This is a genomic window from Haloferula sargassicola (assembly GCF_040362925.1).
Lineage (GTDB): Bacteria > Verrucomicrobiota > Verrucomicrobiia > Verrucomicrobiales > Akkermansiaceae > Haloferula > Haloferula sargassicola.
In genome coordinates this window covers 111,070-167,815 of sequence record NZ_BAABRI010000006.1, presented here as the reverse complement: position 1 = coordinate 167,815, position 56,746 = coordinate 111,070, and the positions used below count along the sequence as shown (strand labels likewise).

Annotated in this window: 48 protein-coding genes, 1 tRNA gene and 1 pseudogene (2 of these 50 running past the window's edge); 25 read left to right on the top strand and 25 right to left on the bottom strand. The window is 65.4% G+C overall.

Translation table 11 applies throughout. The features are described from left to right. Positions 1 to 1,227: the final stretch of an error-prone DNA polymerase gene (locus ABXH26_RS06880; RefSeq protein WP_353566304.1), read on the top strand. It extends 1,902 nt beyond the left edge of the window; only the last 1,227 of its 3,129 coding nucleotides appear in the window; the start codon falls outside the window, past its left edge; the stop codon is at positions 1,225 to 1,227. 126 nt (positions 1,228 to 1,353) lie between these two features. Here ABXH26_RS06880 and ABXH26_RS06875 read toward each other — a convergent pair whose 3' ends face one another. From ABXH26_RS06875 to ABXH26_RS06850, 6 genes are all read right to left on the bottom strand, one after another. Further along, the gene (locus tag ABXH26_RS06875; protein WP_353566303.1) at positions 1,354 to 2,010 is read right to left on the bottom strand and encodes a hypothetical protein; all 657 of its coding nucleotides are present in this window, start codon (positions 2,008 to 2,010) and stop codon (positions 1,354 to 1,356) included. A gap of 13 nt (positions 2,011 to 2,023) precedes the next feature. Next, on the bottom strand, positions 2,024 to 5,500 hold the full coding sequence (locus ABXH26_RS06870) for a hypothetical protein (RefSeq protein WP_353566302.1): 3,477 nt from the start codon (positions 5,498 to 5,500) through the stop codon (positions 2,024 to 2,026). Between the two features lie 618 nt (positions 5,501 to 6,118). Further along, positions 6,119 to 8,068, bottom strand: a complete 1,950-nt coding sequence (gene asnB, locus ABXH26_RS06865; RefSeq protein WP_353566301.1) for an asparagine synthase (glutamine-hydrolyzing) — start codon at positions 8,066 to 8,068, stop codon at positions 6,119 to 6,121. Between the two features lie 48 nt (positions 8,069 to 8,116). Next, a complete protein-coding gene (locus tag ABXH26_RS06860; RefSeq protein ID WP_353566300.1) occupies positions 8,117 to 9,202 on the bottom strand; it encodes an aspartate/ornithine carbamoyltransferase family protein in 1,086 nt (361 codons plus the stop codon). Positions 9,203 to 9,347: 145 nt separating this feature from the next. Then, positions 9,348 to 10,772 (bottom strand): sodium:solute symporter family transporter, encoded by a 1,425-nt coding sequence (locus ABXH26_RS06855; RefSeq protein WP_353566299.1) that lies wholly within the window; start codon positions 10,770 to 10,772, stop codon positions 9,348 to 9,350. Further along, on the bottom strand, positions 10,769 to 11,158 hold the full coding sequence (locus tag ABXH26_RS06850; RefSeq protein ID WP_353566298.1) for a fibronectin type III domain-containing protein: 390 nt from the start codon (positions 11,156 to 11,158) through the stop codon (positions 10,769 to 10,771). The genes ABXH26_RS06855 and ABXH26_RS06850 overlap by 4 nt, the downstream gene beginning before the upstream one ends. A 202-nt stretch (positions 11,159 to 11,360) precedes the next feature. On the opposite strand from ABXH26_RS06850, the gene ABXH26_RS06845 reads away from it, so the two are divergent. Next, the gene (locus ABXH26_RS06845; RefSeq protein WP_353566297.1) at positions 11,361 to 12,617 is read left to right on the top strand and encodes a Zn-dependent hydrolase; all 1,257 of its coding nucleotides are present in this window, start codon (positions 11,361 to 11,363) and stop codon (positions 12,615 to 12,617) included. A gap of 1 nt (position 12,618) precedes the next feature. Then, a complete protein-coding gene (locus ABXH26_RS06840) occupies positions 12,619 to 13,362 on the top strand; it encodes a cysteine hydrolase family protein (RefSeq protein ID WP_353566296.1) in 744 nt (247 codons plus the stop codon). Positions 13,363 to 13,423: 61 nt separating this feature from the next. Here the strand turns inward: ABXH26_RS06840 and ABXH26_RS06835 are convergent. After that, positions 13,424 to 13,498 (bottom strand) — tRNA-Glu (locus ABXH26_RS06835). 674 nt (positions 13,499 to 14,172) lie between these two features. Here ABXH26_RS06835 and tkt point away from each other — a divergent pair. Continuing rightward, positions 14,173 to 16,152 (top strand): transketolase, encoded by a 1,980-nt coding sequence (gene tkt / locus ABXH26_RS06830; RefSeq protein WP_353566295.1) that lies wholly within the window; start codon positions 14,173 to 14,175, stop codon positions 16,150 to 16,152. A 689-nt stretch (positions 16,153 to 16,841) separates the two neighbouring features. After that, complete coding sequence (locus ABXH26_RS06825; RefSeq protein ID WP_353566294.1) at positions 16,842 to 21,278, top strand: right-handed parallel beta-helix repeat-containing protein; 4,437 nt, start codon at positions 16,842 to 16,844, stop codon at positions 21,276 to 21,278. A gap of 19 nt (positions 21,279 to 21,297) precedes the next feature. Here the strand turns inward: ABXH26_RS06825 and ABXH26_RS06820 are convergent, their stop codons facing one another. Next, positions 21,298 to 22,092, bottom strand: coding sequence for a TIGR00266 family protein (locus ABXH26_RS06820; protein WP_353566345.1), 795 nt, complete (start codon positions 22,090 to 22,092; stop codon positions 21,298 to 21,300). Positions 22,093 to 22,167: 75 nt separating this feature from the next. Next, positions 22,168 to 22,305 (bottom strand): annotated as a pseudogene (locus ABXH26_RS06815) (GYF domain-containing protein); the annotation flags it as partial. Positions 22,306 to 22,388: 83 nt separating this feature from the next. Here ABXH26_RS06815 and ABXH26_RS06810 point away from each other — a divergent pair. The 3 genes from ABXH26_RS06810 (at position 22,389) to ABXH26_RS06800 (ending at position 25,650) form a co-directional block, all read left to right on the top strand. Beyond that, complete coding sequence (locus ABXH26_RS06810; protein WP_353566293.1) at positions 22,389 to 22,994, top strand: NUDIX hydrolase; 606 nt, start codon at positions 22,389 to 22,391, stop codon at positions 22,992 to 22,994. 374 nt (positions 22,995 to 23,368) lie between these two features. After that, the gene (locus tag ABXH26_RS06805) at positions 23,369 to 23,731 is read left to right on the top strand and encodes an SH3 domain-containing protein (RefSeq protein WP_353566292.1); all 363 of its coding nucleotides are present in this window, start codon (positions 23,369 to 23,371) and stop codon (positions 23,729 to 23,731) included. A gap of 86 nt (positions 23,732 to 23,817) precedes the next feature. Continuing rightward, complete coding sequence (locus ABXH26_RS06800; RefSeq protein ID WP_353566291.1) at positions 23,818 to 25,650, top strand: ankyrin repeat domain-containing protein; 1,833 nt, start codon at positions 23,818 to 23,820, stop codon at positions 25,648 to 25,650. Positions 25,651 to 25,670: 20 nt separating this feature from the next. On the opposite strand, the gene ABXH26_RS06795 is transcribed toward ABXH26_RS06800, so the two are convergent. The 12 genes from ABXH26_RS06795 to ABXH26_RS06740 form a co-directional block, all read right to left on the bottom strand. Continuing rightward, positions 25,671 to 26,594 carry a Mul1B family putative transporter subunit gene (locus ABXH26_RS06795; RefSeq protein ID WP_353566290.1) on the bottom strand — a complete coding sequence of 308 codons (924 nt, stop codon included), beginning with the start codon at positions 26,592 to 26,594 and terminating at the stop codon, positions 25,671 to 25,673. 26 nt (positions 26,595 to 26,620) lie between these two features. Beyond that, a complete protein-coding gene (locus tag ABXH26_RS06790; protein ID WP_353566289.1) occupies positions 26,621 to 29,611 on the bottom strand; it encodes a tetratricopeptide repeat protein in 2,991 nt (996 codons plus the stop codon). Between the two features lie 109 nt (positions 29,612 to 29,720). Beyond that, positions 29,721 to 30,185 (bottom strand): ExbD/TolR family protein, encoded by a 465-nt coding sequence (locus ABXH26_RS06785; RefSeq protein ID WP_353566288.1) that lies wholly within the window; start codon positions 30,183 to 30,185, stop codon positions 29,721 to 29,723. Positions 30,186 to 30,203: 18 nt separating this feature from the next. After that, complete coding sequence (locus tag ABXH26_RS06780) at positions 30,204 to 30,656, bottom strand: ExbD/TolR family protein (protein ID WP_353566287.1); 453 nt, start codon at positions 30,654 to 30,656, stop codon at positions 30,204 to 30,206. 69 nt (positions 30,657 to 30,725) lie between these two features. Continuing rightward, positions 30,726 to 31,508 carry a MotA/TolQ/ExbB proton channel family protein gene (locus tag ABXH26_RS06775; protein WP_353566286.1) on the bottom strand — a complete coding sequence of 261 codons (783 nt, stop codon included), beginning with the start codon at positions 31,506 to 31,508 and terminating at the stop codon, positions 30,726 to 30,728. Positions 31,509 to 31,646: 138 nt separating this feature from the next. Beyond that, positions 31,647 to 32,300 (bottom strand): endonuclease III, encoded by a 654-nt coding sequence (gene nth / locus ABXH26_RS06770; RefSeq protein ID WP_353566285.1) that lies wholly within the window; start codon positions 32,298 to 32,300, stop codon positions 31,647 to 31,649. 134 nt (positions 32,301 to 32,434) lie between these two features. After that, the gene (locus tag ABXH26_RS06765; protein ID WP_353566284.1) at positions 32,435 to 33,088 is read right to left on the bottom strand and encodes a 3D domain-containing protein; all 654 of its coding nucleotides are present in this window, start codon (positions 33,086 to 33,088) and stop codon (positions 32,435 to 32,437) included. 182 nt (positions 33,089 to 33,270) lie between these two features. Then, positions 33,271 to 33,663, bottom strand: coding sequence for a (deoxy)nucleoside triphosphate pyrophosphohydrolase (locus tag ABXH26_RS06760; protein WP_353566283.1), 393 nt, complete (start codon positions 33,661 to 33,663; stop codon positions 33,271 to 33,273). Between the two features lie 3 nt (positions 33,664 to 33,666). Next, the gene (locus ABXH26_RS06755; protein ID WP_353566282.1) at positions 33,667 to 34,488 is read right to left on the bottom strand and encodes a metallophosphoesterase family protein; all 822 of its coding nucleotides are present in this window, start codon (positions 34,486 to 34,488) and stop codon (positions 33,667 to 33,669) included. Between the two features lie 24 nt (positions 34,489 to 34,512). Further along, a complete protein-coding gene (locus ABXH26_RS06750; protein WP_353566281.1) occupies positions 34,513 to 35,694 on the bottom strand; it encodes a hypothetical protein in 1,182 nt (393 codons plus the stop codon). 6 nt (positions 35,695 to 35,700) lie between these two features. Beyond that, entirely contained in the window at positions 35,701 to 36,609 is a 909-nt protein-coding gene (locus ABXH26_RS06745) for an ABC transporter permease (RefSeq protein ID WP_353566280.1), read from the bottom strand. Beyond that, a complete protein-coding gene (locus tag ABXH26_RS06740; protein ID WP_353566279.1) occupies positions 36,606 to 37,463 on the bottom strand; it encodes an ABC transporter ATP-binding protein in 858 nt (285 codons plus the stop codon). The genes ABXH26_RS06745 and ABXH26_RS06740 overlap by 4 nt, the downstream gene beginning before the upstream one ends. Positions 37,464 to 37,573: 110 nt before the next feature. On the opposite strand from ABXH26_RS06740, the gene ABXH26_RS06735 reads away from it, so the two are divergent. From ABXH26_RS06735 to ABXH26_RS06725, 3 genes are all read left to right on the top strand, one after another. Beyond that, complete coding sequence (locus ABXH26_RS06735; RefSeq protein WP_353566278.1) at positions 37,574 to 38,356, top strand: hypothetical protein; 783 nt, start codon at positions 37,574 to 37,576, stop codon at positions 38,354 to 38,356. A 153-nt stretch (positions 38,357 to 38,509) separates the two neighbouring features. Then, positions 38,510 to 39,817 (top strand): adenosylmethionine--8-amino-7-oxononanoate transaminase, encoded by a 1,308-nt coding sequence (bioA, locus tag ABXH26_RS06730; protein WP_353566277.1) that lies wholly within the window; start codon positions 38,510 to 38,512, stop codon positions 39,815 to 39,817. Between the two features lie 9 nt (positions 39,818 to 39,826). After that, complete coding sequence (locus ABXH26_RS06725) at positions 39,827 to 40,513, top strand: hypothetical protein (RefSeq protein ID WP_353566276.1); 687 nt, start codon at positions 39,827 to 39,829, stop codon at positions 40,511 to 40,513. On the opposite strand, the gene ABXH26_RS06720 is transcribed toward ABXH26_RS06725, so the two are convergent. From ABXH26_RS06720 to ABXH26_RS06710, 3 genes are read right to left on the bottom strand one after another with little or no spacing between them, the layout of a single operon-like run. Next, positions 40,491 to 41,651 (bottom strand): hypothetical protein, encoded by a 1,161-nt coding sequence (locus tag ABXH26_RS06720; RefSeq protein WP_353566275.1) that lies wholly within the window; start codon positions 41,649 to 41,651, stop codon positions 40,491 to 40,493. The genes ABXH26_RS06725 and ABXH26_RS06720 overlap by 23 nt on opposite strands. A 6-nt stretch (positions 41,652 to 41,657) precedes the next feature. Then, positions 41,658 to 43,043, bottom strand: a complete 1,386-nt coding sequence (locus tag ABXH26_RS06715) for a permuted SH3 domain-containing protein (RefSeq protein WP_353566274.1) — start codon at positions 43,041 to 43,043, stop codon at positions 41,658 to 41,660. A 21-nt stretch (positions 43,044 to 43,064) separates the two neighbouring features. Continuing rightward, positions 43,065 to 43,748, bottom strand: a complete 684-nt coding sequence (locus ABXH26_RS06710) for a hypothetical protein (protein ID WP_353566273.1) — start codon at positions 43,746 to 43,748, stop codon at positions 43,065 to 43,067. Between the two features lie 44 nt (positions 43,749 to 43,792). Between ABXH26_RS06710 and ABXH26_RS06705 the strand changes: the two genes are divergently transcribed. Next, positions 43,793 to 44,071: a TM2 domain-containing protein gene (locus tag ABXH26_RS06705; protein ID WP_353566272.1), complete on the top strand. Its 279-nt coding sequence runs from the start codon at positions 43,793 to 43,795 to the stop codon at positions 44,069 to 44,071. A 146-nt stretch (positions 44,072 to 44,217) separates the two neighbouring features. Here ABXH26_RS06705 and ABXH26_RS06700 read toward each other — a convergent pair whose 3' ends face one another. Beyond that, entirely contained in the window at positions 44,218 to 44,493 is a 276-nt protein-coding gene (locus ABXH26_RS06700) for an HU family DNA-binding protein (RefSeq protein WP_184020323.1), read from the bottom strand. A 156-nt stretch (positions 44,494 to 44,649) separates the two neighbouring features. Here ABXH26_RS06700 and ABXH26_RS06695 point away from each other — a divergent pair, with 156 nt between their 5' ends. From ABXH26_RS06695 to ispG, 13 genes are all read left to right on the top strand, one after another. Continuing rightward, positions 44,650 to 45,987 carry a YiiX/YebB-like N1pC/P60 family cysteine hydrolase gene (locus ABXH26_RS06695; protein WP_353566271.1) on the top strand — a complete coding sequence of 446 codons (1,338 nt, stop codon included), beginning with the start codon at positions 44,650 to 44,652 and terminating at the stop codon, positions 45,985 to 45,987. A 127-nt stretch (positions 45,988 to 46,114) separates the two neighbouring features. Beyond that, positions 46,115 to 46,996, top strand: coding sequence for a F0F1 ATP synthase subunit A (atpB, locus tag ABXH26_RS06690; protein WP_353566270.1), 882 nt, complete (start codon positions 46,115 to 46,117; stop codon positions 46,994 to 46,996). A gap of 80 nt (positions 46,997 to 47,076) precedes the next feature. Next, positions 47,077 to 47,271: an ATPase gene (locus ABXH26_RS06685; RefSeq protein WP_353566269.1), complete on the top strand. Its 195-nt coding sequence runs from the start codon at positions 47,077 to 47,079 to the stop codon at positions 47,269 to 47,271. 75 nt (positions 47,272 to 47,346) lie between these two features. Beyond that, complete coding sequence (gene atpF, locus ABXH26_RS06680) at positions 47,347 to 47,892, top strand: F0F1 ATP synthase subunit B (protein ID WP_353566268.1); 546 nt, start codon at positions 47,347 to 47,349, stop codon at positions 47,890 to 47,892. Positions 47,893 to 47,921: 29 nt separating this feature from the next. Further along, entirely contained in the window at positions 47,922 to 48,314 is a 393-nt protein-coding gene (locus tag ABXH26_RS06675; RefSeq protein WP_353566267.1) for a F0F1 ATP synthase subunit delta, read from the top strand. Between the two features lie 48 nt (positions 48,315 to 48,362). Continuing rightward, a complete protein-coding gene (atpA, locus tag ABXH26_RS06670; RefSeq protein WP_353566266.1) occupies positions 48,363 to 49,904 on the top strand; it encodes a F0F1 ATP synthase subunit alpha in 1,542 nt (513 codons plus the stop codon). Positions 49,905 to 49,957: 53 nt separating this feature from the next. Further along, positions 49,958 to 50,854 carry an ATP synthase F1 subunit gamma gene (gene atpG / locus ABXH26_RS06665; protein ID WP_353566265.1) on the top strand — a complete coding sequence of 299 codons (897 nt, stop codon included), beginning with the start codon at positions 49,958 to 49,960 and terminating at the stop codon, positions 50,852 to 50,854. 17 nt (positions 50,855 to 50,871) lie between these two features. Then, the gene (locus ABXH26_RS06660) at positions 50,872 to 51,378 is read left to right on the top strand and encodes a hypothetical protein (protein WP_353566264.1); all 507 of its coding nucleotides are present in this window, start codon (positions 50,872 to 50,874) and stop codon (positions 51,376 to 51,378) included. 41 nt (positions 51,379 to 51,419) lie between these two features. Beyond that, on the top strand, positions 51,420 to 52,883 hold the full coding sequence (gene atpD, locus ABXH26_RS06655; protein ID WP_353566263.1) for a F0F1 ATP synthase subunit beta: 1,464 nt from the start codon (positions 51,420 to 51,422) through the stop codon (positions 52,881 to 52,883). Positions 52,884 to 52,976: 93 nt separating this feature from the next. Continuing rightward, a complete protein-coding gene (gene atpC, locus ABXH26_RS06650) occupies positions 52,977 to 53,390 on the top strand; it encodes an ATP synthase F1 subunit epsilon (RefSeq protein ID WP_353566262.1) in 414 nt (137 codons plus the stop codon). Positions 53,391 to 53,542: 152 nt separating this feature from the next. Next, the gene (locus ABXH26_RS06645; RefSeq protein WP_353566261.1) at positions 53,543 to 53,983 is read left to right on the top strand and encodes a PTS sugar transporter subunit IIA; all 441 of its coding nucleotides are present in this window, start codon (positions 53,543 to 53,545) and stop codon (positions 53,981 to 53,983) included. Next, entirely contained in the window at positions 53,980 to 55,758 is a 1,779-nt protein-coding gene (locus tag ABXH26_RS06640) for a ClcB-like voltage-gated chloride channel protein (RefSeq protein WP_353566260.1), read from the top strand. Before ABXH26_RS06645 ends, ABXH26_RS06640 begins: the two co-directional genes overlap by 4 nt. A gap of 52 nt (positions 55,759 to 55,810) precedes the next feature. Beyond that, positions 55,811 to 56,746: the start of a (E)-4-hydroxy-3-methylbut-2-enyl-diphosphate synthase gene (gene ispG / locus ABXH26_RS06635; protein ID WP_353566259.1), read on the top strand. It continues 969 nt past the right edge of the window; only the first 936 of its 1,905 coding nucleotides appear in the window; the start codon lies at positions 55,811 to 55,813; its stop codon lies beyond the right edge, outside the window.

Genomic DNA, 56,746 nt, shown 5'->3' with positions numbered 1-56,746 from the left:
ATCCACCCCGATTTCAAACCCGTCCTCGAGCGCACTCTGGGCGTGCCGCTGTTCCAGGAACAGGTGCTCAAGATGGCCATGCTCATCGCCGGCTTCAGTGGCGGCGAGGCCGATGACCTGCGCCGCGCGATGGCCTTCAACCGCACCGACGAGCGGATGAAAAAGGTCACCGCCAAGCTGCGCCAGCGCATGAGCGAGCGCGGCGTCGATGCCGAGGTGCAGGAAAAGGTCGTCCACTCGATCGGCAACTTCGCCCTCTACGGCTTCCCCGAGAGCCACGCGCTCGCCTTCGCGCTGATCGCCTACCACTCCTGCTGGCTCAAGGTCCATCACCCCGCCGAGTTCTACACCGGTCTCATCAACAACCAGCCGATGGGCTTCTACTCCGCCCACTCGCTGCTCCAGGATGCCAAGCGTCACGGTCTCCGTGCCCTTCCCGTCTCCTGCGTCCATAGTAGCTGGGAAACGGAGGTCATCGACGACCAAACCATCCGCCTCGGCCTCCACCGCCTGAAGGGTCTTTCCCGCGAAACGGCCGACCGCCTCCTTGCCGAGCGCGTCCGCCGCCCCTTCGCCGCCCTCGACGATTTCCTCACCCGCGCCGCCCCCAACGCCCGCGAGCGCCGCCTCCTCGCCAAGGCCGGCACCCTCAACGACCTGCCCGAAGCACTCCACCGCCGTGAGGCGCTTTGGCAGGTCGAGCTGCCCCTTCACGACGACCTCCTCAACCCCACCACTCCGCCACCGGCTGCACGGAGTTCCCCCTTCAGGGGGTCCCCCAGCCCCGGCTCCCCATTGCCCCCGATGTCCATGCCCGAACGCCTTGCCGCCGACCTCTCCACCCAGGGCCTGTCCACCGGCCCGCACCCGATGAAGCTCTGGCGACGCTCAAGTACGATGCCCCTCGTCGAGGCCCGCACCTTGCAAACGCTCCCGCACGGCAAGGTCATCGAAATCGGCGGCCTGGTCATCTGCCGCCAGCGACCGGGCACGGCCAAGGGACACTGCTTCATTTCCCTGGAGGACGAAACCGGCATCGCCAACCTCTTCGTGCCCAAGAAAACCTTCCACGAGCTGCGCCTCACCATCGTCAGCGAGCCCTTCCTCTGGGCCACCGGCCACGTCCAGATTTCCGAGGGCGACCAGCGCACGGTCTATGTCACGGACTTGAAGCCCCTCCCGCAGGCCGACAGCCGGCACATCGCCAGCTCCCATGACTTTCATTGAAGCCACTCGAGAAATCTTCCGTCCACCTCAGAGCCCATCATCCTGAACTTCTCCCCAGACCTGCGGGGCATGCATCCGGGTCACGGCCCGTTTTTCAGGAAATCAGGAAGCCGCCCCGGGCGCTCTTTACTCCAGAGCGCGCCGGTCTTCGGGAATGATCTTGAGAGCCAGGGGACCCAGCCGGGGATCGGTGCCGGGGACGATGAACACCAAGCGACGGATATCGGAGCCGGAGGGCCAGACGTTGGTGTAGAGGGTTTCCTGGGGGTTGTCGGCGGTGGCCATCCAGATCGGGTAGGATTCCTCGTCGTCGCCTTTGACGTCGACGGCCTTCCATCCCGTGGGCAGACGGAGGCGATGCTTGCCCATGGCGAGATTGAGCACCTTGGGGGTGGCATTGATGATGCGGTAGCTGCCCCAGGCGAAGGCATCCGTATTGTCGTTCAAGGCAAAGCCCCGAAGACCCGTCGGAGCCTTGGGATCGGGCAGGAGGATCACGAGCGGCCGCTTGATTCCATCACCGAGGGCGACTTTCATTTCCGCCGCCTTGCCTTCGTCGGTCAGCTTGTCAGGGGTGTTGAAAGCCAGCTCTCCCTCCGCCGGGGTCATACTGACGGCCTCGGTTCTTTTCAACGGATGAAGCCCGCTGATTTCGGTTCCGGAGGATCCGGAAAGGGCCACGATCTGCCGTGCCGCCACGTCATCGTCCCAGGCGAGAAAACGAACGTCGAGGGCATGGCAGATGCCGCAGGTGAGGAGAATGGCGAAAACCAGGCGAATCATGATGGAAGCAAATTTAGCTCTTGAGGAGATCAAGGGGTATCTGGCGGATGGAGACAATTTTAAACCTCCGGCCGAAGTTTTCATTCACGCGCGTGATTTCGTCGATGTCCGCCTCGGGCTTGTCGGTGGGGTCTACCCACTCCGGCACCCGCTGCACCACCGCCTCACAGCATGACCTGGCCTCCACCTGCTGGTTTTTTCCGAAAGCCTCACCATAAGCGCGGATCGTGAAGGTATCCGACCGCACGGAAATCACCGGTGCGATCGAGGTGAGCACGTCGGCCTGGGTAAGCCAGCCCGGCGTGCCGATGCCGGTGTCCGGGTCCGGGATGTTGCGACGTTCGGGATAGCCTGCCGGCGAAAAGCTCGCCACGGACGCCTGTTGGTTCAGGCCGGCATTGTCGATCGCCGCCTGGAGCGCGCCTTTGAGGCCTTGGTCATCGTTGGTCAGGCGCCGGTTCACAAAGTCCGCCAAGGAAAAGAACGGCCCGCGAGCACGGACTTCGTCCACGATCGACTCCGCGAGGCTCTTGATCTGGGAGTCGCTGAGTTCGCGGTAGCCGTCCCACCGGTCGTTTGCTTCACCCGTCGGCGGAGAGAGCCGGATCAGGGGGTTGGTCCGGCTGGCATCCTCGGACCCTCCGCCGACGAAGTCGATGGTCTCTCCGCGGAGGCTGGCAAGGATCGCCTCCCAGGCATCCACATTGGTGGAGTTCACATTGAACGAACCCTCCGTGAGGATGTGAGCCGCGGCGGCGGCAAAACCGCTTTTGTCGGTGAGGCGGCTGATCACTTCCTCATCGTTGAAGTCTCCTTCATAGAGGGTATTGCGCGAATTCCGCAATGGCTGGGTAAGAGGATTCTCGACCCAATCCTTCACCACTTCGTCCACATCGCGTCGCACCCTGGCCACCGTCTGATTCCAAGGATTACCGGATCCCGGCGAATTGCCGGGAGTCACCTCGGGGCCGATGGAGGAAAGGAAATATTGGTCCCACAGGGCATTGTTGATCAGGTAGGACCCGTCGTAGATGCCCAGACCCCGCGGTTTGATGCGTTCGCCCGTCGAGGCCGTCCGCAACAGCGTGCGGACGGAATTCCGGGAAACGTAGGGGGAAGCCCAGGAATTGCCGATCGAGTTCGCCGGACCGAAGGCGGTGTCCATGATGTTCGCATGCTGGAAGGACCCCATGGAAAGCGGCGGCTGCTCCGGGATGCCGAAGAAAGACAGGTGGTCCCTCCCCGCCGGGGGGGCGTTCGTCTCCCCGTAGTAGGAGCGGGTTCCATCCGGAGTGGTCTGGAAATTGAGGGCCAGGAAATCCGCCGCCTGCCTCATCGTGGACTCGTAGTGCGGCGACAATCCGGTCGCTCTTGTATCCATTCCGCTGAGAGCCCCGGTTACATAACGTTGCTGGGGATTGACGGTGTAAACGATGTCGGAAGATGGCCTGTCGGCCCCACCCTGTGAAGCCGTGCGGTGGTAGACTTCAAGCGCTCCGACCATTTGAGGGGCCCTCATCAGGCCTCTCGCAGGGTACGAGGGGGACCGGAAGGTGAAATTGTTCTGAGTTCCCGCATGAACCTGCGCGTCAAGAACCTTGTTCCATTGGGACTGAGCCGACCCATTCAGCCGGCCGGCATCCTCCACGGAGACAAAGTAGTGATAATCCCCGGCGACTTCGAAGCGCAATTCCACTCCGATGGTTTCCCGACCGGTGAAAGAAGTCTTGATGTTTGCACCATCGTTGAACGAGCCCGCCATGGAAACCGCAATACCCCCGGCGCTGTCGAGGGATCCCCCCGCGGGCTTCATTTGACAGGTAAGAGCCTGAAATTTCGCCGCCTCCGAAGCCGCAAGAGGCGTGAACATCACCGGGTCGTTGCTGGCGGGCTTGAAAACCCGGACTTCCCCGGGAGCCAAATGGACCGGCGTCGTAGTGTCGCCATCCCCCTTCTGCGTCAGAGCGAAGTAAAAGAAAGGGGTTTCCTGCCGCCCTTCGCCCTGACCTCGGTATTTTCCACCGATATAGGTGCTGAGGTGGGCACCGCCATTGGCGTCCTGACCATTGATCTGCCATTTCAAAAAGAGTGGCACGTCCATCCAAGGATAGGCAACCAGGCCGTCGGTCTCAATGGCCACATTGTAGGGATTCCACAAAGTGATTACCGGGGTGATCAGAAAGTAGAGCTTGCCTCCAATGATCGACATATTGAGGCTCATGACGAGGCGGTCCAGCACCGGCTGGATGCCCGTCTCCGTGCCGCGGGGGGCATTGTCGTTGTAGTAAGCGCTATCCACGGGACGCATCTTCGCGGTGACGTCGCCATTGGATTGGTAGAGGTGCTTGTAGGCCCGGTAGTGGGATCTCAAGGAATTGAAGGTTGGAGGAGCACCTGTCTTGTAAATATCCGTGTATGATGCGACTCGATATGCATAGTCGATGGAGATCGGGGAACCATCCGTGATCGGCTCGAAGATCGGTCGCTCTCCGTCGGGGCCGCTCTGGGAGGCGAAGGGATTGTCGACACCATTCAGGGTAGCTCGGGTGAAATCACTGTCATCCAGCTCGAAGCCGAGCGAGAGGTCCTTGCGCAGGCCACCCCGGGTCACGTCCGCCTGCACCCCGTAGGAAGACGTGGTATAACTGAAGGACCCTATGCCTTGCTTGCTGGAATCAAGACCATAGGCGGGATCGAGCACCGCCTGAGACATGCTGAGCACCCTCGCACGCCGGGTATCCCATCCATTGGTCGGTTGCTGCATCACGTCGGACAAGCCGAGATTCGGCCGGGTGGGGGCCTCGATGCCGTCGTTGTTCCGGGTGCGCTTGCGATCGCCACCCACGTTGATCTGGGCCTTGGTGGCATTCTGGGTCACGGCCCAGGCGTAGGCACCGGACTCGTCATTGACGTCGCCGATCAGAACCTTGTCGGCCTGCAGATTGAACCCATCGAGATTCTCCGAGAAAAGGAGTGCGGGATCGCTCGCCGAGCTGCCGCTGGGGTCGTAGTCCATGTCCTCCACCACCTCTCGATTCGGGGCCGAAACCAACCACTGGATGAAATTGTTGTCCCGGCGGGTGGAGTAATCCGGCGGATCGCCACTCCGGTTTTCCGAGATGTCGCTGTAATCCGACTCCCAGACGCCGACCGCGGCACTGCCCGCCGCGGGACGGGAGGAGGTTCCCGAACCCATCAGCAGCGAGGCATCCGCCGTGATCCGGCGGTCGTCACCCAAGGTCTTCTGGAGATCATTGAGAGCCAGCATCAGAGCCATCCGCGCGTTGGCATCCGCGACCTTGCGCGACTCCGCTTGGCGGCTTCCGCGGGAAACGACACTGCCGAGCGAGAGGAGACCGATGGCCAGCAACGACATCAGCACCATCATCAAGGTCACGACGACAAGGGCGAAGCCGGCCGGCACCTGGCGCTGCTTCCGGCGCGTGGGCAAATTGCGGAGCCCTGACGGGGCGGAGAGTGAGTCAACCATGCTAAAAAACTTTCCGGACGAGGCCGCGGGAGCAACCGCTGTGCCGAAATTTGCATCATACCGTTTCGCCTTCATAGTGGTTTTTCAAAGTGAGTTGCCAAGGGGAGGGACAGGCCCGGCAGCCGATCCGAGCAGGAACCCGGAATGTTTCTTTTCGGGCCATGCCTCAGAGTAGCTGCGTGACTGCAAAGTAACTACAGACCGGCAAAGTTCAATATACAAAGTAATTACATTCGAGAAAATCGGGGACCGCCATGCCCCTTTCCGCGATTCCTTCCGCTTTTTCTTGCGTCTTTTCTTTGTCCGAGCCGCCACGAAACTGAGAATTTTTCCCTAATCGGCACGTCAGGCTTGCTCCGTCGGGCGTGAATCGGAGCCTTCGGGAGACGCCACGGGAGAAAAAACGACCTGAAGCTTCATGGGTTTGGAGGAACCGGCCGGCAGTCCCCTCGGGCTTCCGGCTGGTTACTTACGACCCCCGCCTCCCTCAGGTTTAGGCGGATTTTAAAAAAGCCGGGTTTTTACGACCCCCGGCCCCGACATCCCGGACGTGCCTCTGCGGACCAAGCCGAAGAGACCCTCGTCACGACGTTCGCAAAAACGGCTCGGGACTCTCGGTCAGCAGAACTTGGCGTGCAGGATGTGCAGGCCGAGGAGATGGTTGAGAAGGGCGTCCTTGCGGACCAGCGAGGTCGCGTCGCGGTCGGCCTCGTATTCCTTGAGGAAATTCTCGACCGCATCGGCGGAAAGAATGCCGCAGCGGCTGACGGCATCGCGGTTGAGGAAGGCGTCGATGAGTTCGCGCACCTTGGCCTTCTTCTTTTCGTCGGTGTGCGCGGGCGGGGCCATGAAGGCGAACTTCTCGCGCTTGTAGAGGACTTCGGGCAGGACGCCCTTCACGGCCTCGCGCAGGACGTATTTTTCGACGTTGCCCTTGATGCGGTAGTGCGGCGGGACCTTGAAGGCGGCTTCGGCGAGGTGGTGGTCGAGGAAGGCCGGGCGGCTTTCCATCGAGTTCGCCATGTCGACGCGGTCGCCGCCCCAGTTGAGGATCTGGCCTTCGAGCTGGCACTTCGCCCAGGTGTACTGAGCGCGGTCGAGCGGGTGGCGGCCTTCCATCATCGAGCCATCGATGCGTGAGGCGATTTCCTCGATGGGATCGTAGTCCTTGAGGTGCTCGGCGACATCGGGGTCGAGCAGCGGACGGGCGAGGTCGAGGGTTTCCATCCATGGCTGGATCCATGAAGGCGTGAAGCCGCAGATGGCGTCGAAGGCCGGGTGGTGGCGCTCGTTTTCCGAAAGGATGGCACCCTTGAAGAGCGAGTTGGTTTTCTCCAGCGCGGCTTGGTATTCGGCGCGGATGTGCTCCGGCTCGTGGTCGATGCCGTGGAGGAACATGTCGCGCTTGAAGCCCGGATAGCCGGCGAAGAGCTCGTCGGAGCCCTCGCCGGTGACGACGCAGCGGTAGCCGCAGTCCCAGACACGCTTGGACATGAGGTTCTTGGCGACGCCGAGGGTGTTGTAGAAGGTGCGCTCGGCGTGCCAGACGGTGTCGATGTAGTTCTGCCCGTAGAGATCGTCGGCGGCCAGGGTGATCATTTCCTGGTCGGCCTTCATCGACTCGGCCATCTCGCGGGCAATACTGGACTCGTCGTAGTCGACGTTGTCGAAGGCGATGGTGAAGGCTTTCACCGGCGACTGCATGGCGCCGGTGGCGAGGCCGAGGATGCAGCAGGAGTCGATGCCGCCGCTGAGGTAGCAGCCGACGGGCACGTCGGCCTCGAGGCGAAGTACGACGGCTTTCGTAAGTTGCTCGCGGATGGTCTCGACGTGGTATTGCTCGTCGTCGGGCCGGTCGTGGCCGCCCTCCTCGGGGAAATCGAGGTCCCAGTACTTGATCTTCTCGATGTCGAGGCGGTCGCCCTTGCGCTTGATCCGCAGCAGGTGGCCGGGCGAGAGCGACTCGATGTTCTTGAAGGCGCTCATGCCGGGCGCGATGGTCTGCATGAGCTGGTGCAGCGCGGCCTTTTCGTCGAGCTCGGCCGGGATGTCCGGATGGGCGAGCAGCGCCTTGACCTCGGAGCCCCAGTGGATCGTATGGCCGTCCTGGATGTGGATGAAAAGCGGGCGGATGCCCCAGCGGTCGCGTACCAGAAGGAGTTCGTCCTTTTCCCGATCGTAGAGCACGAAGGCGAACTCGCCGCGGAGGTGCTGCATGAAATCGAGGCCGAACTTGCGATACAGGCCGTGGGCGATCTCGGAGTCGGACTTGGTGCCGAAGCGCTGGCCCTCGGCCATGAGGATCGAGCGGTGGCGCTTGAAGTCGTAGAACTCGCCGTTGACCGTGGAGACGAAGCGGGCGTCGAGCGAGTGGATCGGCTGGCAGCCGTGCTCGAGGTCGTTGATGGAAAGCCGGGTGTGTCCGAGGGCGAGCCCGCGGTCCTTGTCGAGCCAGGTGGTCTGGGCATCGGGGCCACGGTGAAGGATGGCCTGGAGCTGATCGTGGAGGATCGGCTCGCGGCTGTCGTTGAGAGGACGGGCTGAGAAACTACCGGCGATTCCGCACATGATGTTTAATGAGAGAGATAGGTCATATAGGTCCTATGGAACCTATTTCTAGGAGTTCGAGAAATCAGGCAAACGATCGAGCCTGCCCAAGACCGCCAGCAACAAGGCCTGCCTGACGAAGACGGCACCATGGGCCTGGCTGAAGTAGAGGTTGTGGGGGGTCTTGTCCAAGGAGGTGTCCAGCTCGTCGAGGCGGGCGAGCGGGTGGAGGATGACGGCTTCCTCCTTGAGCGGGCTGTCGGCATCGAGCTTGTAGCGCGAGTCGAGCGATTTGTAGGAGTCGCCGAGGAAGGCGATCGAGTTCATGTAGATGACATCGAGGCGCGGCAGGCTCTCGCGGATGTCGTTGGTGACCTCGTAGTCGATGTTGGCGCGGTTCAGGCTGTCGGTGACGTCCTTGCCGAAGGGGTCGGCCATTTCCGAGATGACGGTGACCTTTTCGATGTGCTCGTGGAAAAGCAGCGACATCAGAAGGAAGGACTTCACCGCGCGCATCGAGCCGGGGGTGCCGAGAATGCCGAGCTGGAGCTTCTTGTCGCCGGTCTCGAAGGGCGCGGCGAGGCGGGGCTTCCATTTCAGCAGCGCATACCAGTCGGTGAGTGCCTGGGTCGGGTGCTCGCCGGAGCCGTTGCCGGCGTTGATGAGCGGGACGCGGAGGTTCTCGAGGATGCGCTTGGGCGCGTCGGTCTCGGTGTGGCGCATGACCACGCAGTCGCAGTAGGCGTTGAACATCTCGCCGATATCCTGCATCGACTCGCCCTTCTTGGCGCCGGTGACCGAGCCATCGGGGATGGAGATGATTTTTCCCGCAAGGCGGTGCACGGCGCTTTCGAAGCTGGTGCGCGTGCGGGTGGAGGCCTCGAAGAAGGCGGTGGTGACGATTTTCCCGTCGAGCGGATGGTAGGGCCAGATCTCGACCTGCTCGAGGAAGGCGGCGAGCTTGCAGATCTCGGCGACCTGCTTGAAGGAGAACTGCCGCGCGTAGAGGACGTTCTGGCCGGAAAGCTCGGCGAGCACCTCGAGGTCCGGCGGCGAGGACTCGAAAAGGTTCTTGGGCTCGGGGCGCGTAGCCTCCGAACCGCGCGGCGGAGTGAGATAAGGGGTGGCCGGATTCGGCGTGAATTCTTCGCTCATCGGTGGGTCGGGGTCGTGCGGATTACCAGAGTTCGCCGCGTTTCCAGTCGCGGATCAGCAGGATGACGAGGGCCAGCGCGCCGAGGCCGGTCCAGGTGAGGCCGACATAGACGAGGATCTGGAGGAAGGTGGCGGAAAACATGATTCAGCTTTCGGCGATGGCATCGAGGGGTCCGGCACCGATCCAGCGCGCGGCGATGGTGAAGACCATCGAGACGGCCGCGCCGACCAGCGCCCCGGTGTACGTTTGGACCTCAAAGTAGCAGTAAAGTCCGCCGGCGCATCCCAAGATGATGCCGGCGATGACGATGCCGCGGTTCAGTCGTTTCCAGAAAAGCCCGGCGATGACCGGCCAGATCAGGCTCGCGACCAAGGCGCCGGCGCTGAAGAGGACGACGTCGATGTTGAGGTCGCTGAGGGCGAGCAGCCAGGCGATCACGGAAACTACGATGATCGCCGTAGCGGAGACGGGGCGGAACTTTTTCGGGTGGAGGTGCTGCTTGAAGACGCCCTCGTAGATGTCGCGCACGAGCAGGTCGGAGGTGGCGGCGAGCAGTGAGTCGATCGAGGAGGCCATCGAGCAGAACAGCACGATGAGGATGATCACGCCTGAGATCTGGCCGAGCCCGGCGAGGCCGAGGACGTGCTCGGCGACCTGCGGGCCGACTTTTCCGGGATCGGTGACATTCACGCCGAGCGGGCCCGCGCAGAGCGCGATGAAACCGGCGGCGATGGGAATCGGGAACCACAGCACGCCGGAGAGGAAGAAGGCCTTGGGGGCGATTTTTTCGCGCATGGCAAAGGCGCGCGACCACCAGACGTTGTTGTGCATGACCTCGCCGAAGCCGAAGAGCATGTTGTTGAAGATGGCCAGCAGCGCGGCAGGCATCATCACGTCGAGGAGGGCGGGTTGCTCGCGGGTGAGGTGTTCGTGGACGGTGGCGACGTCGATGTGGTCGAGCACCTCGAAGCCGATGAAGACGATGCCGACCAGAATGATGAGGCTCTGGATGAAATCGGTGCCAATGACCGCGTACAGCCCGCCGAAGAGCGTGTACAGCACGCAGACGCCGAGGATGAGCGTCATGCCGTGGACATACTCGATGCCGCCGAGGGCCTCGAGCAGCTTGCCGCCGGCGATGGCCATGGTGACCAGCCAGGTGATCGAGTAGACCAGCGTGATGACCAGGAACACCGCCCAGCCGACACGGCCGTAGCGCAGGCGAAAGAAATCGCCGGCGGTGACGCCGTCCGGCAGCAGCTTGCGGATGCGGAAAGCCAGGGGCGCGAACAGCAACAGGCCAAAGGACGCGGAGGCGTAGGCGAGCATGCCCCAGATGCCCTTCTCGTAAGCGAGCAGGGGGGCGACCATGGTCGTGTTCGAAGTCACCCAGGTGGCCATGGCGGTGGCCGCGCCGAGCGAGATGCCGACATTGCGGCCGGCGAGCATGAAGCCCTCGCTGTTCTTCGCTTTCCTGCCCCACCAGATGCCGAGTGCGACCCACAGCAGACCGAGCCCGATGACGATGGTCCAGGCGGTCGTGTGGGAAATGGAAGCGGCGAGGGTCATCGGTTCTGCGAGTAGCCGTGAAGAATGGCTACGATGGTGGAGAGCGCCACGAAGGCCCCGGTGCCGAGCAGCAGGAAAAGCGGGCCGCGGTTCATGTACTCGACCTCAAAGACGAGCGGCTCCGACCACTCCCCGTCGGGCGTTTCGCGCACGCGGAAATGATACGTGCCCTCGGCGAGGCCGGTCAGCACCGTCTCGTGATCGGTGCCGCGGTAGCGGAGATGCGGGCGGGAAAAGTCGGCCTCGCGGGCTTGTTGCAGCTCGAACTCGCTGCCGGCCTTCTCCGACCACCTCAGGTCGATGGTGCCATCGTTGCTGACGAGGCGGCCGGCGGCATCGGGCGTCAGCTCGCAGCTCAGCCGGGGAGCGGCCGACAATGGCCCCATCACCGCACCCAGCAGCAGGCCGGAAAGGACCGACCTGCAGAAACGGGAGTTGGGGAAAAGAAAAGGGATGGTTCCGTCGGGTTGGGAAGGACGCGGGGCTGTGCGGTGCGCCTTGGAAAACGGCGGGGCAAGGGTTGGGGCAAACCGGAGCGATGGCAAATTCTTTCTGGAGTCGCTGCCGTCGCACGCGTTGGGTGGCCGCATGGTCGAGACGATTCCCGATATCTCCATCGATAGACTCGGCACCGATCTACGAGAGTTATCGGAGATCGGTCGCGCCGAAGACGGCGGCGTTTACCGCATGGCTTTCACCGAGGCGGACATGGAAGGAAAGGCGTGGCTCGAGCAGCGGATGAAGGACGCCGGGCTCGAAACTTCGCGCGACGGCGCCGCCAACGTGATCGCCCGGCTCGCCGGAAAAAACCCCGACGCGCCCGCCTTGGTGATCGGCTCGCACATCGACACCGTCCCCTGCGCCGGCATTCTCGATGGCACGCTGGGCGTGTTGACCGGCCTCGAGTGCCTGCGCGCGCTGAAGGAGAGCGGCCAGGTGCCGGAGCGCGACATCGAGCTGATCGCCTTTTCCGATGAGGAAGGCCGCTTCGGCGGGATGCTCGGCTCGCAGTCCTTCACCGGCCAGGTCACGCCGGACACCATCCACCTCGCGACCGATCCCGGCGGGGTGAAACTGGCCGACGCCATGGGCGAATTCGGGCTCGATCCGTGGCTCGCGCTGCAGGCGCGGCGCGACCCGAAAAGCGTGGCCGCCTACCTCGAACTCCACATCGAGCAGGGCCCCGTGCTTGCCGGCCACGAGGAGCAGATCGGCGTGGTCGAGGCGATCACCGGGCTCTTCAAATGGACGGTCAGCTTTTCCGGCGAGCCGAACCACGCCGGCACCACGCCCATGCCAATGCGGCGCGATGCCTTCATGGGCGTCGCCGATTTCGCCCACGAACTGCCGCGGCTGCTCGATGAGTATGGTTCGGACCGCTCGCGGGCGACCATCGGCCGCGTCGACCTCACCCCCGGCTCCGCCAACACCGTGCCGGGCGAGGCGAAGTTCACCCTCGACGTGCGCGACACCGACGAGACCGTGATGCACGAGCTGGCCGAGGCCGCGCGGCGCATCCTCAACGCGATCGCCCGCCGTCGCGGGCTGCGCTCCAGCTACGAGGTCGAGAGCTGGATCAAGCCGGTCGATTGCGATCCGGCGCTCACCGACATGGTTGAGGCCGCCGCCAAGGACGCAGGCACTCGTTTCCGCAGGATGGAATCCGGCGCCGCGCACGATGCGCAGATCGTCGCCTCCATCTGCCCGGTCGGCATGATCTTCGTGCCGTCGATCGATGGAAAATCCCACTCGCCCGCCGAGTGGACGCCGTGGGATGACATCGAGGCCGGGGCGCGGGTCATGCTCGGCACCATCCAACGCATCGCTTTTTCTGAAAACACCTGACATGTCCGTCACCTCCATCACCGATCCCCTCCGCCAACAGTACCGCGAAGCTTTCATCACCAACCCGCGCCGCGCCGAGCATCTGGCCGACGGCAAGGTCGCGCTGCTATGCATCGACGTGCAGTATCTCGACGCCGCCGATGGCTACGGCCTGTTCGCCGACCCGGACACCAGCGGCGTGCCGGAGGAAGGGAGGAAATACTACTTCGACCGGCTGGAAAAAACCGTCCTGCCCGGCATGCGGCTCCTCCAGGATGCGTTCCGCGGGGAAAAGCTCGAAGTCATCCACTGCCGGATCTGCGCGCTGACCCATGACGGCCGCGACCGCAGCGCCGGCCACCGCCGCCTCCACCTGCTCGCCGCGCCCGGCAGCAAGGAGGCCGAGTTCCTCGTCGAGGTCGCGCCGCAGGGCGACGAGATCGTCATCAACAAGACCGCCAGCGGCGTCTTCTCCAGCACCAACATCCACTACGTCCTCGGCAACCTCGGCATCCGCTCGCTCTATCTGTGCGGCGTTTACACCAACGAATGCGTCGAGACCGCCGCCCGCGATGCCTGCGATCTGGGCTACTTCGTCACCATCGTCGAGGACGCCTGCGCCACCGTCACCGAGCGCCTGCACGAAGCCTCGCTGGCGACCTTGCGCGACCGCTACGCGCGCATCGTTTCCTGCCGCGACGTCCTGCGCGAGCTCGACGAGTTCCGCGACAGCTCGACGGTCGGGATCATCTCGCAGACGAAGTAGGAGGCGGGACGCCGGAAACAAAAAACCCCGCCGGTGAGGGCGGGGTCTTTTCACGAGAGAGTGGCAACCCGTAGGGGAGTCGAACCCCTGTTGCCAGAATGAAAATCTGGAGTCCTAACCACTAGACGAACGGGTCAATCTCTCGGCTGCCCACCGGAGCGGGCTGGGCGGGAAAGCTATTCATGGCACTCCGGCTGACAAGACTATTTTTGCAAAAAAGAGGCGCCTCGGCCAAGCCTCCCGCCGCTTCCAAGTCGGAGCGTGGTCGATCCGGGGTAGCTGCGGGTTCGATCCGGGGTAGCTGCGGGTTCGATCCGGGGTAGGTGCGCGTTCGATCCGGGGTAGTGCGAGTTCGATCCGGGGTAGTGCGCGTTCGATCCGGGGTAGCTGCGCGTTCGATCCGGAGTAGGTGCGCGTTCGATCCGGGGTAGTGCGCGTTCGATCCGGAGTAGGTGCGCGTTCGATCCGGGGTAGTGCGCGTTCGATCCGGAGTAGGTGCGTGTTCGATCCGGGGTAGCTGCAAGTTCGACCCAGGGTAGGTGCGTGTTCGATCCGGGGTAGCTGCAAGTTCGACCCAGGGTAGGTGCGTGTTCGATCCGGGGTAGGTGCAAGTTCGATCCAGAGTAGGTGCGTGTTCGATCCGGGGTTCGTTCAGTCCGATCCCAAGTCGGTGCGGGCCGAGTGCTGGAGATCGCGGCGCTCATCTTTAGGATGAACCGTTTCCTTTCAGGCAGGTCAATGGCGGCTTGCCAGTTCGGGCGGGGTCCCTACCCTGCGCGCCCTGTCTGACAACCATCCACGGATTGCCCCATGAATACCGACATCCTCTCCCAAGCCGCCGCCCAGGCGCGCGGCCTCGCCATCGATGCCGTCCACGCCTGTTCCTCCGGTCACCTCGGTTTGCCGCTCGGCTGCGCCGAAATGGGGGCCGTGCTCTGGGGCGGTGGTGGTCTCCGCTATCACCCGGAAGCCCCGAAGTGGCTCAATCGCGACCGTTTCATCCTCTCCGCCGGCCACGGCTCGATGTTCCTCTACGGCTGGCTGCACATGGCCGGCTATGACATCCCGATGGAGAACGTGAAGAACTTCCGCCAGCTCGGCTCGCACACCCCGGGTCACCCCGAGTCTTTTGAAACCCCCGGCGTCGAGGCCACCACCGGGCCGCTCGGCCAGGGCATCGGCAACGCGGTCGGTTTCGCCCTCTCCGGCAAGCGCGCCGCCGGCAAGTTCAACACCGCCGACCACACCATCTTCGACCACCACGTCATCGCCCTCCACGGCGATGGCTGCCTGCAGGAAGGCGTGGCCAAGGAAGCGATCGCTTTCGCCGGCCACAGCCACCTCGACAACCTGATCCTCATCTACGACTCGAACGACGTCACCCTCGACGCCATGGCCGAGGTGACCCAGAGCGAGGACGCCCAAGGCTACTTCGCCTCGCAAGGCTGGGATGTCGCCACCATCGACGGCCACGACATGACCGCCTTCGCCAAGGCGCTCGAACACGCCAAGAACGATGACAACGGCAAGCCCAAGGTCATCATCGCCAAGACCACGATCGCCAAGGGCATCCCGGAAGTCGCAGGCACCGCCAAAGGCCACGGCGAGGGCGGCGCCAAGTTCGCCGATGAAGCCCGCAAGGGACTCGGCCTGCCGGAAGAACACTTTTATGTTTCCGACGAAGTCCGCGAGCACTTCAAGGAAGTCGCCGAGAACCACAAGCACCAGTTCCTTTCCTGGCAGAGCGACTACGAAGCCTGGGCCCAGGCCAATCCCGAGCTCGCCGCCGAGCTGCGCGCCGGCGTGCAGGGGGAGATTCCGAGCGACCTCGCCGACCGCATCCCGGCCTTCGAGGAAGACTACAAGGACGCCACCCGCGGTGCCGGCGGCGTGGTCCTCCAGACCGTCGCCAAGGAAGTGCCCCAGCTGATCTCCGGATCGGCCGACCTCTACGGCTCGACCAAGAACTACATCAAGGACGCCGGCGATTTCAGCGGAAAGGACAACCCGACCGGCCGCAACATCTGGTTCGGCATCCGCGAGCACGCCATGTGCGCCATCTGCAACGGCATCGCCTACGACGGCATCTTCCGCGCCTCGGGGGCGACCTTCCTGGTCTTCGCCGACTACTGCCGCGCCTCGATCCGCCTCGCCGCGCTGTCGAAGCTGCCCGTCACCTACATTTTCACCCACGACTCGGTGGGCGTCGGTGAGGACGGTCCGACCCACCAGCCGGTGGAAACCGTCAGCGGCCTGCGCGTCATCCCGAACCTCGACGTCATCCGCCCGGCCGATGCCGAGGAAACGGCCGGCGCCTTCGCCGCGGCGATGCTCCGCACCGATGGTCCGACCCTCCTCGCGCTGACCCGCCAGGGCGTGCCGCAGATGAACGAGCTGTCCGTTTCCGAGCGCCGCGATGGCGTCCGCCGCGGTGGCTACGTCGCCCGCAAGGAAAAGGGCGCCCTGACCACCATCCTCATCGGCACCGGCTCCGAGCTGCAATACTGCCTCAAGGCCGCCGACGAACTCGGCGACGGCGTGCGCGTCGTCTCGATGCCCTGCCTCGAGCGCTTCGACCGCCAGGACGCGGCCTATCGGGAGGAAGTCCTGCCCCAGGCCTGCACCAAGCGGATTGCCATCGAAGCCGGCGTGACCGGCCTGTGGTGGAAGTATGTCGGCACCGAGGGCAAGGTCATCGGCATCGACCGCTTCGGCCTCAGCGCTCCGGGGGCGACGGTCTTCAAGGAACTCGGCATCACCGCCGAGGCCGTGGTCGCTGCCGCGAAATAATCGACCGTCCTTTCCGAGCGCCGGCCCCCCATCACGGGGCCGGCGCTTTTTTCGTACAAGGGGCGGCGGGCATGAACCGCCGGGCAGGGCGATCGCGGCTTTTTCTTCTGCGGTGTCACTTCGAGCTCCCAGGACCTCGAACCAACTCCCTCGCCGAAACCCCTCCGCCCTCCTGTCCGGCGGTCGATGCCCGCCGCCCCCATCCCTCCGGCACGCCGCCTCCCCAGCCTATGCGGCTTCAGGGGCGGCGGGCATGGACCGCCGGGCAGGGCGCTCGCGGCTTTTTCTCCTGTGGTGTCACTTCGAGCTCCCAGGACCTCGAACCAACTCCCTCGCCGAAACCCCTCCACCCTCCTGTCCGGCGGTCGATGCCCGCCGCCCCCATCCCCCTCCGGCACGCCGCCTTGCCAGCCTATGCGACTTCAGGGGCGGCGGGCATCGACCGCCGGGCAGAGCGCTCGCGGCTTTTTCTCCTGCGGTGTCACTTCGAGCTCCCAGGACCTCGAACCAACTCCCCCGCCGAAACCCCTCCACCCTCCTGCCCGGCGGTCGATGCCCGCCGCCCCGATCCTCCAGCCCGCCGCCCCCATCCCTCCGGCGTGCCGCCCGGCTCGCGGGATGCTTTCGGCTTGCCGCCGCTTCGCGTGCCGCTCCAACCTAGAAGACCTTCCCGTGACTCCCGATTTGCCGTGAAAGCGATCCTCCCCATCCTCGCAAGCCTCCTTCTGCCCGCCCTCCCCGCCGCCGCCCTCACGGGCGGGCCGGATGCCTCGGGATACACCTTCCGCGACTCCGCCGAGACGGACGGCCCGACCTACCAGTGGATCGAGATTGCCACCTCCGGCGAAAAGATCATCGGCAACGGGCTCGGCCTGCCGACGCTGGTCACCCAGCTCGACCTCGCGCCGCAACACATGTTTCACGGTCTCGCGGCGTCCTTCCTGCGCATTTCCCGCCACGGCTACCTCTCCAATGACGGCACCGATCCGGGGGACGACTTCACCAACGACTGCCCGATCGACACACCGCCCAGCTCCGGCGGCGGCAGCCGGATGGCGGTCTTCCACGACCGGATCGAGAGCGGCCTCGGCACTTGGGGCGTCTATCACCAGTACTTCCCCACCAGCCCCCACCCGCACTACAGCGGCCGGGTGCACGTGATCCAGTGGGACAACGTACAACTGGTCGCCGACACCACCCACACGCCGTTCAGCTTCCAGGTGCTGCTGTTCGGAAACGGAGACATCGTTTACCAATACAAGGACACCCCGCCGGCCGCGGCGTCGGCTACGGTGGGCACCGTATTTTCCTCCGGACCCACCCGCGACGGCCTCGGCTACAGCTGCAATGGCGGCGGCATCACCGCCGGGTTGGCGATCCTGTTCGAGCCGCCGACCGTTTCGCTGACATCCGGCAACGGCCTCGCGGCAGCGGTCGCCGCGGTCCCGAATGGCGGCAAGATCGTCGTCGATCCGGCTGTCACCTCGATCTCCGGCAGCTCGATCTCCGGCAGCTCGATCTCCGGGATCGCGGTGAACAAGGTGATGGCCATCGACGGCGGAAACGGTGGCATCGTGGACGGAAGCGACGACCTCGATATCTCGGGCGGGCTGGTGACGCTTCACAACGTCCGGGTCGGTGACTGCGAGCTCTCCGTCTCCGCCAACCTGGTGATGCACGGCGCGGGAGCCGCCCGTCTCGCGCTGCCTGCATTCACCAGCGCCTATCTGGTCGATTCCTCCGCCGGGGGCGGTGTGGAGGTGACGGGCGACAGCTATTTCGAAGTCCGGGAGGGATCGCTCTCGTCGGTGCTTTCCGGGAGTGCCAGCACGCTGAAACTCACGGCAGGTGCCTCGGCGGTGCTTCGCGACTGCCGCGTCAGCAGCTTCAAATCCCCATCCGTCACCGCAACGACACCCGTCAATGGCGCGGCGCTGCACCTCAGCGATGCCACGCTGACCTGCGAGGATTGTGAGTTCCCCGACAACGACGGCACCGGAGGAGCCATCGTCACCGCGCTCTACCTCGCCGGGGAGACGACCGCCACTTTCGAGCGTTGCTGGATCCATGAGCACGAATCAAGCAGCCGGAGCATCATATTCGATGACCTTGGCGGCCACTCCCCGGTCGTCGATTTCAGCAACTGCGCGATCTTCGGCGACGGGATCGAATTCCGCGGCGACACCGACGCCAGCTTCGACTTCTGCACCTTCGCCAACGCCGGCGCGTCGCTCGTCCCGACCGAAAACGCCACCGTCCGCTTCCGTGCCTGCGCGATCCAGGACGGCGCGCCGGTCGGGCTGGGCACCGGTTTCACCGTCGACTCCCAAGGCTACAACGTCGTCGCCTCCGATCCCCAGGGCCACTTCACCGAAAGCACCGACGTGGTCAGCAGCACGACCTTTCTCGGCCCCACCATCACCCAAGGCCTCAATCCTCCGATCCGCCTGCCGCTGGTGAACGGGCCCGCGGCGGATGCCGTGCCGGAAACCGAACCCGGCGTACCCGTCCTCGACATCCGGGGCGTCGCTCGTCCGCAGGATGCCGCGGGCGATGGCAGCGTGCTCAACGATGCCGGTGCCTTCGAGCTGGAGAGCGGGATCGTCGTCGATTCATTCGGCGGGGCCGGAACCGGCACGACCACCCTCGACCAAGCGCTGACCCTCACTCCACCCGGCGGCACGATCTATTTCGATCCCTCCGTCTCCGGCGCAACACGCGGGTTGGGCTTCGGTCTGCAGATTTCAAAATCGGTGACCCTCGACGCCTCCGCCCTCGACCGGTCTCCGATCTTCACCGGGGGCACACCGCCGGCGTTTGCCTTCCGTCTGGATCCCAACGTGACGCTCACGCTCATCAACTTCACCTACTCCGGCGCCTCGTCCGCGCTCTACCTTTACTCGGGAAGCCGCCTGGTGGCGGTGGACTGCCATTTCGATGACAATCCCCAAGGGGCGATCTACGGCTTCACCGGCGCCGGGCTCGACCTGACGCGTTGCCGTTTCCGGAACAACGGACAGATCGCCTGGGACAAAGGGGCGGCGATCCGCATGGACTTCGACGCGGAGGTGTTTCTTCGCGACTGCCAGTTCATCGGAAATCAGGCGATCGAGGGGGCGGCGATCCATTCCCAGCTCTACGGCTACTTTGATGTGACCAACTGCCTCTTCGCCGGGAACGGAACGCCGAACGCCGTGGCGGCCACCCTCGGCGGGGTGATGTCGCAGCCCGCGGGCACGTATTACACGCGCTTCACGAACTGCACCTTCACCGAAAACTTCGCCCAGCAGGGCGGCGTTTATACCGGCAGCCCGGGGGCCGGCCCGCTGATCTTCCGCCACTGCACCATCGCGCGGAACTTCACCAGCGAGGGCATCGGCGCCATCCGGGTCACCGGTGACAGCTCGCAGATCATCCAGTTCGACCACACGATCCTCGCGCGCAACCGCAACGCCCTGGGGCGCGATCCCGGCAACTACGAAGGGCCCCCGATCACCTCGCTCGGCCACAATCTCGAGGACGGCACCGCGGTCGGCTTCACCCAGCCGACCGACCTCACCCATGCCGACCCGCTGCTCGGCCCGCTCTCGAACTACGGCGGTTCTGGTAGAATCCTCGCGCCGCTCGCCGGCAGTCCGGCGATCGACGCCGGCGACCCGGGCTTCGCACCGCTGGAGCTGGAAACCGACGGCCGCAGCCTGCCGCGGATCCTTGATGGCGATGACGACGGGCGTGCGCGGATCGACATCGGCGCCTGCGAGGCCGGCGAGGTGATCCGGGTCGAGTCCCTCGGCGACGAACTCGACGGCCACCCGCCGGTCTGCCTGCGCGAGGCCCTGACGCTCGGCACCGAGGGGGACCGCATCCTTTTCGACCGCAGCCTGAACGGCGGCACCATCGCGCTGGCAGGGGGCGCAGCCTTCGGGGCGCCGCTCGGCATCGACGAGGACCTCACGATCGATGCCACCAACCTGCCGATGGGGATCGTCCTTTCGGGAAACGACCAGGTCCAGGTCGCGAAGATCTGGGAGGACGCGGACGTGTCGATGATCGGGCTGGAAATCACCGGCGGCTTCACCGCGGGCGACGGCGGCGGGATCGAGGTCGAGGGCAGCCTGCTGCTATCCCAGTGCACCGTGGCCGACAACGAGGCGGGCGGGCTCGGCGGCGGCATCTATCTCGATGGCGGCAATCTCCGCGGTGAAAACCTCACCCTCGCAGGAAACACCGCCACCCAGGCTGGTGGTGCCCTGGCCGACAATCCCGGCCTGCGTTCACGGCTGAGCCTCGCTTTCACCACCCTCAAGGACAACACCGCCGGGACCGGAACCGGCGGGATGCGGCTCGGCAACAGCGAGGCGGACTTCCGTTTCTGCTACATCGGCAACCACACCGGCGGCACCGGCAACAGCAACGCCGCCACGCTCGCCGCCACCACCGTGACGGACCTCGGCGGCAACCTCGAGGACCGCAACGACGTCGGCTTCGGCTCCGACTCGACGGTGAACCTCGCGGCCCCCCAACAACCCGGTCCGCTGGCCGACAACGGCGGCTTCGTCCGCACCTGCGCGGCGAACGCCGACACGCCCGTGACCACGGGTTTCGCCGATCTGCGGTTCTTCCCCGGCTTCGACGCGCGGGGCTACAGCCGCTCGGTCGAGTTCCCCGGCGGCTTTTCGCCCGCCAGCGCGTACGGGGAAATCAACGCCGGCGCGCACCAATGGCAGGGCAAGCTCGGCGACCTCGACCTCGACGGTCTGCCCGACTGGTGGGAGAACCGCCACGGCATCGACGCCACCGTTTCCAACGCCGCGGCGGATGACGATGGAGACGCAAGCAGCAACCTCGCCGAGTACCAGGCCTTCACCCTGCCGCGTGATCCCCGGTCCGTGCTGCGCGTGCTTCATTTCCAGCTGCTGCCGAACGACCAGGCGTCGATCGTCTGGTCGGCCGTCCCGGGAGTGAGCTATGAGATCACGAGCTCGACCCAGCTCGGCGATTGGAAGGATTCGGTCGGCACGGCGACCGCCGTGCCGGGCGAGGTCACGCAACAGCGCGGCTTCCGCCTTCCGATGCCGCCGGGGCCGCGCCGGTTCTACCGGGTGGAAGTCAGCGGAGCCCCGTGAGCGTGGAAGGCGCAGGCCTTCAATCCCCGAACAGGTTCCCCAGCCCGCCGATCACCGAGCCCTCGCCCTTGCTGTGCGCATACATGCCGGTGATGCGCTGGGCGAGCCGGGCGAAAGGCATGCTCTGCAGCCACACCGTGCCGTGGCCTTGGAGCGTCGCGAGAAACAGGCCCTCGCCGCCGAAGACCATCGACTTCAGGTTGCCGGCACGCTCGATGTTGTAGTTCACGCCCTGGGTGAAGCCGACGAGGCAGCCGGTGTCGACCATCAGCTTCTCGCCCTTCAGCTCCTTGCGGACCACGGTGCCGCCGGCGTGCACGAAGGCCATGCCGTCGCCGCTGAGCTTCTGCAGGATGAAGCCCTCGCCGCCGAACAGGCCGGAGCCGAGCCGCTGGTTGAAGGCGATCCCGACCTGCGTGCCCATCGCCGCGCAGAGGAAAGCGTCCTTCTGGCAAAGCAGCTGGCCGCCGGTCTCGGCGAGATTTACGGGAACCACCGTACCAGGATAGGGCGCGGCGAAGGTCACGTGTTTTTTGCCGCTGCCGCGGTTCGTGAAGTGGGTCATGAACAGCGATTCGCCGGTGATCGCCCGCTTGCCGGCGGAAAGCAGTTTTCCCATGAAACCCTGGTCCGGTTCGGAGCCATCGCCCATCTTCGTCTCGAAGGCGATGCCCTCCTCCATGTAGTTCATCGCGCCGGCCTCGGCGATGACCGTCTCGCCCGGGTCGAGCTCGATCTCCACCATCTGGATGGATTCGCCGATGATCTCGTAGTCGATCTCATGCGAGCGCCGCGCCGATCCGCCTCCACCCATCGGGGGCGGGCCGCCCGCGGGGAGGGGCGGCGGCGCGCCCTCGCCCTTGAACAGCTCCGGCAGCACCTGCGAGGCCGGCTGCCAATTGGCCATGCCGGCGGTCCACATCATGGTCGCCGGCTTGATCGCGCCGGCCTCGACCAGCTCCGAAAGGTTCTCCTCGTCCGTCTGGGCCTGTCCGCCCCCGCCGCTGCCGTAGTGCCAGGTTTTCATCGCGGGGAAAAATAGGGACCCGGCCGCGGAATCGCCACGGGAAAATCGGTGACGGATTCCCGTCAGGGGTCCAGCGTCCGGGCATGCCGAAGGACCTCCTCGCCCTCAGCCGCGAAATCAAGGGCATGGCCGAAACCGGTCTGCGGTATTCAGCCGGCGACTTCGACCGCGAACGCTACAAGCGACTGCACGAGATCGCCTCCGAGCTGCTGCAGGCTCAGGTGCCCGACTTTGTCTGGCCGGTCGAGTTCGGCTACCCGACGCCGAAGGTCGACTCCCGCGCGGCCGTCATTTCCGACGGAAAAATCCTGCTGGTCCGCGAGCGCAGCAACGGCCTCTGGACGATGCCCGGCGGCTGGATGGATGCCGGCCATTCCCCCTCGGAAAACGCCGCCCGGGAAGTGATGGAGGAGAGTGGCTATGAAGTCCGCATCGTCAAACTGGTGGCCGTCTGGGACAAGGCGAAGCACGATCACCCGCCCGAGCCTGAATACACCTACAAGTTCCTCTTCCTCTGCGAACTCCTCGGTGGCGGCGGGGCGCATGCCCACCAGCACGAGATCTCGGAGGTGTCCTGGTTTTCACCCGACGACCTCCCCGAACTGTGCCCGCACCGCGCCTCGCCCGACTACGTCGCCGCCGCCTTCCGCCATCACGCCGATCCCTCGCTGGCGACCGAGTGCGATTGAGCCCTCCTGCATCCGGTCAAAAAAAGAGCCCCGCACGGGGCGAGGCTTCGGAGAGCGGGCGATCCACGGCCGGCGAGGGGAAAAACCCATGAAACCCCTCACCGACCGTGGCGCCTAGTTTGTAAGCGAGGATGGGACCACGATCGGAGAGAGAAAAAACCCATGAAATCCCTCTCCGATCGTGGAATACCGAAACAAGGCGAAGCTCAAACCCAGAAAGAACTCAATCTTGTCGCGGAACCATCCACGACCAAGTTTAAGCAACTCCGGTGCCAACTTTTCGGCGGTCCGAACGAACCGCGGATTTTTTTTGAGCTATTTAGCGCGGCAGGTCGGAAGATTGACGCCTGCGCCCGATGCATCCAGCCTTCCCCATGGCCCGATTTGTCGCCAACGCCGATTATGAGGAAAAGGACAGCCGTCCACTGGCCCTGACGGCCGGCGACGAAGTCACCGTAGGACCCGAGGACCGGACCTGGCCAGGCTGGGTATGGGCGAGCGACGACCAGGAGCGGCGCGGCTATGTGCCCGAGCAGGTGCTCGAACCCTTGGGCGAGGGACGTTTCGCCGCCATCGAGGACTTCGATCCCACCGTGCTCACCGTGAAGCGCGGGGACCCGCTGGAATCGCTGCGTCAGATCCACGGCTGGCATTGGTGCCGCAGTGCCGGCGGCGCCGAAGGTTGGGTGGCCGGCTATCTTTTGCGTCCCACCGAAGGATCCGAACCGGAGATTTAGTCGACCCACCGCCGCCAAGGTCCTTGAGCAAAAATTTTTGAAATGGTAGGCACGCCATCGTGCTTTCCTCACTCCCTTGGAAAATCGTGGCGACGGCGCTTGCCGCCCTCGCCCTGGTTTCATGTGGCTCACCCAAGCGGCAGGCCCTCAAGGAACTGCAGGCGCGCGGCATCGAGGCCAGCGGACCGCTGCTGCTGGAAGCCGTCCGCGCGGGCGATACCGACCTGCTGCGCCTGCTGGTCACCGCCGGCACCTTTACCGACCAGCGCGACGACCGGGGATTCACGCCGCTGCACGTGGCGATCGAGCACGGCGCGATCGATGACGCCTGGCTGCTGATCGATGGAGGCGCCGACCTCGAAGCCCAGGGCCCGGGAAAAGTCTCACCCCTCGCCATGGCCGTCGTGTGCGGAGAGGCGGCGATCGCCGACAAGCTGCTCAAGGCCGGTGCCAGGCCGGAGGGGCGCACGCCCGATGGCGAAAAGCTGTTGCCGTGGGCGATGCGCCACGGCCGTTGGATCTTTGTTCGCCGCCTCATGGAGCAAGGGGCCGATCCGCACATCAAGGACTCCCGGCACAATCCGCTGCTGCACATCGCGATCGAGTGCGGCAACCGCCCGCAGGTCCACCAGCTGATCCAGCTCGGGGCCGACTGCGGCGCGGTGAACGGCGAGGGCGAATCGGCCGTGGTGCTGGCGATCCGCCGTGGCTGGACCGACCTGCTGCCGGAACTCGCCGCCGGCGGTGCCGATGTGAACCGGGCCGACCGCGATGGCGTGACGCCCCTGGTCAGGGCCTACCGCGCGGGGCAGACCGAGCTTTTCGAGCTGCTGCGGCGCTGCGGCGCCCGCCCGGTGCCGGGCGATGGATCCAGGAAGCTGGCGGAGGCCTACCATGCGCGGGATTTCGACCTCTGCGGCATGCTGGTCCGCTTCGGCATCCGTCCGTCCGATTCGCTGATGCATCAGGCCGCCGAGGACGGTCAGGCGAATTACCTCCACCTCTTCCTCTGCTACCGGGAGGCTCCGCCCCGGCTGCTGCGCGCGTGCTGCACGCGCGGCCGCACGCACCTGGCCTCGCTGCTGATCGCCCACGGGGCGAAGGTGAACGAACCGGGCACCCCTTTCCCCGGCTCCGCCTTCACCTCCGCTCTGGAGTCCGGGTGCGATGACCTCGCCGCGCGCCTGCTCGACCTCGGAGCGGATCCCGACCAGCGGACCGCCTACGGCGTCTCGCCGCTGCATCTCGCGCTGGCCCGCGGCAATGCCTCGACGGTGAAGCGGCTGATCCACCACGGTGCCGACGTGACCACGCCCCTCCCCTCACCGGTGCCGCGGCGGTTCTCCAAGCTGGTGCGCGGCGACACCCTGCGCTGGCTGCTGCGCAATGACAGCCGCATCGCCCCCATCATGCTGGCGGTGGACAGCGGCTCGATCGAGACCACCCGTGCCATGATCAACGCCGGTGCGGAGCGCTTCGTGTGGACCCGCCGCAGCCGCATCTGGCCGATCAACATCGCCTCCGGTCACGGCGATATTCCCATGATGCGCCTGCTGCTCGAAAAGGACCCCTACAAGGAGGAGCGCCGCGTCTTGATCGACCTCTCCGAGCAGCAGCTTTGGGTCTACGACATGCAGGGCTCGGAAATCTTCAAGACCCGCGTGTCCACCGGCCGCAGCGGCTACCGGACGCGCACCGGCACCTTCGCCATCACCAACCGCTACCGCAGCTGGAACTCGACGATCTACCACTCCTCGATGCCCTACTTCCAGCGCCTGAGCTGCACGGATTTCGGGTTCCACGAAGGCTACGTGCCCGGCTATCCGGCCTCGCACGGCTGCATCCGCGTGCCTTCCGGCAACGCCCGCCGGCTGTTCGGCATTACCGATGTCGGCGACCGTGTGGACATCGTCCCCTGATCGCGGGCGCCGGCCGGAGGTCAGTCCTTTTTGGCGTACTTGGCGAGCTCGGCGAGGGGCCCGCTGAGGGTCTTCCCGTTGCCGAGCGACATCTGATAAAGCTCGGCCAGAGCGGCGGCCTCGTGCAGACGGGCCATACCGCGCGAGTCGGGGTCCGCGTTGGCCGTGCCGAAATTCCGCTTGGCGAGCTTCACGTCCTCGTCCGCGAGGTAGAGCTTCATCGCGTGCTCCGCCGCCTGGGCGGTGACCACCTCGGAGCCTCCGGAATCGGCCGTCATGGCGGTGTTGTAGGCATCGATGGCCTCCAGCGGCCGCTGCAGGTTCTCCAAGGCAAGCCCGAGGCAGTAGGCCGCCTGCGCCCGCTGGTAGCCCGGCGGCTTTTCCGCCAAGCGGGCGGAGGCGATGCCCTGAAGGCGGTCCCACGATTTCGTTCTCACCGCATCCCACATGGCGTAGTACTCGATCTGACGCTTGTGGTAGGGCCGGGTGATGCTTTCGCGGTCGGCAGGCATGAATTCCTCCTGGGCCTTGGCCAGCTCATCGAGGCGGCCGAGTTTCCGCAGGCACTCCATGGCATAGAAGGCGGACAGCGACGAGTGGTTGTCCGGCAGCGTGATCAGCTTCTTGTAGTCCTCACGAACCTTCTGGAACCCGGCGAGCGCCTTTTCATAGCGCCGGCCCTGATAGTCCTCCATGGCGGCGGTGTAGGCGGCGGGCTCCATCAGCCAGATCGACTGCGGCTTGGAAATGGCGAGCTTCTTCGAGTCGACGCCGCGTTCGGTGTCGAAATAAAGGATCTGCGTCTTGTTGGCGTCGGCGATCCACACGCGCTCGAACTTGTCCTGGTGATAGACGACGATGGCTTCCTGCTGGAAACGATCCTGGGCGCGGGCCGCGGAGGCGGCGACGAGCAGGGCGGCGGAGAGGGGAACGAAGGTTTTCATGGTCGGAAACAATGGCGGGCTGCGGATCAGCGGCGGTTGCGGGCGTCCTCTTCGAGTTGCTCCTTGGATTTGACGTTCGGGTTGGCGACGTACTGCTGGACGAGGTTTTCGACCTCCTTCCAGGCATCGATTTCCTCACGCGAGGCCTTGGTATCCGGCCCATCGACGATCCGGCGGGTGAGATCGATGTAGGTCCGGCCCAGATTGTAGGCGGCCTGGCGGTCGGAGGTGTTGCCGGTCTGACCGTTGCGGTCCCAGGCGATCTCCATGGCGCGCTTGGTGGCCGGGGCGGAGAGCCGGATGGCTCCCTTGTAGGAGTTGGCGACGTTGTTGTAGGCGGCAAGCGCATCCTCCTGCATGCCCAGCTTGTCGTAGGCCTGGGCGAGCATCATGGCGACCTCCGGCTTGCTGGTGTTGTAGCCATCCCGGGGGTCGAGGTAGGACTTGGCATCCGCCTTGGCCTTCTCGAACTGGCCGAGGTCCATCTCGGTCTTGATCATGCCGAACATGGCCCGGTCCTTGTCGCCCCGGTCCTGCGAGTCGGCGATGACCCGCTTGAAGTCCTCAAGGGCCGATTTTTTCTCGGCCTCCGAGCCGCGGGCCAGCACGGCGGCGCGGCCGAACAAGGCCCGAAACTTCACCTCGGGATCGTCGCGATCGAGCGCCTCGGAGTAGTACGGCAGCGCCTCCTTCGGGCTGTTGGTGCCGCGGATGAAGTCGCCGACGCGGACCAGAATGAAGGGCGAGAGGTCCTTCACGTCGAACTCGTTCTTCAGGTCCTCGAACAGCACCTTGATGCTGGCGTTGGCGCGGAGCTTCTGCGGGTCGTCCGCCTTGGGATCGGAGGCCTGCTCTTCGAACACGCCGATCAGCGCGATGCGCAGCAGCGCGCGGGCGGCCTTGTTGTCGATCTTGATGCCGGGGAAATTGTAGTAGAGGTCCTTGAGTTCCTCCGGCTTGTGCGTTTCCAGATAGGCATCGGTGAAGGACCCGATCGCTTCCTCCATGCCGGCGGCCCCGGGGGTGTTGGCCAGCTGGGTGATCACGCCCTGAAGCCGCTCAAGGGCCTCCTCGCCGCGACCGACGCCCTGCATGGCGAAGATCTCGCCCACCGCGACCTGCGCCTTGTAAGGCGAGTTCGGATACTTTTCCCAGAACCGGTCGGCGTAGGCGACCGCCTCCTCGAAACGGTTCGGCGCGTCCTTCTTGTCCGGCTTTTCGCCCAGCAGGGCGACGAGGTAGTTCAGCGCTTCGGCCGCCACCACATCGTTGCCGCGGGTTTCGGCGAGCGCGAGGGCCTTCTTGTAGGCTTCCTCGGCCTCGGCGTTCTTGCCTTGGTTCTGCAGGATGTTGCCCTGCAGGTTGTAGACCATTTCCATGACCTGGCTGTCGGGAAACTCGGACTCGAGCCGGTTCAGCTTGTCGAGAGCCGCGTCGTTCTCATCCAGCGCGTAGTGGCAGTTGGCGCGGTCGAAGAGGGCGAAGGGCAGGTAGATGTTCTTGCTCGCGTCCGGGTAGTCGGAAAGGAACTTGTCGAGCAGCTCGGCAGCGGCCGCCCAGTACTGGAGGCGGGATTTGTTGGAGGCCTGGAAGTAGTGCGCGGGGATGACGAACTGGCTCTCGGGATAGAGCTCGACGTGCTTGTCCAGCTCCACCTGGGCTTCGTCGTAGATCCCGGAATAATAGTGGCTGCCGCCGAGAACGAACAGGCACATGTCATGCTCCTCGGTGCCCTCCTTCAGGTTGGGAAGCATCGACGAAGCGATCTCGATGCACTGCCCATACTGGCCGTTGAAAAACAGCGAGGTGAGCATCACCCGCTGCACGGCCGGCACGCGGTCGGAATCCGGATACTGCGCGAGGAACATCGTGCCGTACTTCTCGGTGTCCTGGACATGACCGGTGATCGAGGCGGTCCGGACCAGGTTGTAGAGGTTTTCCTCGCGCCGCTTGCTCTTGGGATAGAGCTCCTCGAGCTGCAGGTAGCAGGCGTAGGCTCCGCGGACGTTGCCGGTGGTCTCGTGGACGAAGGCGGTGGCGGCCAGCCGGACCACCTCGTTGGGATCGCCGCTGGAAAGACTCTTCTTGAGGCGGGCGACGGTATCCGCCAGCTCGGCGCGGCGGAGCACGCGCTTGCCATCCTGGATGCCGGCGCGGTCGCCCATGCGGTCAAGGCGGGCCTGGGCATCCTCCAACATCACCTGGGTGGCGGGGATCAGCTGATAAAGCTCCAGCGGCGCGGCCTTCATTTCAGCCTGGAAGGCCTCCGCGGCGAGCTTGAGGAAGACCGGCGCGTAGGGCGGCATCTCGTAGGGCTCGATCACGATGTCGGCCCGGTTCTCGGACAAGAATTTGATCAGCGCCTTCTCGTCGTTCTTTTCGACCACCGCGCCGACGAGGGCCTGGAAGGCGGCGACGATGCCGGAATCCGAAGTCTTGTAGGCCTCCTTGTTCTTGAGGGCGGTTTCGAAATTCTCGCTGCCTTCCTTGAGCTTGCCGGTGTTGAGGTAGCAGATGGCGAGGTTGATGTAGAACGAGCCGGGGTCGAAGGAATCCGTGTTCTTGTCCCGCTCCTTCATGAACTGCTCGTACTTCTTGAGCGCGGTCTCCCAATCCTGGGCGCCTTGGGCGGCCTCCGCCCAGCGCAGCAGCGCCCGCTTGTTGAAGGCGTTGCCGGGTCCCTGCTTGGCGGTGTTGTTCGGATACTTCTCGTAGCAGGTCTGGAACGAATTCATCGCATCGTCCCACCGCTTGAGCCGCATTTCACAGATCCCTTTGCGATACCAGGTCACGCCGAAGACCGGGCCGTAAAGCTGCATGGCGCGGGCGTCGAAGCGGTCGGTGCAGGTGCTCAGAAGTTTGAGCGCCTCGTCCCACTTGCCGGCTTCCATGGCAGTGGTCGCCTCGGCATTCAGCCCTTGCGGGGTTTCCAGCTGGCCGTGGGCAGGGGTGAGCAGCGGCGCGGCGGCCAGGAGCGCGCCGAGCAGCGGCGCGAGCGATCGCTTGAAGGATGACATGTCGGTCGGAGTTGGGGATTTTATAAATGGGAAGCGCCGATTCGCCGGTCCCGCAAGGGGCAACGGATCGGCGCGCGAGAAGTGCGGAATGCGGAACGCAGGGCCGGCCTCAGGGCGGATCGACGAGATCCGTGAAAGTGACCTTGGTGATATTGACGCCGGCGAGCGCGTTGAGAACGTCGATCACGCGCTGCTGCTTCGCCCCGCCATCGACGTAAATCTGCACCAGCGGTTCCTGGCCACTGGAACGGGCGATGTCGGCATAGGACTGAAGGTCGGCGAAAAGAAGCGGGACATTGCGGTTGTCGTCCGAATCCATCGGCAGCTGCGCGGCTCCGGTGCCGACGAAGATGGCGCCGCCGGCATCGACCTTGATCAGTTTGGGCACGATCACTGGCTGCTCCTCGCTCGGTGCGGCGGCCGGCAGGGTCATCGGCACGTCCTGCTCGCGTGGCTGGATCGTGGTGGTGACGAGGAAATAGATCAGCAGCAGGAAGGTGGCATCGATGAGCGACGAGATGTCGAGCTTCGGGGCGTCTTCCTCGGCGCTTTCGTGGTGCTTGTGGCGGGACATGGCGGCGGCGGGTTGGCGTTAGTTGGCCTCGAATCCGTAGGTGGAGAAAAGCACCTGATCGACCCCGGCGCGGGCGCTGGCCCGGATGACCTGGCGGCAGTATTTGAAAACCGCCTCCTTGTCACCGCGGAGGTGGATCTTGGGCTGGTAACCCATCAGGTCGATCTTCTCCTTTTCTTTCTTCACCATGTCCTGGATGTCCTCGTCGGTTTCCAGGCGGGTGCCGTCTTCGGAGAAAAAGTCGCCATCCTCGTAGATGTTGATGACGATCCGCCCGGTGCCGTCGTTGGCCTTTTTCGAGTGGCTGGCAACCGGAGGTTTCACGTTGGGGTCCTGCTTGACGATGATCATGGTCGCATTGACCAGGAAGAAGATCAGCAGCAGGAACACCATGTCGATCATCGGCGACATGTCGATGGCGAGATCATCGCCCTCGTCAGCCATCGCGGCGCGCAATTTGGTGGAAGCCATGGTGGGGTTCTTGCCGGGGATTTTTCCCGGGGGATCCGCCAATCGACGGAGTCCCCGCGTTTCAGCGGATCAAACGGCGATGCCTTCCGGAATCTTAGCCATATAGGCATCCTGATTCACGGTCTGAATGGCGGCATTGATCATGTCTTCGGCCGCGTGGTGGCAATCGGCCACCAGGTTGTTGAGCTTGTTCTTGAAGAAGAAGTAGGCGAGCAGCGAGGGGATGGCGGTGATCAGGCCCCACATGGTGGTGAGAAGGGCGACGGAGATCGAACCGGCGAGTTGGCTGGGGTCGGCCTGGCCGGATTCGGCGAGGATGCCGAAGGCCTGGACCATACCGATGACGGTGCCGAGGAGGCCGAGCATCGGGGCGGCCTGCGCAACCAGCGAGATGTAGTTGATCCAGGTCATCGCCTTGCGGTTCTCGTTGATCGAGAAGTCCGCCATCGCGTCCTCCACCTGATCGCGGCCGAGGTCCTCGGGGCGGGTGGCGTCGATGTTCGGCAGCGAGTAGGCCATCATGCGGCCGAGGTAGGAGGGATGGGAAGCAGCCAGCTCGATGGCCGAGCGGACGCGACAGTTGGCCATGTGGTCGATGAGCTCGTTGCGGAGGTCATCGGGACAGAACTTGGCCCTGGTGAGGTTGATGACGTTGAACACCGACAGGGCGATCAGCGCGAGCACCGCCAGGCCGATGAAGATCATGGTGGGACCGCCATCCAGCACGTACTTGTTGAGGGCGTTCTTGGAGGCGGGCGCGTCCTGCGCGAACAGCGCGGGAGCAGCGGCCAGGACGGAAGTAATGACGAAGGCCGTCAGTTGGCCACGGCGTCGGACGGATTGCGGTGTCATGATCGGGGTTCGAGTCGGAAGGGATGGTTTTTCTTGAGAATCGCTGGCGCATTCTCGGAATCCGGGTAGGTGCGACAAGGCTAGATTTCAAAAAGACCGCCAGCATGGACTCGTCGGCGGCCGGGAAACCGACGACGTCTAACTTTTCTTAGCCATTTTTCCCCTTTTCCGGCGGGGAAACAACTCGCGACACAGCGGACACACGGTGCCATCGCAGCCCCGGGCGGTGCAGTGTTCGCGGCCGTAGAAAATGATCCGCAGGTGCAGTCGGTTCCAGTGATCGCGGGGAAAGATTTTTTTAAGATCCCGCTCGGTCTGCTCGACCGACCTGCCGGAGGTGAGTTCCCAGCGCTGGGCCAGGCGGTGGATGTGGGTATCCACGGGAAAGGCCGGCACGCCGAAGGATTGGGCCATCACCACCGAGGCGGTCTTGTGCCCCACGCCCGGCAACTCCTCGAGCAAATCGAAGTCCGCCGGCACCTTGCCGCCGTGTTTTTCCAAAAGGATCTTCGACAGTCCCGAAATGGCCGCCGCCTTCCGCGGGGACAGGCCGCAGGGGCGGATGATGCCCTGGATGACCTCGACCGGCAATGCAGCCATCGCCTCGGGCGTGTCCGCGAGGTCGAACAGAGCGGGCGTGACCTGATTGACGCGCGCGTCGGTGCACTGGGCGGACAGCAGCACGGCGATGAGCAAGGTGAAGGGATCGCGGTGGTCGAGAGGGATCGGCGTCTCCGGGTAAAGCTCGGCAAGCCGCCGGTCGATCAGGGCGGCGCGTTCGGCGCGGGTCATGGAAGAAAGCTCGAACTCCCGGTCGCGAGTTCCAAGTTCCAAGTTGGTCCCCGGGACGCCGAGGCCCGACCCAAAAAGAGCGGACCCGCAGAGGGCCCGCTCGGAAAGACCGGGGTAATGAAATGGCAACCGGCTCAGCGGGAGGCGGTGGCCACGTTGCCGCCGAGCTTGCGCTGGATGGCCGCATACATCTGGCGGCAGTGCGAGTAGCCGGTGCGCTTGGAAAGCAGCTCGGCGCTGCGGGCGAACGAGCCCCACTGGACCACGGCGATCTCCACCTTGCGCGTGCCCCAGGCGTCCATGTGCGCGCGGGTCGGGGTGTAGATGTCGATGGTCCCGGTGCCGGTCAGGGCGGAGCCATAGTCATCGACCACGAAAAGCTGGGGCATCCCCTTGATGCGGAACTTCGTGCCCACGGGGTAGACCGACCAGTCGGCGGCGGCGCTGCGAACGCTGTTGGTGTATCGAAGCGGGGTGCCGCAGGCGTTCTTGGAGCCGTACTGGATGTGATCCGATTCCGAGCAGGTGTAGGCGGTGGTGCGGACGTAACGCAGGCGCTCGTTGGTGTAGAGCGGCATGCCGTGCTTGTCGCGGGACTTGGAGGAAGCGGCACTGACGACCGAGGACGAAGGACTCGAGGTCGTGTAGCTGTAAGAGTTCGACGAGTTCAGGAAAGACCTGGACGAAGAAGAGCCGGACTGGCGGGCCCGATCCTTTGAGACGATGGCGATGTCATTGCCGCAGCTTGCGAGGAACAGGGCGGCAAGGGCAGGGATCAAAAGTCGCATAAGATAATTAAGAAGATCCTGACTTTCAGGAGGTTCTAAAGTTGAGGGACATGTGCTTCTAGTTCAGTCGCTCGGCGGGCGGCAATGGAATTCGTTAACCGTTAGAAGGCGGGCAAGGAAAGCAGAAGCCGCGCCATCGGGAAAATTCTCGCCATCACGCGGTTCCATCCGTCCGGGGACGCTCATTTTTGCGGAAATCCAAGCCACTCGGCGAGGATCGGCCGGTCCGCCTCCGCCAGGTCGAGCCCGGCCAGCTGGCCGCGGTCGCACCACTCGATCCGGTCGTGCTCGTGAGGATGCGGGAGGCCCTCGACGATCCGGCAGGAAATGGGGATCAGCCGGATGGCACCGCGGCCGTAATCGTGCACCACCGGCGTCAGCGGCGTGTGAGGCTCCACGGTGATGCCGAGTTCCTCGCGCAGCTCGCGGACCAGGGCGGCGGCCGGGCTTTCGCCGGGCTCGATCTTGCCGCCCGGGAATTCCCACTTGCCGGCAAGGTGCTTGCCCGGCGGTCGACGGCAGGCGAGCAGCCGGCCGTGGTCGTCCTCGATCAGCCCGGCGACGACATCGATCATGGCTCAGCGGCCGTCGGCCAGGCGTTCGGCGAGCATTTCCGGCAGGCCGGCGGCGAGGATCTTCGACTGGGTCGTCTGGATGTCGTACTCCAGCCGGCGGAAGACCACCGTTTTACTGGGGAAATCGTAGATCGCATAGCAGGCGCGCCAGTCCCCATCGCGCGGCTGGCCGACGGAGCCGACATTGATGAAGTACTTCTGGCCGGGCTCGATGACCACCGATTCGGCAGGCACTTCGACGACCTTCTCCCCTTTCACGTAGACGCGCGGGACGTGGGTGTGGCCGTGGAAACAGACCTGCGTGAACTGGTAGGAAAAGTTCGACATGGCGTCGAAGCGGTTGGTCACGTAGTTCCAGTTCGCCGGCTGGTCGAGGGTGCTGTGGACCACGGTGAAGTCGGCGATCTGGCGGACCATCCGCAGGCGGCGCAGCCAGGTGCGCTGCTCGTCGCTGAGCTGCTGGCGGGTCCATTCCAGAGCCGCGGCGGCGACCGGATTCATCGAGTCCAGCGAATGCTCGCCGGAGGCGTCCTCGTCGTGATTGCCCTTGATGACCGGGCAGTTCATCTCGCGGACGATCTCCAGGCACGCACCGGGATCGGCGTTGTAGCCGACCACGTCGCCCATGCAGATGAAGGAATCGCAGCCCTGCTCCTTTGCATCGGCCAGCACGGTCTGCAAGGCCTCGAGGTTGGCGTGGATGTCGCCGAAGAGGGCGATGCGCTGGAGCGGCTGCTCCTTGCCGGCAGCGGGATCGCTGGCCTGGGGGACGACGCCCGGCGGGGCTGAGGCGATGACGGGTGGCGGGCCGCTGGGCGGTTGCATGGCGATGGACGAGTGGATGGAAAGCTAGGGATTCGAGGGCGCGAGCGGCGCGAGATTGCTGAAGACGCTCTTTTCTTCGGGCACCGAGAGCCTTTCCTCAAGCCTACGCAGTGTCTCCGTAACGCCCTTCACGATATATTGGCCCCGATGGTCGAGAAAATACCGGCTCAGCTGGCGATACGCCTCGTCCGGACCGCCGAACATCGAGCGGGCGAGCGCCATGCCGTCGCGATCGGGATTTTCCTCCATGAGGTCGGAAAACCGCTGCCGCTGGAGGAACTCCCGGGCGTTGAACACGCTTTTCGCCTCCGGCACGCCGAGCTTTTCCTCCAGCGCTCTCAAGGTTTCCGCCACGCCGTTCATCGGGTAGTCATCGTCCAGGTCGAGGAAATGCCGGCCGAGCTGCTGGTAGGCCTCGCGGTCGCTGCCGAACATCCGCTCGGCCAGCGGGAGGCCGTCGCGCGACGGATCCTGCCGCATCAGCAGGGTGAAATGGACGCACACCAGGGTCGGCACGCTGCCGCCCGGCTCGTGGCGGAGCTCCTCGACGTAGGGCAGCGCGTCATCGATCTGGTCCGGATCGCGGACCATGCAGTAGGCGACGAAGCGCCGCATGTAGGGCAGCGCCCGCGGGCTCTGCGAGGCCATGCGGAAGGCGTGGGCGGCGCGCCGGTAGTTCTTTTGGAAACTGAAGGGCTCGGAATAGCGGACTCCGAGCTGGTGCCAAAGGCGCGCGCTGTCCGGGTGGTGCTTGAGGCCCTCCTCGAGGAAGTCGATGCCGCGGCCGAACCAGTATTTCTGCTCGGCGTGGACGCGGTCGGCCGGCAGGTGCTCGTAATTGTTCCGGTAGTAGGAAACGGCGTTCTTCGAGAGGTGCCAGGCGCCGGTGTCCCAGTAGAACTCGGAGTCCGGGACCAGCTGGACGATGGTGTCGTAGGTGTCCGCCACGCCCTCCCAGTAGTATTTTTCAAAAAACGTCTGCGCCCGCAGGCTCAGGATGGTGCCCACCAGCGTGCGCAAGCCGCCGAGCGAGACGGCCCAGAAGCCTTGCCCGAGTTTCTTCGTCGTGGCGACGTCCAACGGCGGCTGGAGCAGCCCGTCCTGGCGCAGGGTGGCCGTCATTTTCTGCTCCACCGGCGCACGGATCAGCCCGGCCACGACCAGGAAAAGCGCGGCGGCAACGGTGCGGCGGAGCTGCGTGGACATGGCGGGCTAGAACTCCTTGCGGGCGAAAATCAGCCACGAGGCGAAGGTGTAGGTCACCAGGTAAAAGGCCGTCAGGCCGGTGGCCATCAGCAGGTGGGCGGCATCGAGCGGTTTGCCTTCGATCACCGCGTCGACCAGATTGTAGAAGTGCATGTCGGGCAGCAGGATCGTCAGGACCGCGCTGCCGACCGTCGCCAGCCCGCCTTTTCCCCCGAACCACGCCGTCCGCGCGTCCTCCTGGAAAAAGCCGGCGAACAGGATCAGGAAACCGACGATCGCCGTGAACAAGGTGCTGGTCGAAAAGGTCGATAGCAGCAGCGCCACCGAGGCGATCACCATCGCGCGCAGGAACACCACCCACACCGCGCCTTGGAGCGACCACGACGGGCCCAGCGCCTTCACGTCCGCGGCGATCCCGGCCAGCGTTTCCTCCGAGGCGCCGCTCTGGCGGGCGAAGTCCAGCTTTTGCGCCAGCACCCCCTGCGTGCGGAAGGCCAGCACCCCGTTCATCAGCAGGTCCATCACGAGCAGGGACAGGAAGATGAGGGCCGCCACCCCGAGCAGCTTGCCCAGCAGGTAGTCGAGCCGCGGCACCGGCTTGGCCAGGATGGTATAGAGCGTGCGGTCTTCGACGTCCTTTGGCAGCAGCAGCCCGGTGGCGACGATGCCCAGCACCAGCGAGAACAGGCTCATGCAGCCCAGCGAGGTGCTCTTGATGGCGTAGAGCAGCTCGGTGCCGACGTTTTCCGGCGCCGCGTGCGTCGGCAGCTGGAGGAAGTTCGCGCCGATCACCACCACGGCGAATAAGCCGAGGAAATAGAACACCTTCATCCGCACCAGCTGGGTGAAGGTGTGCGCGGCGATCACGCCGATGCGGCGCGGGCTGAGCGGGCGGGTGGTCTTCGGGCGGCTCATGGCTCGTCGCGGCGGGTCGTGGTTTCGCGCAGGAAAAGCCGCTCCAGCGTGGTCCGCGGGCGGCCGCTGCGAACCAGCTCGGCGCCCTCCGTTTCGCCGACCAACGCGGCGATCCGCTCGAGCATCTCCGGCGGGGCGTTGCGCAGCACCACCTCGGTCTGGTCCTCGATCGCCAGCAGCTCGTCCAGCCGGCCCTCCCGGACCATTTTTCCGCGGAAAATGATGCCCACCCGGTCGCACACCTCCTGCACCTGCTCCAGCAGGTGGGAGCACAAAAACACGGTGATCTGCCGCTCGCGCAGGGCCAGGATGAGGTCGCGGATCTGGCGCGAGCCGATCGGATCCACGCCCGCGGTCGGCTCGTCGAGGATCAGCAGCCGCGGCTCCTGCACCAGCGCCTGGGCCAGGCCGATCCGCTGCAGCATGCCCTTCGAGTAGCCGCCCAGCCGGCGGTCGCGGGCGGCGGTCAGATCGACCAATTCCAGCAGCTCGTCGGTCCGCTCCTTCAGCGCCCTGCCGCGCAGACCGCAGAGTTTTCCGTAAAACGCCAGCGTCTCGGCGCCGGTCAGGTGCTTGTAGAAATACGGGTTCTCGGGCAGGAAGCCGACCTGCTCGCGCGAATCGACCGCCAACGAGTCGGCGCCGAAAATCCGGCAGGTGCCCGAAGTCGGCGCGACCAGTCCGAGCAGCGCCTTCATGGTCGTCGATTTCCCCGATCCGTTCGGCCCGATCAGCCCGTAGACCTCGCCCGGCGCGATGGTGATCGAAACGTCGTCGACCGCCTTTAGCGCGCGGCCCCGGAGCTGGGGCTGGAAGACTTTGACCAGGTGCTGGATTTCGACGGCGGGCTCCATGGACTGCGTCGCCAAGTTAGACGCCGCCGCTCCCACCGTGCAACGGCTTTCCCGGAGGATGAAACGACAGCTTGCCACGTGGCCCCGACCGCGCGATCACTGGCGGCATCATGAAAACTTGGTATTGCCTTCTCCTGTCGATCCTCGCCCTGGCTCTGAGTTCCTGCCTCGAGCACAAGTCCACCCTTTCCCTGAACAAGGATGGCAGCGGCACCATCACCGAGGAAACCACCCTCAGCGCCGAGGCCTCGGCCATGGTCGAGCAGATGTCCGCCATGGGCGGGGAGGCGAAGGGCAACAACTGGGCCGATCGCGACAAGGCCGAAAAGCGCGCCAAGGAAATGGGCGAGGGCGTGACCGTCAAGGAGGTCGCGGAGATCGACAAGGACGGCCGCAAGGGCGGGCGCGTGGTGTTCGCCTTCGAGGACGTCAACAAGCTCAAGTACACCCCCGGCGACAGCCTTTCCGACATGAGCGAGGGCATGGGGCCGCAGGAGGAAAAGCCCGAGTCCGAGCCGGTCAAGATGACCTACGAGGACGGACTGCTGACCATCGTGAACCCGGAGCCGGCCAAAACCGACAAGCCCGACGCTCCAGCCCAGGAGATCGATCCCAGCCAGCTGGAAATGGCCAAGGGCATGTTCGACGGCATGCGCATCACCTCGGTTCTCGTCCTGCCCGGCGGCATCAAGGAAACCAATGCCTCCTACGTGGACGGCGACACCATCACGCTGATGGACATGGACATGGGCAAGCTGGTCGCCCAGCCGGAGAAATTCCGGAAGTTCGCCGCCGCCCAGCCCGAGACGCTCGACGACATGAAGGAGCTGATCGAGGGCGTCGATGGCATCAAGGTCGAGACCGCCAAGAAGGTCACCGTGCGCCTGAAATAAGCCGAAGGGAAACGGCCGAGCGGCCCCCAGGGTCGCCAAACCCTACAGCCGCCGGCCGTTTCGTTGTCCGGGGGGATCGATACTCCCCGTGTGTGACCATTCGAAGATCGTCCCGCCAAGCCCCCGGCACCATCCCGCTTTCACGTATCCGGGTTGGCATCCGCCCTGCGCGCCGCCATCCTGCACGGCATGCGCGACGACACGCGGCAATGGATCGAGGCCGACAAACGGCATGCCTGGCACCCCTTCACCCCCCAGGACGCCTGGACCGATCCCGCTCATGAGCCGCTGGTGATCGTCCGCGGCGAAGGCCCGTGGCTGTGGGATTCCGAAGGCCGCCGCTACCTCGATGGCAATTCGTCGATCTGGACCAACATCCACGGCCACGCCCATCCCTCCATCAACGCCGCGATCCGCGACCAGCTCGGGCGCATCGCCCACAGCTCCTACCTCGGCTTCGCCCATCCGCTGGCCGGCGAGCTGGCGGAAAAGCTCTGCTCCTTTTTCCCCGCCGGCACCCTGGAGCGGGTGTTTTTTTCCGACGACGGCTCCACCGCCATCGAGGTGGCCATGAAAATGTCGCTGCAGTTCCGGATGCAGACCGGGCACGCGGAGCGGCGCGGCTTCATCGCCTTCGCCGATGGCTACCACGGCGACACCCTCGGCGCGGCCTCGCTTGGCGGCGTGTCCCGCTTCTTCGAGCGCTTCCGCGGCATGGGCCCGGAGGTCGGCTTCGTGCGCTCCGTGGAGGAGCTGGAAACGAAGGACCCGGCCGGCATCAACGCGGTGGTGATCGAGCCGCTGATCCAGGGCGTGAACGAAATGCGGCCCTGGCCGGCCGGCATGCTGCGCGCGCTGCGGGCGTGGTGCGACCGCCACGGCGTGCTGCTGATCCTCGACGAAGTCATGACCGGGTTCGGCCGCACCGGCACCCTGTTCGCCTGCCAGCGGGAGGGCGTGATCCCCGATTTCCTGTGCGTCGCCAAGGGCCTGACCGGCGGCTACCTGCCGATGGCCGCCACGCTGACCACCGGCCGCATCTACGATGCCTTCCGCGGGCCGGCGGAGAACGCCTTCTACTACGGCCATAGTTTCACCGCCAACCCCCTCGGCTGCGCCGCCGCGCTGGCCAGCCTGTCGCTGTTCGAAAGCGAGCGCGTGCTCGAAAAGCTGCCGGCCAAGGCCGACCACCTCGCGGGCCTGCTTTCCCGGCTGCAAGCCGACCGCGACGAGGTCGTCGACGTCCGCCAGTGCGGCCTGGTCGCCGGCATCGAGCTGCGGACCGGCCTCGGCGCGGAAGTTTGCCTGAAAGCCCGCGACCACGGCCTGCTCACCCGCCCGATCCGCGACACGCTGGTGCTGATGCCGCCGCTGTGCGTCGAAACGGAGCACCTCGACCTCGCCGTGGACGCCATCCGCTCGGCGATCCGCAGCCTTCCGCCCGCGGCGGAGTTGCGCTAGCTTCCCGGCATGGAAACTCCGCCGACTCCCCCGCCCTACCAGGCACCCCCGAAGAAGGGCATGCACCCGATGGCCATCGTCGGCATCGGCTGCGGCGCACTCCTGCTGCTCGCGCTCATCGGCGGCGGGCTGGCTTTTCGCTGGGTGACCACCACCTACAAGGAGATGAAGGCCGCAGCCGAGGAAAACCCGGACCGCGAACTGGCCCTGCAGGTCATCGAGATGAGCCCGGAGGTCACCCGCATCAACGAAGACGAGCAGGCCGGCACCGTGGTCCTCGAAATCGCCGACACCGGCGAGACCGCCACCACCACCTACGCCGACCTCGCCAGCGGCAGCTTCCGTTTCACCGGCCCGGATGGCGCCGAGCACGCGCTGGGCGAGAACCCGCCGCCGCCACCCGCCTGGGTGCCCGTTTACCCGAACATCGCCGAGCCGCGGATCGCCCTTCAGAAGGCCAGTGCCACCGGCACCGAGGGCATCCTCGCCTTCACCACCCGCGACAGCCCGGAAATGGCCAAGGCCTTTTACGCCGGCGAGTGCTCATGGTCGAACAGCTCGTCGACGAGTACGTCCTCGTTCAACGCCACCAGCCGCTTCTCGGTCAGCTACTCCGGCTCGGGCCGCAGCCTGGAGATCGAAGGCGTCCAGATCCCCGGCGACCCGCTACGGCTCACGGTCCATTACCGGGAGTGATCTCGTCCCGGCACCACGCCAGCGCCATCAGCGCGTAGCCGGTGCCGTAGGGCTGGTGGTAATCGTAGAGCGGGTAGTCCCACCACGAGCCGTCGCTTTCCTGGCGGAAAAGGGTGATCTCGGCCAGCTGGCGGGCCAGCGCCGGCCGCTCGTTTTCCGGCAGGAGCTCGGCGGATTCGGTGAAATAATAGATGCCGTAGTAATAGAAGTAGCCGGAGATCTGGAAGTGCGTCTCGTGCGGCACGGGGCGCTTGCGGCCGATGCTGAGGAAGCCCTCGCGGTCGATGAAACGTTTGGCCCAGGTGCGCAGGACCTCATCGGTCACCGCCTCGTCGCCGAACACGCGGAGCGCGGCATTGCAGGCCTGGCTGCGGGCCAGCGAGCCGGCAGGGCGGTTGATCGGCCGCCGCGGGACCAGCCGGTGGTTGAAGGAATAGACGTAGGAAAAGTCCGGCTCGCGCTGCTTTTCGAGGCCCGAGATGGCGTGGGCGACGATCTTGTCATCGAGCGTGACCCCCATTTCCTCCCGCGCCTCATGCATGGCCAGCAGGGCGGTGGCGGTGGTGAATGAGGTCGGGATGCCGCTCGGCTTGCGGGTCATCATGCCGTCGTAGATGTCCAGGTAGCCCCAGCCGCCGTTCACGTCCTCGTAGCGGTTCAGCAAATCGACCTGTTGCTGCGCCAAGGCCTTCCACTTCGCCTTTTCCGCCTCGTCGGTGGCGATCCGGTGCAGCCGCACCAGCGCCCGCAGGCCGTAGGAATGGCCCCACACGTTGTAGGTCGTAGTCTGGTCGGCGCGGCGCAGCTTCGGCAGGTGTTCGGCCATCCACTCGCCGCCCTTGCGGATCGCCTCGCGGGTGGCGGGGCGGTCGTCGTGGCTGTCGATCAGGCCGGCCAGCGCCAATCCCGAGGCCCCGGCCCGGAAGGCGTGGTGGGCACCGGGCAGCGGGGCGTAGATGTTGAGGCCCTTGGTACGGGTCGGCCCGCCCCACGAGCCGTTCGCGTTCTGCTTGGCGACCAGGAAATCGACGCCGCGGGTGATCGAGGCGGCCACCGTTTCCGCGGTGACCTCGGCATGCGGCCGCTCCTCGGCGTGGAGGACGGCAAAGGCCAGCAGGCTGACGGCGAGCGCGCGCATGGCGGATCAGTCAGGGATGACGACCACCTGCCCGGCCTCGACTCCGGACAGGATCTCCGCCTTCTTGTCGTCCACCCGGCCGCGCTGGACCGGGCGGGTTTCGGTGTTGCCGTCGGCGAGCTTCACGGTCACCGCCCAGCCGCCGTCCGCGGAATGCAGGGCGTTCTTGGGCAGCGTGAGCGCTTCCTCGTTCTGGTAAACGACGGCCCGGCAGGCCACCGGAGTCGCCGGGACCGGGGTGAAGTCCTCCGGCCATTCGACATCGAGCTTCACCTGGCGCTTGCCATCGATCCCCGGCAGTGGTGCCAGGGCGACGATCGTGCCTTCGGCCTCGAGGTCATCGCGCCCGGCGGGATGCAAGGAAACGTGGGCCTTTTCCGCAAGCTGCGCGGCGATGGCCGGATCGAGTCCCGCGGTGACGTGGACCGGCTCCGCCGCGGGTGCGAGGCTGAGGAGCCCGCGCTTCAGCGGCACCGAGCCGCCGGGGCGGAGGGCCTTGGCCAGCTCGCCGAGCTGCCATTCGCCGTCCTCGATGCCGCCGTAGAGCACGATGCCATCGGCCGGCGCCTTCCACGTGAGCAGGCTGCCGTCCTTTTCCAGCCGGTCGAGCTCGGTCGCCTGCCGCTCCAGCGACACCTTGGCGGCGGCGAGGTCGATCTTCGCGCTCTCGAGCGCGGCGGGCAGCGTGGCCTCCGCCTGCTGCAGGGTCAGGGCGGCTTCGGCGGCGGCCTTTTCGTAGGCCTCCTGCTGCCGCGGCAGCTCGACTTTCAACGTCCGGTCGACCCTCCGCTCGGCCTCGTGGAGGTCGAACTCGGCGTCTTCGACCGCGAACTTCTGGCGCTTGAGGATGATCTCCTCGGTTTCCTCGGTGAGATCGTCCTCGGCATACATCGCATTGAGCTGTTTCAGCTCCTCCTGCTCGCCGGCGAGCCGGAAACGGGCCATCTCCACACTGTGCGCGGCCTGCTTTTCCGCAGCGGGGCGGCCGGTCTTTTTGAAATAATCGAGATCCTCGTCGGCCTCCGCCTTGGCCCGCTGGAAGGCCGTGAGCTGCAGCCCGGTGTCCTTCTCCAGCTTGGCCACGCCGGCTTCCGCCTGGGTCACGGCCAGGCGCTCCTTTTCGACGGCCCGCTTCAGGTCCTCCACCTTGCGGTCGTAGTCCTCGCGCTCGAAGGCCACCACCACCTCGCCCTTTTTGACCGCGCGGCCGTGGTCGGCGATCGTTTCCACCACGAACGACTGCCACGAGGCGGGATCGAGCGAGAACACCGCCGGCTCGGCCGGCAGCGCGGTGGCGGTGAATTCCTTTTCGATCCGGAACGGCTCGCGGACGACGGGAGCTTCGCCCGCAGCGGCGCAGGTGGCGGTGAGGAGGAGGAGTCGGGGGATCATGACGGTGAGTAGGATACGGGATCAGCGGTGCTGGGAAATGAATTTGCCTTTGCAGGCGATCCAGAGCGGAAGGCGGCGGGGTCGACGCGCGTGGGGCGAGCTGTCGATCTCATGGCGGGCCACCTCGAAACCGGCGCGCGCCAGCATCGAGTCGAGCTTCGGCAGCGGCTTGAGGGCGGTGATGGCGAGCAGCCCGCCGTCCCGCAGTGCATCGTGGGCGGCGGCCAGCCAGCGCGGATCGCGGACCAGCAGCCCGCCGTTTTCCGAGGCCGGGGCCGTGTCCGCATGGACCAGCACGGCGTGGATCTCGCCCTCATGCCGGGCCAGCGCGCTGGCGGAAACGGAGTCTTCGAGGACCACGCGCGGGTCGCCGAGGGGATCGGGATCGATGTGCCGGGAGACCCACTGCGGCAGCTCCTTCACCGGCTCCGCGACCAGGTAGACGCCCTTCTTTTGCGGCAGCGCCGCGCACACGGCGGCCACGGTGGCGCCAAGGCCGAGGCCGGCCATCCAGATCATGGGTTGCCGCACCGGCCGGAAGGGTGAAAGCGCCAGCTCGCCGAGGGCGGCCTCGCCGGCGCGGGTTTGCGGCCCGGCCAGCGGCTCGCCATCGAGCGTGAGTTGGTGGCGGCCGTCGTGCTCGTGGAGCGCGAGGGTCCGGCCGCCGGGGAGCGTGGTCTGTTCGAGGAGGACTCGGGGCTTCATGGAATCTTGCAGAAGGCGGGCAGGCTTAGTAGATGTCAGCCACCATGTCTATTGAAGCAGAAACCCCGCCGCCCGCTCCGACCCCGAAAAGTGAGAAAAAGCTCGTCGCCGGACTCCTCGGCATTTCGGGCATCGTCTGGGGTGGCTGGGGCGTTCACAAGTTCTACCTCGGCTACACCAAGGAGGGCGTCATCCAGCTCCTGCTCTGCCTTTTGTGCGGCGTGGGCACCATCATCGGCATCATCGAAGGGATCATCTACCTGACCAAGTCCGACGAGGAGTTCGAGGCGACCTACGTTAGGGGTCGCAAGCCCTGGTTCTAACCTTGGTCCGTCGATCCTGCCGCCGCGGCCCCGATGGAAATCAAAAACCCCGGCCTTGCGGGCCGGGGTTTTCCTAATTGGATTTTTGTCGGTGGTGCCGTGGCCCGCGCGGCCCGCCGTGGCGGCCCGTCGGTGCCGGCCTGGGTTCAGAGGCTGTTCTTCAGGGTGGACGATGCCTTGAAGCCAACGGACTTCGAAGCGGCGATCTTCATCGCTTCGCCGGTCTTGGGGTTGCGACCCATGCGCGCGGCGCGCTTCTTCACCTCGAAGGTGCCGAAGCCGATGATTTGGACCTTCTTGTCCTTCTTCACGCCTTTGGCGATCGAGTCAAGGACGGCGGAAACGGCGTCCTCGGCGGCGCGCTTGGTGGCGTCTTTACCCAGGGCTTTTTGGACGGCTTCAACAAGTTCAGCTTTGTTCATGGCGAGGACCTAAATGGGTCTGGGCCGGAACTTTGGCAAGATCAAATAAAGGCTTCTTTCACCTTGAAATCCCCGCGCCTCTAAGGCTAGCGGCTGGCCGGCACCGCTTCCGAAGCCCGCCGGCCGGCCGCCTAACTACTAAACTAACCGTAATTCATGCCCGATGCCGACACCATGTCCGCAGGCCCGGCCCGGAGCCGCACGCTGGCGGCGCGATCCACCCGGGCACTGCTCGCGGTGGCATCGGCGCTGGATCAGGACGGCGCGCAAGCGCTTGATCCACAACGGCTGGAGGGCATCCAACAACGCGGCTACCTGACGCCCGACGAGGATGAATCCTTGCGCCAACGCTACGCCAACTTCCTGGTGCGAAGGGCGGCGCTGCTCCAGATCCTCGAGGCCACGGAGGCCGAAGCCGGGCACTCCGGGCGGAGCTGGCGCCGGGCCCCGGAGGCCTTCCTGGCGGCCCTCGCGGCGGGCCTGCTGCTGGTGCGGGCGACCCGCGGCTGGATCGAGCTGGCCCATGCCTGCCGGCCCATCCGCAAGGCGCTGGACCTCGCCGACGAGCGCCGCGGGGTGGACCGGAAGACCTTCGCGCGGCAATACCGGGCCACCACCCGCCTCAGCCGACTCGGCCTGCTGCGGCTGGCGCGCGAGCATTTCCGCGCCCGGCGGGCCGAGTTTTCCGCGCTGCCGGAAGCCGGCGCCGACGGTCCGCTGCTGGATTTTCTGGATGCCGAGTGCGCCCGCCGGCCGGATCCTCTCGGGCGCGCCGCCCTGGCGGCCCGCTGGCGCTACCGTTGGTTCTCCTTCCGGCGCCGGCACCATTCGGCGTGGAAAGCCGGAGAGTTCACGCTTTTCCGCTGGTCCGGCCAGGCCATCGCCGATCTGCGCCAACCCGGAAGGCGGCCGTCCGCAGGAAAGCGCGTCACCGAAGCCCTGCGCGAGCGGGCCCGCCAGACCGCCCGCCCGGGGGACGTGTTCGTGACCCGCCACGACGACGCCCTTTCCAACCTCTTCCTGCCCGGCTTCTGGCCCCACGCCGCCCTCTATTTCGGCGAAGCCGCCCGGAACGGCGAGGGGGACTTCCTGGAGGCACGCAAAGACGGCGTCCTTTTCCGGCCGCTCGCGGACACCTTGCAGGTTGATGCTTTCATCATCCTCCGCCCGCCGCTGGAGGAAGCCGAGATCGCGGCCGCGCTCGACCGGGCACGGCCGCATGCGGGGAAACCCTACGACTTCGTCTTCGACTTCCGCCACAGCGAACGGCTGGCGTGCACCGAGGTGGTCTACCGCGGATTCCACGGGGTGGGAAAGGTCCGCTTCGATCTGGTCGAGACCGCCGGCCGGCTCTGCCTGCCGGCCGAGGAACTGATCCAACAAGCTCTCCAGCAAGGGTTCCGGGTGGTCGCCGCCTGCGGCATCGGCAGCGGTGGCTGGCTTTCCGGAAGGGCCGCCGAATTGGCTCTTCATCAGTCGCGCTGCGGACTTTGAGATCCCCGGATAAATTGCGGAAAACCAAAGGATTACCTGCTTGTGAAATTTTTCACAAAACGGTCTTGCTCCTGCGCGAAGCGGTCTGATACACGCCCCGCGCGTCTCCGCAAGCGAAGTCCAGCTCATGCTTTCCCGTCATCCTTTTTTCACCGCCCTTTCCGCCTGGCTGATCAGCCTGGTGCCCGTCTTCGCGGCGGCCGGGGGCGAAGAGCACCACGCGCTTCCCCTGAATGCGGAGCCGGCGTTTCACAACGCGGTTCCCTTCTCGAACTCGATGATCGTGGTGTGGCTCTCCGTCGCGTTGATCGTGCTTTTCTGCCGCGCCGCCACCAAGCAGATGACGCTGGTCCCGACCGGTCTCCAGAACCTGGCGGAATGGCTGGTGGAAAGCCTCTACGGCTTCCTCGAGAATCTGCTCGGCGAGCACCTGGTCAAGCGCACCTTCTGGTTCTTCGGCTCGATCTTCTTCTTCATCCTGGTGACCAACTACCTCGGCCTCATCCCCGGGGTCGGCACCGTCGGCCGCGTCCTCACCGACGCCCATGGCCACACCAAGTTCATCGGCTTCCTGCGGGGCGGTAACGCCGACCTCAACATGACCGCCGCCATGGCCTTCACCTTCGCCCTCCTCTGGTTCTACTGGGCGATCACCGAAAACGGCGTGAAGGGCTTCTTTTCCCACATCTTCGCGCCGAAGGGCCAGTTCAGCGGCATCATGCTTGCCCTGATGATTCCGGTGTTCCTTTTCGTCGGCGTGCTGGAAATGATCTCCATTGCCATCCGCCCCGTCGCCCTCAGCTTCCGTCTCTTCGGGAATATCTACGGTGGCGAGCAGACGCTGGAGAAGCTGATGACGCTGCTGCCCAAGCCGCTGGCCTTCGCGCCCGCGCTGCCGTTCTACTTCATGGAGCTGCTCGTCGGCTTCGTGCAGGCGCTCGTCTTCACGCTCTTGTGCGCCATTTTCCTCAAGCTCATCTGCGACCACGGCGACGAGGAGCACCACTGACCCCTTTCAGCCGTCGGACCATGGCAGGACCGTGGAGGCGGCAGGAAAAAACGACAACAACACCAACCTCACTGACTCCTATGATCACCAAAGCATTCGCCGTCGGCATCGCTGCTCTCGGTTGCGGTCTCGGCATCGGCATCCTCGGCTCCAAGGCCGCTGAAGCCACCGGTCGCAACCCCGGTGCCGCCACCCCGATCCTCGTTATTTCGATCATTCTGGCCGCCCTCGTTGAAGGTCTCTTCATCATCACGACCTTCGCCGCCGGTCTGTAAATCACGACCCCGGCCGCGCGCGTCACCATGGCGCGCGCGGCCATTCCGCTACCGCCACTTTTCGCTTTTCCCATCATGATGACCCTCCTCGCAGCCGAAGCCGTCCAGGACGCCGGAGTGTTCGAATCGATCTCCCAATCCTTCGGACTCAACCTGCCGTTCTTCATTGCGCAGGTCATCAATTTCTTCCTGGTGATCTGGGTGCTCAAGAAGTTCGCCTTCGGCCCGATCCAGCAAATGCTCGAACAGCGCCGCGCCCGCATCGCCGAGGGCGAGGACAAGCTCAAGCGCATCGAGCAGCAGCTCGCCGAATCCGAGCAAACCACCGCCGCCGCCATCGCCAAGGCCAACGAGGATGCCGGCCGCCTGATCCAGGAAGCCCGCGACAGCGCCGCCGCCCTCTCCGAGGCCAAGGCCCAGGAGGCCGTCTCGCAGGCCCAGGCCATCCTCACCAAGGCCGAAGCCGCCGCCGCTGCCGAGCGCGCCCAGATCGCCGCCGAGCTGCGCAAGGAATTCGGCCGTCTGGTCACCGCCACCACCGCCCAGGTGACCGGCAAGGTGCTTTCCGACGACGACCAACGCCGCATCAACGAAGAGGCCCTGACCAAGGTCGAAGCCTGATTTCCCGCTCCTCTTTCCGTCGCCTCGCCATGAAGGTCTCCAAGGTCGCCACCACCACCGCCCGCCGCATTTTCCGGCTCTGCCAGAATGAAAACGGGCTCGATGAAGCCAGGCTCTCGATGGCGGTGAAAAAGATCGCCGCGGAGAAGCCGCGCGACTACCGCGGCGTCCTGCTGGCCCTCAAGCGCCTCGTGCGCCTCGAGCTGGAGCGCCGACGCGTGGTCGTGCAGAGCGCCGTGCCACTCGATCCCGTCACCCAGGAGCGGGTTGCCGCCGGCCTCCGCACCAAATACGGCGACGCCCTGACTTTCGAATACAAGGTCGATCCCGCCCTGCTCGGCGGCCTGCGCGTCCGCGTCGGCAGCGATGTCTGGGACGGCACCGTCAAAGGTCGTCTCGACCGCCTCGCCCAAGCTTTCTGAACGCCTTTCGGCCGAACACTGAATACTGAAAACTAGCAAACTCACGTCATGAGCAGCATCCTCCAGGAACTCGAAAAGGAGATCGCCAACGTCACCAGCTCCGTCGACAAGACCAACGTCGGCGTGGTCCGTGAAGTGGGTGACGGCGTGGCCAAGGTCGAAGGACTTTCCGACGTCTCGCTGAACGAGATGATCTCGTTCCCCGGCGGCGTCACCGGCATCGCGATGAACCTCGAAGAAGGGGAAGTCGGCGTCGTGCTCCTCGGTGAATACGCCGCGGTGACCGAAGGCGTCGAGTGCCAGGCCACCGGCCAGCTGCTCTCGATTCCCGTCGGCCGCGGCGTTCTTGGCCGCGTGGTGAACGCCATCGGCGAGCCGATCGACGGCAAGGGCGCGGTGGATGCCGCCGCCCAGTACCCGATGGAAAAGATCGCCCCGGGCATCATCAAGCGGAAGTCCGTTTCCGTCCCGGTCCAGACCGGCATCATGGCCATCGACGCCATGATCCCCGTCGGCCGCGGCCAGCGTGAGCTGATCATCGGCGACCGCGCCACCGGCAAGACCACGATCGCCGTCGACACCATCATTTCCCAAGCCAAGCAGAACAAGGCGGCCGAGCAGGGCAAGCTGCAGAACCACAAGCCGCTCTACTGCATCTACGTCGCCATCGGCCAGAAGCTCTCGAACGTGGCCCGCATCCAGAAGACCCTCGAGGATGCCGGCGCGATGGAATACACCACCATCGTCTCCGCGTCCGCCTCGGACGCCGCCGCGATGCAGTTCCTGGCTCCCTACGCCGGCTGCGCGCTTTCCGAATACCTCATGGACCAGGGAGAGGACGTCCTGATCGTGTTCGACGACCTTTCCAAGCACGCCGTGGCCTACCGCCAGGTGTCCCTGATCCTCAAGCGCCCCTCCGGCCGCGAGGCCTACCCCGGCGACGTGTTCTACCTCCACAGCCGCCTGCTCGAGCGCTCGGCCCGCCTCTCCGATGCCGCCGGCGGTGGCTCGCTGACCGCCCTGCCGATCATTGAAACGCAGGCCGGTGACGTTTCGGCCTACATTCCGACCAACGTGATTTCGATCACCGACGGTCAGATCTACCTCGAAACCGACCTCTTCTACCAAGGCATCCGCCCGGCCATCTCGGTCGGTCTGTCGGTCTCCCGCGTGGGTTCCGCCGCCCAGACCAAGACCATCAAGTCGGTCGCCGGCACCACCAAGCTCGACCTCGCCCAGTTCCGCGAACTGCAGGCCTTCGCCCAGTTCGGCTCCGACCTCGATGCCGGCACCAAGAAGAAGCTCGATCGCGGTGGCCGCATCGTGGAGCTCTTCAAGCAGAACCAGTACTCGCCGCTGTCCATGGAAATGGAGTCGGTGTTCCTGTTCGCCATGCAGAACGGCTACTTCGACGATGTCGCCATCGACCGCGTCAGGGACTGCCAGGCCGCGATGGGCGAGTTCTTCGAAACCCGCAAGACCGACATCCTCGACAAGATCCGCAACGAAAAGCCGGACCTCAAGAAGGACACCGCCGCCGTGGACCTCGTCAAGCAGGCCCTCGACGACTTCAAGGGCTCCTGGAAGTAACCGCCTCCGCCTTTTCCCTGCCCCTCGCTCCCTGCTCCTAGCTACTTCGACCCATGGCCAACCTCCGCGACATCCGCCGACGCATCAAGTCGGTCAAGAACACCGCCCAGATCACCCGGGCGATGCAGCTCGTCGCTGCGGCCAAGATGAAAAAGGCGCAGGACCAGGCGGTGGCCGGGCGTGACTACGCCGACCTCCTCAACCAGGTCCTCGTCAACCTCAAGGAAAACACCGGCGAGGAAGCCCACCAGCTGCTTGAAAAGCGCGAAGGCGTCCGCGAGCTGGTGCTCGTCATCTCCACCGATAAGGGCCTCTGCGGCGCGCTCAACACCAACCTCGGCAAGAAAATCCGCGCCGAGGTCTCGCCGGACGCGGACGTCGTCACGGTCGGCCGCAAGCTGCGCCAGCAGCTGTCCAAGGCCGGCCGCACCATGATCGCCGACTTCGAGGTCAAGGACCCCGTGCCCTTCGCCGAAGCGCGGCCGATCGCCAAGCTGCTCACCAAGCTCTTTGTCGAGGGCAAATACGACAAGGTCAGCGTGGCCTTCAACAACTTCGTCAGCACGCTCGTTCAGGAGCCCACCGTCGTCCAGCTGCTCCCCATCTCCCCCGCGGGCCTCGGTGAAAAGCTGGCCTACGAAGGCGTCGGCAAGGGCCACGTGGAGGAAACCGACCGCGACGAAGCCCTGTCCAAGGACTACCTCTTCGAGCCCAGCGCCGACGGCGTCCTCGAGACCCTGCTGCCGCTTTACGTGAACTTCCAGGTCTACCAGATGCTGGTGGAAAGCCGCGCCTCCGAACACTCGGCCCGGATGGTCGCCATGAAGGCCGCCACCGACAACGCCAAGAAGTTCATCAAGGAGCTGACCCTCGAATACAACAAGCTCCGCCAGGCGGCCATCACCGCCGAGCTGCTGGAAATCACCACCGCCATGAAGGCGATGGAGTGATCCGTCCTTTTTTCTTCATGAATCCGTTCCGCATCCGCTCGTTCACCACCGCTGCAAGCGTGGGAGTCGCCCTGCTGTGCTCCAATTGCGCCACCGTGTTCAATCGCACGACCCAGCCGGTGCGCGTCGCCAGCAATCCCTCCGGCCTCACCTTCAAGGTGACCGACAAGGAAGGCGTGGTCGTCGGCAACGGCACCACACCCGGTGAGGTTCGCCTGAAGACCTCATCCAACTACTTCGTCCCCGCCGCCTACATCTTCACCTTTTCCAAGAATGGCAAGGTCGTCGGCTCGCAAGTCCTGACCGCCCGCGTGTCCGGCTGGTATGCCGGAAACATCCTCATCGGCGGCCTGATCGGGCTGGTGATTGTCGATCCGCTCACCGGCGCCATGTACACCTTGCCCGATGACGTGAACTTCGGCGGCCAGCCGATGGCCTCCGTGACCCACGATTCCGGCAGCCTCCAGTTCGTTTCCATCGACCAACTCGATGGCGAGCAACGTGCCCGCCTCGCCCGCCTTTAAGACCTGAAAACTGAATCACTGAACACTAGCAAACTCTTGCGATGAGCAACCAAGGAACCATCGTCCAGGTCATCGGCGCCGTCGTTGACGTCGACTTCTCAAAGGCCACCAAGCTGCCCGAGATCTACAACGCCCTCGAAGTCTCCTACGAGCTCTTCGGCCAGCCCACGACGCTGGTGCTCGAAGTGCAGCAGCACCTCGGCGACGGCTGGGTGCGCACCGTTTCCATGTCCACCTCGGACGGCCTCAAGCGCGGCATGGCCGTGGTGGATACCGGCAAGCCAATCGCCGTGCCGGTCGGCGCCCAGGTCCTCGGCCGCATTTTCAACGTCACCGGCGACATCGTCGATGAGAACGTGGCGCTGCCGAACCCCGACCACCGCTCCCCGATCCACCGCCCGGCCCCGACGCTGACCGAGCAGTCCGCCGCCGCGGAAATCCTGCCCACCGGCATCAAGGTCATCGACCTCATCTGCCCGCTGCTCAAGGGCGGCAAGGGCGGCATGTTCGGCGGTGCCGGCGTCGGCAAGACCGTCGTCATCATGGAGCTCATCAACAACATCGCGAAGGCGCACGGCGGTTACTCCGTGTTTGCCGGCGTCGGTGAGCGGACCCGTGAGGGTAACGACCTTTACTGGGAAATGATCGAGTCCGGCGTCATCGCCACCGAAAAGGACGAGAAGGGCCACCCGAAGCTCGATGAGCGCGGCAACCCGGTGCTCGCCGACGGCTCCAAGGTCGCCCTTTGCTACGGTCAGATGAACGAGCCTCCGGGCGCCCGTCTCCGCGTCGCGCTCTCCGCGCTGACCATGGCCGAGCATTTCCGCGATGAGGACAACCAGGACGTGCTGCTGTTCGTCGACAACATCTTCCGTTTCTCCCAAGCTGGCTCGGAAGTGTCCGCGCTGCTCGGCCGGACCCCCTCGGCGGTGGGTTACCAGCCCACCCTGTCCGAGGAAATGGCCGGTCTCCAGGAGCGGATCACCTCCACCAACAAGGGTTCCATCACCTCGCTGCAGGCGGTTTATGTGCCGGCGGACGACCTGACCGACCCCGCCCCGGCCAACACCTTCGCCCACCTTGATGCCACCGTGGTGCTCGAGCGTTCCCTCGCGGAGCAGGCGTTGTTCCCGGCCGTGGACCCGCTGGCCTCGACCTCCAAGGCACTCGCCCCCGAAGTCGTGGGCGACGAGCACTACCGCGTCGCCCGCGGCGTCCAGCAGACGCTCCAGCGCTACAAGGACCTGCAGGACATCATCGCGATTCTCGGCATGGACGAGCTTTCCGACGAGGACAAGCTGACCGTGTTCCGCGCGCGGAAGATCCAGCGTTTCCTGACCCAGCCCTTCCACGTGGCCGAAGTCTTCACCAACGTGCCCGGCGCGCTGGTCTCGATGGAGGACACCGTGAAAGGCTTCGCCGAAATCCTCGACGGCAAGTGGGACGAGGTGCCGGAAGGCAACTTCTACATGAAGGCCGGCATCGAAACCGTCGCCCGCGACTGATCCAAAGTTTGCTAGTTTTCAGTGTTCGGTTTTCACGGAAAAACCCGGACGACTGGACCTGAAAACGAAAACTAGAAACTGAAAACATCCAGCATGTCTCTTCACCTCGAAATCGTCACCCCGGAGAAAAAAGTCTTCTCCGGTGCCGTCTCCAACGTGCTGCTTCCCGGCACCGATGGGGAAATGGGCATTCTCGAGGGGCACGCGGCGCTCGTTTCCGCGCTGAAGCCCGGTGAGCTTCGCTACGAATCCGAAGGCAAGATCGTCACCATGGCGGTCGGTTCCGGCTTCGCCGAGGTAACCCAGGAAAAGATCAACGTCCTCACCGACATGGCTCTCGGCGAGGAGCAGATCGACGAGGCCAAGGCCGAGGAAGCGATGAAGCGCGCCGAGGAACAGCTGGCCAACATGGGCCACAACGACGATGCCGAAGAGGTGGCCCACCTCCAGGGCATCATCGCCAAGTCGCTGGCGCAGCTCCACCTCAAGCGCCGCCACCGGAACTGATCCGGAGCGCGTTCTGGTTTTTTTCACACGCCGCCCGGTTCGCCGGGCGGCGTGTGGCTTTTCCTGTCGGTGGCCCGTTTGCTGACGAACCTGCGGACCTCCGCGGAGTTTTTTTTGGTGCCGCATCCCTAGGTCCTCCTTAGTTTCGGCGCATGCTGATCGGTGCCTTGTCTCCGACCCTCCCCGTGCTTCTCGATCTGGAAGCGGGGTCGGAGGAGGAGGCGATCCGGTCGGTGGCCGGACTGCTGGCAGATCACCCCCACGTGCTCGAGCCCGAGCGCTTCGTGGAGGCGGTGCTCGAGCGCCAGCGGCTGCAGCCGCCCCTGCTCGGCGCCGGCGTGGCCCTGCCGCATGCGCGCTGCGATTCCGTCCGCGAGATCGTCATGGCCGCCGGCCGACTGCGCGATCCGGTGCGTTTCGGGGATACTCCGGTGAAGCTCATCTTCGTGATCGGCGTGCCGCGGCACTGCGTCGCCGACTACCTCGCGATGACCTCGGCGCTGGCCCGCCGGCTGCGCGATGTCCGCCGCCGCGAGGCCTTGCTGGAGGCCGGCGACGTGGAGGCCTTCCGCTGCGAACTGAGCATGCCATGAGCCCGCCGCGGAAAAGCGACGCCGCCCTCGGCACCCCGGCGCGCCGCCTGGTGAAGCTGCGCATCTGGCTCTCCGAAAGGCTTCGTCTCAGCGAATTCCACGTGACCGTGTTGTGGGCGGGGCTGATCGGGCTCGCCGGCGCCTGGACCTGCGCGGGTTTCAAGGAGGTCACCGAATACCTGCACCACATTTTCACCGGCCACGAGGGCGGCTACATCGAGAGCTACCGCGCCATGCCTTCTTGGCGACGGCTGCTGGCTCCGGCCCTCGGGGGCGTCTTCGCCGGGGCCACGCTGATGCTTCACCGCCGGCTGAAGACCGCGAAATCATCGGCCGACTACATGGAAGCGGTGGTGGTCGGCGAGGGCAACCTGTCGGCGAGGGCGAGTTTCGTGAAATCCCTGTCCGCCCTGTTTTCGAGCGCCTCGGGAGCCTCGATCGGCCGCGAAGGCCCGCTGGTCCAGCTGGCGTCGGTCGTTTCCTCGCTGATCGGACGGCTCTTCCACATGCCGATGGCCCGCAAGCGCCTGCTGGTCGCCGCCGGCGCCGCGGCCGGGGTGGCCAGCGCCTACAACGCCCCGGTCGCCGGCGCGTTCTTCGTGGCCGAGATCGTGCTCGGCTCGATGGCCGTCGAGTCGCTGGCCCCGCTGGTCGTGTCATCGATCGTCGCCACGCTGGCGACGCGCAACATCTACGGCGGCGAGGCGCTCTACTCGGCGCCATTCTTCGAGCTGCGGTCGAACGCGGAGCTTCTCTGCTACCTCTCGCTCGGGCTTTTCAGCGGGCTGATCGCGCCGGCCTACATCCGGCTCCTGAAGTCGGGCGAGTGGGTGTTTTCCCTGCTGAAACTCCCGCTGCCCCTGCGCCTCGGGCTCGGCGGGCTGATCGTCGGCGGGCTGGCGATCGTCCATCCGGAGGTGGTCGGAAACGGCCGCACGCTCGTGTTTTCCGTGCTGCACGGGCCGGTCCCGTGGGCGGTGCTGGCGGCGATCCTCGCCTGCAAGCTGCTGGCCACCACCGCCACCTTCGGCTCCGGCGCGGTGGGTGGGGTGTTCACGCCCACCTTGTTCACCGGCGCGGCGACCGGTTATCTGTTCGGAGTCGGCATGGCGGCCTGTTTCCCGCAGGCGGACTTCGACCCGCGCTCGTTCGCGCTGGTCGGCATGGGGGCCTTCCTGGCCGCGGCCACCGGCGCGCCGGTGATGGCGATCATCATGCTGTTCGAGCTGACCCTCAGCGACCAGGTCATCCTGCCGGCCATGATTTCCAGCGTGCTGGCCTACCTGCTGGCCCGCGCGATCGGGGGTCGGCCGCTCTACAGCGCGGCGCTCGAGCGCAAGGGCGCGGCCGCGGTGGCGCAGCACCTCGCCGCCATGCGGGTCGATGGCCTGATGAGCGGTGACGCGGCCGTCCTTTCCCCGACGGCCACCTTCGGCGAGGTCGGGCGGGCGTTTCTCCAGAACCGCCACGGCTCGATCTACGTGGTGGAAAACGAGCGCTTTCTCGGCGTGATTTCGCTGAACGACATCAAGGCCTACCTCGACCAGCCCGAGCTGGAGAGCCTGCTGATCGCGCGCGACGTGATGCACGAGGACCCGCCGCAGCTCCACCCCGGGCAGGGCATGAACGAGGCGCTCGACCTCTTCAGCCGGGCGGAACGGGAGCGTCTGCCGGTCACCGCGCCGGATGGCCGCTACCTCGGATCGGTGACCCGCGCGGACGTGCTGCTGTTCCTCGCCGGCACGCCGCGGCAGGTGGAGAAGCGGGGAAACTGACGCCCACCCCGCCGTTGCCGGGCCCGGAAATCTCGTCTACATAGCCTCACCGATGAGTTTGTCCGCGCCGTTGAGCTATTGCCCCGACCTGCTGAGTTATGCGCGCCGCCGCACCCGCGAGGTGTGGGTCGGAAAAGTCGGCATCGGCGGCGATCATCCGATCCGCATCCAGTCGATGATCACCTCCGACACGCGCGACACGCCGGCCTGCGTGGCGGAGATCCTGCAGCTCGCCGAGGCCGGCTGCGAGATCGTCCGCGTGACCGCGCAAACGAAGGTCTACGCCGCCAACCTCGAAAACATCGCCCGCGAAGTCCGCGCCGCCGGCTGCGAGGTGCCGCTGGTGGCGGACATCCATTTCAAACCCGATGCCGCCCTGGAGGCCGCGAAGTGGGTCGAAAAGGTCCGCGTCAACCCCGGCAACTACGCCGACAAGAAGAAGTTCGAGGTCCGCGAATACAGCGACGACCAATATGAGGAGGAGCTGGAGCGGATCCGCGAGCAATTTTCGCCGCTGGTCGCGCTCTGCAAGGACCTCGGCCGCGCGATGCGCATCGGCACCAACCACGGCTCGCTCTCCGACCGCATCATGAACCGCTACGGCGACACGCCGCTGGGCATGGTCGAGAGCGCGCTGGAGTTCGCGCGCATCGCCCGCGAGATGGATTACCACAATTTCGTGTTCTCGATGAAAGCCTCGAACCCGAAGGTCATGATCGAAGCCTACCGCCTGCTGGTCGCCCGGCTCGACCAGGAAGGCACGGACTGGAACTACCCGATCCACCTCGGCGTCACCGAGGCCGGCGATGGCGAGGACGGCCGCATCAAGAGCGCCATCGGCATCGGCTCGCTGCTGGCCGACGGCATCGGCGACACCATCCGCGTCTCCCTCACGGAGGACGCCGTCCACGAGATCCCCGTCGCCGAGGCCCTCGCCCGGCCGTTCAATCTCAAGGGTAGCTGCCCCGGCCCGGGGCAGGCCGTGGAG

Excerpts from the sequence above, each read along its gene's own strand:
- ABXH26_RS06875 (WP_353566303.1), bottom strand. The coding sequence starts at position 2,010 with ATGATTCGCCTGGTTTTCGCCATTCTCCTCACCTGCGGCATCTGCCAT.
- ABXH26_RS06870 (WP_353566302.1), bottom strand. The coding sequence starts at position 5,500 with ATGGTTGACTCACTCTCCGCCCCGTCAGGGCTCCGCAATTTGCCCACG.
- asnB (WP_353566301.1), bottom strand. The coding sequence starts at position 8,068 with ATGTGCGGAATCGCCGGTAGTTTCTCAGCCCGTCCTCTCAACGACAGC.
- ABXH26_RS06860 (WP_353566300.1), bottom strand. The coding sequence starts at position 9,202 with ATGAGCGAAGAATTCACGCCGAATCCGGCCACCCCTTATCTCACTCCG.
- ABXH26_RS06855 (WP_353566299.1), bottom strand. The coding sequence starts at position 10,772 with ATGACCCTCGCCGCTTCCATTTCCCACACGACCGCCTGGACCATCGTC.
- ABXH26_RS06850 (WP_353566298.1), bottom strand. The coding sequence starts at position 11,158 with ATGGGGCCATTGTCGGCCGCTCCCCGGCTGAGCTGCGAGCTGACGCCC.
- ABXH26_RS06845 (WP_353566297.1), top strand. The coding sequence starts at position 11,361 with ATGGTCGAGACGATTCCCGATATCTCCATCGATAGACTCGGCACCGAT.
- ABXH26_RS06840 (WP_353566296.1), top strand. The coding sequence starts at position 12,619 with ATGTCCGTCACCTCCATCACCGATCCCCTCCGCCAACAGTACCGCGAA.
- tkt (WP_353566295.1), top strand. The coding sequence starts at position 14,173 with ATGAATACCGACATCCTCTCCCAAGCCGCCGCCCAGGCGCGCGGCCTC.
- ABXH26_RS06820 (WP_353566345.1), bottom strand. The coding sequence starts at position 22,092 with ATGGGTGGAGGCGGATCGGCGCGGCGCTCGCATGAGATCGACTACGAG.
- ABXH26_RS06810 (WP_353566293.1), top strand. The coding sequence starts at position 22,389 with ATGCCGAAGGACCTCCTCGCCCTCAGCCGCGAAATCAAGGGCATGGCC.
- ABXH26_RS06805 (WP_353566292.1), top strand. The coding sequence starts at position 23,369 with ATGGCCCGATTTGTCGCCAACGCCGATTATGAGGAAAAGGACAGCCGT.
- ABXH26_RS06795 (WP_353566290.1), bottom strand. The coding sequence starts at position 26,594 with ATGAAAACCTTCGTTCCCCTCTCCGCCGCCCTGCTCGTCGCCGCCTCC.
- ABXH26_RS06790 (WP_353566289.1), bottom strand. The coding sequence starts at position 29,611 with ATGTCATCCTTCAAGCGATCGCTCGCGCCGCTGCTCGGCGCGCTCCTG.
- ABXH26_RS06785 (WP_353566288.1), bottom strand. The coding sequence starts at position 30,185 with ATGTCCCGCCACAAGCACCACGAAAGCGCCGAGGAAGACGCCCCGAAG.
- ABXH26_RS06780 (WP_353566287.1), bottom strand. The coding sequence starts at position 30,656 with ATGGCTTCCACCAAATTGCGCGCCGCGATGGCTGACGAGGGCGATGAT.
- ABXH26_RS06775 (WP_353566286.1), bottom strand. The coding sequence starts at position 31,508 with ATGACACCGCAATCCGTCCGACGCCGTGGCCAACTGACGGCCTTCGTC.
- nth (WP_353566285.1), bottom strand. The coding sequence starts at position 32,300 with ATGACCCGCGCCGAACGCGCCGCCCTGATCGACCGGCGGCTTGCCGAG.
- ABXH26_RS06765 (WP_353566284.1), bottom strand. The coding sequence starts at position 33,088 with ATGCGACTTTTGATCCCTGCCCTTGCCGCCCTGTTCCTCGCAAGCTGC.
- ABXH26_RS06760 (WP_353566283.1), bottom strand. The coding sequence starts at position 33,663 with ATGATCGATGTCGTCGCCGGGCTGATCGAGGACGACCACGGCCGGCTG.
- ABXH26_RS06755 (WP_353566282.1), bottom strand. The coding sequence starts at position 34,488 with ATGCAACCGCCCAGCGGCCCGCCACCCGTCATCGCCTCAGCCCCGCCG.
- ABXH26_RS06750 (WP_353566281.1), bottom strand. The coding sequence starts at position 35,694 with ATGTCCACGCAGCTCCGCCGCACCGTTGCCGCCGCGCTTTTCCTGGTC.
- ABXH26_RS06745 (WP_353566280.1), bottom strand. The coding sequence starts at position 36,609 with ATGAGCCGCCCGAAGACCACCCGCCCGCTCAGCCCGCGCCGCATCGGC.
- ABXH26_RS06740 (WP_353566279.1), bottom strand. The coding sequence starts at position 37,463 with ATGGAGCCCGCCGTCGAAATCCAGCACCTGGTCAAAGTCTTCCAGCCC.
- ABXH26_RS06735 (WP_353566278.1), top strand. The coding sequence starts at position 37,574 with ATGAAAACTTGGTATTGCCTTCTCCTGTCGATCCTCGCCCTGGCTCTG.
- ABXH26_RS06725 (WP_353566276.1), top strand. The coding sequence starts at position 39,827 with ATGGAAACTCCGCCGACTCCCCCGCCCTACCAGGCACCCCCGAAGAAG.
- ABXH26_RS06720 (WP_353566275.1), bottom strand. The coding sequence starts at position 41,651 with ATGCGCGCGCTCGCCGTCAGCCTGCTGGCCTTTGCCGTCCTCCACGCC.
- ABXH26_RS06715 (WP_353566274.1), bottom strand. The coding sequence starts at position 43,043 with ATGATCCCCCGACTCCTCCTCCTCACCGCCACCTGCGCCGCTGCGGGC.
- ABXH26_RS06710 (WP_353566273.1), bottom strand. The coding sequence starts at position 43,748 with ATGAAGCCCCGAGTCCTCCTCGAACAGACCACGCTCCCCGGCGGCCGG.
- ABXH26_RS06705 (WP_353566272.1), top strand. The coding sequence starts at position 43,793 with ATGTCTATTGAAGCAGAAACCCCGCCGCCCGCTCCGACCCCGAAAAGT.
- ABXH26_RS06700 (WP_184020323.1), bottom strand. The coding sequence starts at position 44,493 with ATGAACAAAGCTGAACTTGTTGAAGCCGTCCAAAAAGCCCTGGGTAAA.
- ABXH26_RS06695 (WP_353566271.1), top strand. The coding sequence starts at position 44,650 with ATGCCCGATGCCGACACCATGTCCGCAGGCCCGGCCCGGAGCCGCACG.
- atpB (WP_353566270.1), top strand. The coding sequence starts at position 46,115 with ATGCTTTCCCGTCATCCTTTTTTCACCGCCCTTTCCGCCTGGCTGATC.
- ABXH26_RS06685 (WP_353566269.1), top strand. The coding sequence starts at position 47,077 with ATGATCACCAAAGCATTCGCCGTCGGCATCGCTGCTCTCGGTTGCGGT.
- atpF (WP_353566268.1), top strand. The coding sequence starts at position 47,347 with ATGATGACCCTCCTCGCAGCCGAAGCCGTCCAGGACGCCGGAGTGTTC.
- ABXH26_RS06675 (WP_353566267.1), top strand. The coding sequence starts at position 47,922 with ATGAAGGTCTCCAAGGTCGCCACCACCACCGCCCGCCGCATTTTCCGG.
- atpA (WP_353566266.1), top strand. The coding sequence starts at position 48,363 with ATGAGCAGCATCCTCCAGGAACTCGAAAAGGAGATCGCCAACGTCACC.
- atpG (WP_353566265.1), top strand. The coding sequence starts at position 49,958 with ATGGCCAACCTCCGCGACATCCGCCGACGCATCAAGTCGGTCAAGAAC.
- ABXH26_RS06660 (WP_353566264.1), top strand. The coding sequence starts at position 50,872 with ATGAATCCGTTCCGCATCCGCTCGTTCACCACCGCTGCAAGCGTGGGA.
- atpD (WP_353566263.1), top strand. The coding sequence starts at position 51,420 with ATGAGCAACCAAGGAACCATCGTCCAGGTCATCGGCGCCGTCGTTGAC.
- atpC (WP_353566262.1), top strand. The coding sequence starts at position 52,977 with ATGTCTCTTCACCTCGAAATCGTCACCCCGGAGAAAAAAGTCTTCTCC.
- ABXH26_RS06645 (WP_353566261.1), top strand. The coding sequence starts at position 53,543 with ATGCTGATCGGTGCCTTGTCTCCGACCCTCCCCGTGCTTCTCGATCTG.
- ABXH26_RS06640 (WP_353566260.1), top strand. The coding sequence starts at position 53,980 with ATGAGCCCGCCGCGGAAAAGCGACGCCGCCCTCGGCACCCCGGCGCGC.